This is a genomic window from Bradyrhizobium genosp. SA-3, assembly GCF_004212635.1.
GTDB lineage: Bacteria > Pseudomonadota > Alphaproteobacteria > Rhizobiales > Xanthobacteraceae > Bradyrhizobium.
The window spans coordinates 1-48,443 of the sequence record NZ_PSRT01000063.1 but is presented as its reverse complement, the minus strand read 5'-3'; the positions used below and the strand labels follow the sequence as shown (position 1 = coordinate 48,443).

Below are 48,443 nucleotides of genomic sequence, written 5' to 3'. Positions count from 1 at the left end.
AGGTACGCCTTACTGACTGGGCTTCGACGCGTTGCGCCGCGCTTGGAATCGACGGAAGCCCTCTTTTCGATCGTTAGACATCCCTTTTCACGGTCCCGTTAATTTCGGCCTCCGTGCTAATACGGATATTGAAGACAAGTTTGCCGTTCGGCTGCATGCGAGGACACGCTTCGACAAAACCGGCACCGCGCCGCGACGGAGCGAGGAGTGAGGTAGACGCTTCGATAACGGCGCATGGCACGCGCGAGAAAATCCCGTTCGTGAAGGACGATAAGCGCGACCAGCGTGGAATTGAACGGACTCGGCCCGCGGTCGCGGACGCTCTCGCGATGGTCGTTTCGTGCTGTGCCGCGATCCGCAAAATTCGCGTTTTCGGTAAACGAACCGTTACCTCGTCGCCAGTCCGGCTCGTGCCGCGCTAACCCAGCCGCGCTGCGGAGGCAATCTCGGCGTCGGGCCGATGCTCCGCCAGGCAATCGTTGATGGCGGCGAGCAGTGCGTGCGGCGTGAACGGCTTGCGCAGACAGCGTGCGGCGCGGAGCTCCAGCGCCATCCGGAGGAAATCGGGTGCGGGCGAATTCAGATTTGCGAAAGCGTAGCCCGACATCGCGATCAGCGGAATGGCGGGCGCCCGCTCGTGGAAGGTCCGGATCGATTCGAACCCGCGCATGTGCGGCATGAAGATATCGATGATCATCCGATCGAACTGTTCGTGTGCGAGGGCCCGCAGTCCGGCTTCACCTGCCTCGGCAATCGTCACCCGAAAATTGTTGCGCTGGAGATAGATCTCGATGGCCATGCACACCATCGGGTCGTCGACAACGAGAATATGGCGCAGACCTTCCCTCCCTAAACCGCCGGATCGATCCGCATGACCGCGAGCGGCCACCCGCCCCAACCAGTTGCTGCAAATGCTCGACGCGGCAGACTTCGATCTGCTGCGCCCTCATCTCGTAACGGTCGAAATGGTCAGGGAGACTGCCTTGGGTCGGACATCTTGTCCCAATTGCCAATATATCCCGACGTGAACATGATGGAACTTACTCGCGCAAGGAGCGATTTCGCCGGCGGCGACTTCGCTGGTGCAGAAGGCGGGAGGCAGCTTTGGAAACGACAGGCCGCCCATCCAACGGTTTCCTGTCCGCGCTGTCGGCGGACGATTATGAGCTGATCCGCCCACACCTGCGCGCGGTCGATCTGCCTCATGACGCGGTGCTGGTCGAGGCCGGCGAGACGCTCAAGCGCGCCTATTTTCCCCACCGCGGCGTGATCTCGCTGGTGGTGAAGCTCGCCAAGGGCGAGCATGTGCAGGTCGCGATGATCGGCCGCGACAGCCTGCTCGGGACACTCTCGACCATGGGCGATGCATGCGCGCTGAATACGGCCGTCGTGCTGGTTCCCGGGATCGCGTCGGTGATGGATCTCGACCGGCTGCGCGTCGCCGCCGACCAGAGCAGCAGCTTGCGGACCTTGCTCACGCGCCACGGTCTTGCGGTTTACGCGCAGGTCCAGCAGACCGCGGGCTGCAACGCCGCCCATCCCGTGGAGTCGCGACTGTCGCGCTGCCTGCTGCACACCCATGACCTGTCGGGCGACTACCGGCTGCTGCTGACCCAGGAGGCCATGGCACAGATGATTGGGGCGCGGCGAAACAGCGTGTCGCTGGTCGCCAACACCTTGCAGCAGGCCAATTTCATCCACTACAGCCGCGGACACATCCAGATCCTGAACCTGGACGGCCTGCGGCAGACCGCGTGCGAATGCTACGCCACCGTGAAGGCGCAATACGACCGGCTGCTCGGCCAGCGCTGACCCGCAGGCGTGGTAAACCGACGGCTAATGCCGGTCCGCAAACACGAACCGTCCTGCTTCCGGAACTGAAATCCAGATGCCGTAGACACGGCGGGCCTCGCACCGATACCGGGCCCGCGCGGCATCGAATCGTGATCGAGGCAGGCAAAGCCATGTTTGAAGTGTCCGTCGCGCCGGCGCAGAAAGTGCTCGATTGCGCGCCCGCGCGCGACCCGAATGCTTATGCGGCGCTGGTGCGCGAGATCGGCGAGGACGGGGCCCGCGAGGTGCGCGCCGTGTTCTGGAGCGAGACCGGCGCGCGCCTGCAACTGTTCCGCACGCTCTCGCGCGAGCAGCACCAGGCCAGGATCGCGCGCGAAGCACATTCGTTGAAGAGTGCGGCCGGGACGTTCGGCTATGCCAGGCTCGCGGCGCTCGCACTGCGGCTGGAGAAGTCCGCGGAGACGCTTCACGACACCGAGCTACGCGATCTCCTGGACCTGATGGATGTCGCCTACGCCGCGGCGCGCGCGCAGGAGCCGGAATACTAGAGCATGATCCGGAAAAGTGCGCAGCGGTTTTCCGAAAAGATCATGCTCAAACAACAACCTAAAGCGCGATGACGATTCATCCAAATCTCATCGCGCTTTAGAGCCATTTCGGTTGTCGAAAACGCTCTAACCATCCGCGCGTGTATTCCCGCCGTACTTCTACGGCTTGGGATTTTCACAGATGGCTAATCATAGGTCGCGATAGTCGCGGGAAACCAGGAGGGTTTCCATGTTCACCTACGAGACTGCGGACCAGAAGGAGGTCCGTCGCTTCCGCATCGCTCAGTTCAACGGCCGGATGGCGACGGTAAAGTCTGGCGAGTCGACGGTGACTGGCTTCGTGCGCTCGGTGCTCGAGCAGGAATCGAGCATGCCTCCCCGCTGGACCATCACGATCATCCCGAACGCACCGAAGGACGAGTCCAAGCCATTGCGGCCCGCATCACGCACGCGTCCCTTCGCCGAAGACTATTTCTGAGCGGGATCCGCGCCGCCGGCCGGGCGGAATGTAACTATCAATCTCAATCGATCGAATGCAGCAGTGCCGCCCGGACGAGGTCCGCAGTGTTGCGCGCACCGAGCTTGCGCATCGCCTCGGCGCGGTGGCTTTCGAACGTGCGCGGACTGATCTGCATCCGAAGCGCGCCCTGCTTGTTCGAATAGCCTTCGCTGATCAGCCTCAGCACCTCGCGCTCGCGCTTGGTCAGCCGCTTCTGGCCGGACAGGCCAATCAATTCGGCGCTGGGCACGCGCTGCGGCAGCGGCACGCGGGGGGGCCGCGCTTCGGCGTCCCCGGTCCCGGATGGGATCGGCAGGCCGCCCTTGTGAGGACCGGCAAGCTGCTTGACGAGGCCGCAAACGCGCTCGGTCTGCGCCAGCGCATTCTCTACGACGCGCTGCAAATAGGCGCGGTCGCCGGTGACGGGCGCGAGCTGATCGCTGTGGTGCTTGATCTCGCCCATGTAGAGCAGGAGCGCCGTCAGGGGGCCGTTGAGTTCGCGGGCAATGGCGGCGGCCATTTCGTCGGCGGCCTTGGCACGGGCGGCGTTCAGGCGGACGAAATCGGGCTCTTCAGCTGGAGCAGCGCTGCTTTCGTACCATTCCGACGGCCGCGAATCAGTGGCCGTATCATTCTGTGACGCCATGTCACTCATTTAGCGGAACGGGGGCCGGTCTGTGGTTAACTTTTTGCTCCGTAAGACTACGGTGATTTCGGCAGTTTTGCGCTAAATCCGCGACATCGGCACAATTTATGCTTGCGCGGAGCGGTTCCCGGGCGCGTAGAGGTTGAGATTCCGGTTCAGATCCTGGGCAAGCGGGCGAAAACCCTCAAAGGCTGCCTCCGCTCATGCCCGCCCCCGGATTTTACGGATTAATTAACGGCGGCTTGCTTCTCTAGGGAGATTGAGAGCGCGCAAATGCCTCCACGCATTGGGCCCGCAAGCCTGCGGGAAACGCTGCGAAAGATTGCGTGCCATGAACGAGATCGATCGGCTGTCGGAATTTTTGCAGAGGCTGACGCCGCTGTCGCGCAGCTGTCTGCTCAGCGAACTCGAGCGGCTCGAGCTGTGCGGGATCGACATGCCGGGCTCTGCCGACATCCAGTCGCGCTTGCGCGCCGAGTTTCGCAAGGACGGATCGACCCAGGCGCGCGCCACCAGCCCTTCGCGCTATTTCTTCGCACCGCTCGAGTTACTCCTGATCGACGGCGCGCCCGAGCACGCCAATGCGGGGCGGATCTCACGCAACACCCTCACCCCGATCTGGGAATGGATCTGCCGCGACCTGCTGCCGACCATGGCACGCGACTACATCAAGGCGATCAACGACCAGGTCGCCGCCAACAACCCGAAGGAAGTGCAAAAGATCGCGTCGACCTTCCAGACCAAGGTCCTCAAGGTCCTCGAGAGCACCCTGCCGTCGGCGGACAGCAGCGAGCTCGCACGCGGCAAGCTCGCGCAGTACACGGCATCGCGCACCGCCTTCGACGACGTCATGAAGATGCTCGACGTGCTGCGCGCCGGTGACGCGCTGCCGAAATTCAACGAGAAGCTGCCCGAGCAGATCGCGAAGTTCGATGACAACCAGGTGGCCCAGGTCACCTCGCAACTCGACGCCTTCAGAAAGTCCCATCCCCGCGCGCTGCCCTTCGCGTTGGCACTGGTGGCAAGGCGCCTCAAGACGCCCTGGCAATTGGTACGCCTCGCCACCAAGGCCGCCGCGAGCAAGAGCGCCGCCGACGTCGCCGCCGCGCCCTATGCCTGCGTCGTTCCCATGGTGCTCGACCGTCTCGACGACAAGCGCCTCGCTCTCCGGGTCGCACTCCGGCACAACCGGGTGCTGGTCGCGCGCGACCTGCTCGCCGAGATCTACGACATCGAATATGCGCTCAAGGTCCGCATCGACGACATCGAACATTGCGAGTGGGGCATCCGCCTCCAGCAATTGATGGACGCGATCGCGGCACTGGTGTCCGCCGAGGTCAGCCGCTTCCCCGCCAATGTCGGCCACATTCTCGGATCGCGCCGCCTGCGCAGCCACGATACGTTCGGCGGCAAGTTGACCTATCTCGCCTGGAAGGGACGCGACGCGATGCAGGACGGCGCTGCAGCGTTTCGCAAATTGATCGGGCAGACCTGATATCGCGCAGTCATCAAAGCGCGAGGGGCTTTCGCGTTATCGGTGAGTGATCATGCCCTAATGCGCGATGAGATTGAATTGAACCGTCATCGCGCTTTAGGTCTTTGTTTGAGCATGATCTTTTCGGAAAACCGCTTCACACTTTTCCGGATCATGCCCTAATGCGCGCGCGGCAGACACAGGAAGCGATCGAGAAATCGCCCCGACAGCACGAATCTGAACCACCAATACATCATTCGCCGCATCGTCATTGCTGCAATCCTCGACAGCCCACCACCGGCTGTGCGGAGCAATAGCGCAGGCGCGGCAGTGCGCATGTGATGTGTTTCACATTTGCGCCGACAGGCGCGGACGCATCGTCGCATAACTGTCACGAGCGCAGGTGGAACATGCCCGCATCGCGCGAAAATGAGTTCCGCGGCCGTAGCTGTCGCTCCTATCCTCCGAACCTGCGAAGGAGCAAGCCGCAGGAGGTCGCGATGAGATCGAACCGACGGACCCTGACGATGGTGATGTTGCTCGTGAGTGCGCTCGCGCTCACATCGACGACGATGGCGCAGACGACGCCGCCGCAAGGCAATGCTGCGCCGACCGCCGACAACGCGGTGCTGCTGACCGTCTTCTTCAAACACGATCAATCCCGGCCGCTGCACGAGCTGAATGCGCAACTCGAGACGCAGGGCTTCTACAAGGCGTTTCCGCCGGCCGGCGTCGAGGTCGTGAGCTGGTATGTGATGATGGGCATTGGCCAGGTGATCACGCTGCGCCTGCCGGCGTCGCGGCTGCGCGAGGTCAACCGCGTCATCGAGGACACGGCATGGGGATCTTATCGCACCGAATTCTATCCGACCTATGACTACAAGGCAGTCGGCGTGGCACAACACGAAAAAGCCGCCGGAAATTAATTCTCCAATCGTCCTGTCATTGCAGCGAAGGGCCACGCAACCGCATCGCTCGATGCCTGGCGTCGGCAAGCCGCACGTTCATCGATCGCGCGGGAGAAATTCCGCATGCGCTGGCAGCCGTTGCGCGTGCGGTGCCGGAGTATGCGAATTCTTTTCGAAGAATATGTCGACAAATTAGCTCGAATTGCAGGGCTTAACGTTACTCAAATAATTCAACAGCGATGCGACGCTCTCCTTATTTGAACCCACGCTCCGCGTTTAAGAAACCGTCACGGAACGGGAGTGGTGTTGATGAACGATGGGATTGTTGAACTCGTCGGACGAAGGCCTGTAACCTTCGGACGGCGAAAGGTGACGCCGCGCGCCTGCGTGGCCGACAGCAAGCGTCACTTGCGCGCCTTCCTCAGCGAAGTGCTCGAGGATCTTGGCTTCGTTACCTGCGAATGCGCCAGCGCGGACGAGCTGCAAACCGTGCTCGCCACCGAATTGCCGGATCTGATCCTGCTCGGTGTCGCCACCGACGGCATCGAGCCGGGGAGATTCCTCGAGGTCTTGGTGCGTGAGGGCTTCGCTGGGAAGGTTCTGGCGGTCGGCGCCCGCGAATCGATCGTCGTCAGGGCCGTGCGGCAGGTCGGCGAGGAATATGGCCTTGCGATGCTGCCGCCACTGACCACGCCCTTTGCCGCGGAGACGCTGCGCGAGCGTGTCGCGATGCTGCTGCCGGAGGAGCCGGCGCCGAGCCCGGCCGTGCATGTCGGCGAGGCCTTGCATGCCGGCTGGCTGGAGCTCTGGTACCAGCCCAAGATCGACGCACGCACGCTGATCCGCAGTGGCGCCGAGGCGCTGGTGCGAATGCGCCATCCGACCTGGGGCGTCGTGCCGCCGGCCTATTTCATTCCCGATGAGCACGATCCGCATCTGCGTGACCTCTCGGAATTCGTGATCGAGCGCGCCATGCAGGACTGGCACTATTTGCTGGAGCAGCAGAGCCCGGTCGATCTCTCGATCAACCTGCCGGCGTCCTATCTGAAGGGGCCGCAGGCGGTGCGCGATCTCTGTCGCCGCATGCCGACGCATCCGGCCTTCGGCGGGCTGACCATCGAGATCGACAGCGAAGAAGCGACCCGCGATCTCGATCTCCTGACCGAGGTCGCACGCGAGGTGGGGCTGCACAATATTGGCCTCGCGATCGACAATCTCGGCGCCAACTGGCCGGCACTGATGGGCCTGGACAAGATTCCCTTCGTCATGATGAAGGCCGACCGGCACTTCGTCACCGGCAGCGGCAGTGACCGGCTGAAGCGCACGGTGTGCCGTCACATCGTCGAGCTGGCGCAAGGCTACGGCGCGCGCGTGGTCGCCGAGGGCGTCGAGAGCCGCGCCGACCTCGTCGGCGCGAACGAGCTCGGCTTCGATCTCGTGCAGGGCTTTCTGTTCGGCAAGCCGATGCCGCTGAAGAAGTTCGCCCGCTCGACGCTGACGAAAACCGTGATGGAGTGAGCTCGTTCGCGGCTCGTACGTCGCTAGGCGCGCGCGGGAATCATTGATCTCGCGCGCGTTCGCCGGGCCTGCTTGGGCAGTCCGTGCACTCGCGCTGTTGCCGTACCGAAGGCAGGACTAGCCGGCCATCATCATGCAAACCGGCGCGCGAAGAAGACGCAGACGACCACGAGCGCGGTCGCGGCGATCATGCTCCAGGCAACCGGCTCGCGCAGCAACAGGCCGGCAAGCGCGAGGCCGAAGAATGGTTGGAGCTGCTGCAACTGGCCGACGCGGGCAATGCCGCCGAGCGCAAGCCCGCGATACCAGAAGATGAAGCCGACGAACATGCTGAAGATCGAGACGTAGGCGAGCCCGATCCAGGCGGGCGCGCTGACGCCGCTCCATGTCGGCGGCCACGTCCAAATCGCGACAGGCACCATCAGCGGCAGCGCGAGCAGCAGCGCCCAGGAGATCACCTGCCAGCCGCCGAGGCGGCGCGACAGCGCGGCGCCTTCGGCATAGCCGAGGCCGCACAGGACGATCGCGGCCACCATCAGGAGATCGCCGGTGAGCGAGGCTGAGCCGTCGTTCGACAGAGCAAAGCCCGCGACGGTGGCACTGCCGAGGACGGCGAACAGCCAGAACAGCGGCTGCGGCCGCTCACCGCCGCGCAAGACGCCGAAGATCGCGGTCGATAGCGGCAAGAGGCCGATGAAGACGATTGAATGCGCCGAAGTGATGTGCTGGAGCGCGAGCGCGGTCAGCAAGGGAAAGCCGACCACGACGCCGATGGCGACGATGGCGAGCGAGGCGAGATCGTGCATCGCCGGCCGTGCCTGACGGAGCAAGCCGAGCACGGCCAGGCCTATCAGCGCCGCAATGACCGCGCGCGTGGATGTCAGGAACAGCGCGGAGAAGCCGCCGACCGCCACGCGCGTCGCCGGCAGCGAGCCGCTGAAGATGATGACGCCGAGAAGCCCGTTGCCCCAGCCGGTGGCGGTAGATTGCATTCCTGTCTCGCTTGTACGACGGCGGCCCGATCTGGGAAGGTCAGTCGCGTTGCCGTGACGATTAAACCTTAGCCCTTCTGCCATGGGACGCAAAAAAGCGCGAAAACAACCCCATGCACAGTAGGCGAGGGCCGCAAGATCAAGGACTTACGCAACGGCAATGGGCGGGCGTGATCGTAGACCCGACCCGGCGCTGGAGCGCGCTATTGCCATCGCCGACTGGTTGCGATCGTGCCGCCGGCGGTCCGGAGAGATGGTGGTTTCTAATGATGTCGCGCCTCGACGGGCAAAACAGAGGCAAAATTTCCGCAAAGCATGGCATTGACCTGAGCCGAACGTTGCTGGCTTAACTCTACCGCGCAACGTGCGCCAGTGCGCCGCGGCCAATCTCGGTAAAGACATCTGCCGTCGCGGAGAACGGGCTCTCGTTTTCGCTCTCCGTATCCGCTTTCTCGGCCCGCCGGCATGGGCCGGCGTATTCAGCGGAAATGATCTCGTCTCGCTCTAGAGGCAGGCTGAATTGAAAGACCGCGCCTCGAGTTTCATTCGCGCCCGCCCATATCCGTCCCCCGTGAGCTTCGACGATCGAACGGCAAATTGATAATCCCATGCCCATGCCACTGGGCTTGGTCGTGTAGAATGGATCGAAGACGTGCTCAAGGCTCGCCGGATCCAGCCCCGGCCCCGAATCTCGCAAGCTGACGAGCACGCCATTCAGGGCATCTCTGTCAGTGCTGATCAGCAACTCACGCGGCTCCTCGCGGACGGCGCTCATCGCTTCGACGGCGTTGATGATCAAATTGAGGACGACTTGTTGCAGTTGGATCCGATCTACTCGAATGAGTGGCAAGCCGTCCGCGAGTTGCGTCCGCACCGAGACACCGTTCTTCACCACTTCGCCACGGGTCAGAGCTATGACCTCAAGGACTGCCGCGTTGATCTCCATTTCCTCTCGCCGCGGAGGCGCTTTCTTGATGAGGCCCTGGATGCGACCAATGATCTCGCCGGCTCGCAGGCCATCAGTTATTATGCAACCAAGCGTCTGTCGAACCCGATTCAGTTCTGGCGGTTGAGCATCAAGCCAGTTCAACCCGGCCTCTGCGTTGGCGACAACCGCCCCGATCGGCTGCTTCATTTCATGTGAAATCGAAGCCGTCAGTTGCCCCATTGTCGTGACGCGATTGACGTGCGCGAGCTCCATCAGCGCTTCGCGGTAGCGCCGCTCGCTTTCGCGGGCTTCCGCTTCCGCCCGCTTGCGCTCGGTCAGATCGAGCACGAACGCGACGCCTTGGTCTCGCTGTTCATCGAACGCCGCCGAGCCGATCAGCACGGGCACGCGGCTGCCGTCCTTGCGAAGGTACTCCTTCTCAAAGGGTTGCACCGCGCCAGTCCTCTTTAATTCTTCCTGGGCGCGTGCGGTGCGATCGCGCCATTCCAGCGGCGTGAGGTCCGTCCAGCGCACACGACCCGAGATAAGATCCTCGCGATCGTATCCCACCATACGCAGAAACGTATCATTGGCCTCAAGGAGCCGACCATCGAGCTCCCAGATGTAGATCCCGATGATGTTGGCGTCGACCAGACGCCGGATCTTCGTCTCACGTTCTTCGAGCTGTCTGTGCTGTGCCGCTAACCTTTGCAAATCAATCTGCACCGCGTCGCGCAACTGATGCAGGAGTCTGAGGTAGGGCTTGCTGTACTCGTTACTTTTGTTGTCGAGAACGCAAATCGTTCCGAATACCTCGCCATCGGGCCAACTGATCGGTACGCCAAGGTAGGAAATCATCCCCAGCTTGATGTCAGGGTTTGATTTCCACGCTTCATCGCGAAGGGCGTCCGGAACGAGCAGAGGTTGGCACGTTTTCATCACGGTTTCGCAATAGAGCCCGGTGTTAAGCGGTGCGAGTTCGTCCGCTTCGTAGGGGTTCCCCTTGGACTCGCTGGATACAAAAACTTTGATGTTGGGCGGCTCTACTCGCATGATCAAAGCTGAGGGGACGTGCATGATCTCGGCAAGCACATCCACGACCTCTTGCCATTTATGGATGATTTCAGAAGGTACTTGGATAGAGTTGTAGAGCAACGATTGACCTCACCGAGTGGCCCGCCGCGGACAACGCGGCCAGGATAGGCTTTCGCTTGCCATCGACGCGCCCGGCGCCATTTCGGGCGGAAGTCTCGCTCGACATGCCCGCTGGACCTGAGAGCCACTATCGCTATCAGCGCCGAGCCGAAAAGACGGGCCAAATTGCTGGACTCCGCCGTCAGGCAAGCCACTGAGAGGGACGCTGATCTTCGTCCGGGCGGCCAAGGCGCACTGAGAGCAGCTTATCACAGCCTCGACCAGGATGTCCCGCGAGAAAGGCGGTGCGAGGCTGGTTCAGCTTGAGGGCTTTGATCCTGAGCAGGTTCCAATGTTCAACGCCGAGGACCCGTCTTAAGAGGCTCGGCAAAACGGGACGCCTGTATTCCGAGGTCATCGCCCGCGACGTTCAGACGTCTGAAGTGATGTATTAGGTCGCTTTACGTTCGTTCCTTCCGATGAGGGGGTCGTCACCGCCGACATCTGCTATCTCTCGACAGCAACGCGCATCGCCAGCCCCGACGGTCAGGGCGTACCCGGCACGGAAGCGTTCCACGTACTTGGGACGGGCGCGGGAAAGACTTCGTCGCCGGCCTCGAGATCGCGCGGGCCGGCGTTGCCGCATCTCGCGAGCGCCTCGATCTGCCCCTTGGTGTCATGGCGGGCGACCTGCGGACGTCGCCCTGGATCTATCCGCGCTGCAAGGAATACGACATCCTGTTCTGCGTGGACGGACATGGCTACGTCATGAACAAGAAGACCGACGAGAGCGCCCACTTAGAAAGTCATGCAAAGCTCGCGGCCTTGCAGATCACGCCCAGGCCAGCTTCCAGAAAGGCATGCGGAGGGCGAGTACGGCAAAACCGAGATCAACATCTGGGTAGCTTTGGGCCTGACGGATGACTACCAAGAGCGCAGGATCGCGAAGGCACGGGCCTGCCATGGTAGCTTTGGGGCTACCCTTCGGGCCACACCAGAAGCCTCTGGCGTGCAGTTTTCCGGGGCTTTCTCGAAGCTGTTTTATTATGGCGGAGAGGGAGGGATTCGAACCCCCGATAGGCTTGCACCTATGCCGCATTTCGAGTGCGGTGCATTCAACCACTCTGCCACCTCTCCTGAAGGTGCCGATAAGAGGTAGGAACCCCTGTGGTCGGGGCGTGTAATAGGCGAGGATGGCCGGCCAGACAAGGCGCGAAAGGCGAAAATCCGCCGCCTGTTTCATCCCTTCCCTCTCACTCCGAAAGGAACCGCCGTGGAGCATCTGACGATCGCGGCCAATGGCGCCGATTTCCACCTGGTTCGCGCAGGACGGGGCAAACCGCTGCTTTTGCTGCATGGATGGCCGGAATTCTGGCTGACCTGGGAGCCGGTGATATCCAGGCTTTCGGACCGCTTCATGCTGATCGCGCCCGATCTGCGCGGCTTCGGCGACAGTGACAAGCCTGATGGCCCCTACGGGCCGGACGGCCATGCGGCGGACATGCTGGCACTGATGGACCGGCTCGGCATCGACCGATTCGGCATCGTGGGTCATGACGTCGGCGGCGCGGTGATGCAGCCCCTGGCCCGGCAGGCACTGGGCCGGCTCACCGGGCTGTTCTTCTTCGATTTCGTCTATCCCGGCATCGGGCCGCGCATGGCGGCGCCTGATAGGCTCAACCACATCTGGTATCAGTCCTTTCACCAGATGGAGATGGCCCCGGCGCTCGTCGGCGCCAGTCGCGAGACCTGCCGGCTCTATATCAGCCACTTCCTCAAAGGCTGGGCGCATCGCAAAGATGCTTTCGACGATGTGCTCGACGCCTTCGCCGACAACTTCCTCAAGGACGGCAATCTCGCCGGCGGCTTTGCGCATTATCGCGCCTCGCATGCCGGGCGCATCGCGATGATGAAGGGCGAGGCACCGCGCCTGCCGCCAATCAATGTGCCGACCTGCGTGCGCTGGGCCGAGCACGACCCGCTGTTTCCCTATGCCTGGACCGACCGGCTCGGTGAAACCTTCAGCGAGCTCGATCTGGCGATGTTTCCGGATGTCGGGCACTTCCCACATCGGGAAGATCCGGATCGCGCGGCCGTGGAGATCGCGGCATTCTTTCAGCGCATCGGCTGGAATTGAGGCCCGGGTCCAAAACGGGGTGGGACCGCCAGACGCGGTAAACACTGGCGGTCCCTTGCCGCTCATTGAAATACTGACCGGGAAGGGCGGCTTCGCCGGCCGAGTGAAGCGACGATTCGACCCTAGCGTGCAGCCCGCACCGCGCAACGCAATCCGCCCCTTAACCTAACCAGTCAAGGTTACTCCTTGTCAGCTTTACCTTTTTTCTTCCCGTTCTCCGTGGAATCCCGGTCTTTTCCGTTGCCGCCCTCCTTGCGGCGGTTGGTGAAGCGCGCATTGCCAAGCCCGGTGCCGATGGTGAGCACGCCCCAGCGGTCGACGTGCTGCATGAACGGCACTTCCGAAAGGCCCTGAACCACGCCGTCATTGTGCATCACGATCGTGGTGTGGTGCTCGCCGATCTGCGGAATAGCCTCGACGAGGCTCGCCGGCAGGTTGAACTTGCTGCTCTCCCAATTGCCGGGCAGATTCTGCGCGCCCTTCTCGATGGAGCCGTCCGCATCGATCACGCCGGGACAGGCGATGCCGATGAACGGCGCGAGCTTGAAGCCTTCGGCTTCGGCATCCTCGATGAGGCCTTCGAGCATCTTGACCAGACCCTTCACCGCGGCCTCGCGGCTCGGCGCATCATCGGCGTGGCGCCACAGATCGGATTTGAAGACCGAGGCCTTGGACAGATCAGGCGCCTTCTTCCAGCGCGTCTCCACGATCCCGCAACGGATGTTCGTCCCACCGATGTCGACCGCGAGGATGCTGTCATAGGCCTCGAAAATCCAGGACGGCGCGAGGTGCAGGGCTCCAATCAACCCGGCATCGTCGGGATCGAAGCGGATTGGCACCAGATCGACCTTGAAGCCTTCCGACTTGAGAATGATCTCGGCCCGGGCAATGGCGATTTCGCCGAGCCGGCTCGCGCGAAAGCCGCCGCCGACCACAATGCACTCGGTCTTGGCCCAGGCCTTGGTCTTGAGGAACCGCCGCGTGACGTAAGCGAGCTCCTGCGCGAAATCCTCGATCGCGCTGTGCACGACGGCCGTGGCCTCGGTATCGTCGCCGATCAGAACGGCATCGAGGGCCTTCTTGTTGATCTTGTCGGACGGCTCGTCGCCGAAGGGATCCTCGCCGCTCTTGCGAAGCGGTTTGCGCCACTCTTCGAGGATCTCGCGAAACGCGCCCTTGGTGGCGCGGTCGCCCAGAAATCCCTCGTCGTCCTTGATCTCGATGTTGAAGCTGTCGACGTCGACCGACGGCAGCCGGCTCGCCCCGTGCTGGGCGATGCCCGTCGTGTTGACCGGCTCGTCTGTTGCCATGATAACCCTTGCCCGCGTGTCCGATTTGCGAGGACACAACGGGGAGGGAACCCGTTGGTTGCAAGCCGGCCGCAGATTCGGCCGACACGCCGGAATGGACCCAAATCCTTCAAATCCTGACCGTTTTCGCTCGCTTTTCCTTGACTTGCGGCGTCCGGCGGCTATAAGTCCCACAGCCGGCGCGGGGCGTTTCTCGCGCCGCTTGCTTTTGCGTGGGTTTTCAAAGGGATAACTCCCGCCCGCACAAAGCTCGCATAAACCCGTAGCGACTGACAAAAAGCCGGCCCCGACAAACTGTCGCGAGGCCGGGATTGAACACGAAGGAAAAAAACGATGTTCGCAGTCATCAAAACCGGCGGCAAGCAATACCGCGTCGTGCCGGATGATGTTCTCGAAGTAGGCAAGATCGCCGGCGAAGTCGGCACGATCGTGCAGTTGAATGAAGTTCTGGTGGTCGGCGGCGACACGCCGGTCCTGGGCGTCCCGACGGTCGCAGGCGCGTCCGTTGCGGTCGAGGTGCTCGACCACAAGCGCGGACCGAAGGTCATCGCGTTCAAGAAGCGCCGCCGCAAGAACTCGCGCCGCAAGCGCGGCTACCGCGACGAGATCACGGTGCTGCGCGTCAGCGAGATCCTGACCGACGGCGCCAAGCCCACCAAGGGCCCGCGTCCGAAGAAGGAGAAGGTGGCCAAGGAGTCCGCACAGGAAGCCGCCGAATAACGAGATTTGATCACGCCAATTCACGAATTGATGCGTGAGAAATCGTGAAATGATTCCGTCAAGGAATTGATCTAGACATACGTAGGATTTCGGAGACGAGCCATGGCTCACAAAAAAGCAGGCGGTTCATCGCGTAACGGACGCGATTCCAAGGGCAAGCGCCTCGGCATCAAGGCGTTCGGCGGGGAGATCGTCACCCCCGGCAACATCATTGCGCGTCAGCGCGGCACCACCTGGCACCCCGGCCTTAATGTCGGCATGGGCACGGACCACACTTTGTTCGCCAAGGTCGAAGGTCGTGTTGCGTTCCAGGCCAAAGCCAACGGCCGCACCTTCGTATCGGTGCTCCCGATCGCAGAGGCGGCTGAATAGACGGCGGATCAAATTGGAGTCCGCCGGGTCCTGACCAAACCGGCGGAGTCCTAGAGATCATAGAGATCGAAGGCTCCAGGGGAGGCGGGAAACCGGCCTCCCCTTTTCTTTGACTTGCTCACTTTGACTTAGTGACTTTCCAGGAGCCGGACATGTTGCAGGATTTCTCGAGCGTGACCTTGCAGGAGGCGAGACCGAGCGTCGTCGCCACCGAGCGGCTGACCTTGCGGCGGCCGACACTCGCCGACGTCAGGACCATCGCCCGGCTCGCCAACGACCGCCGCATCGCAGAAAACACCCGCCGCCTGCCGCATCCCTATTCGCAGGACGACGCTGTCGAATTCATCCGTGCCACTGCCGCGCTCGGCAGCGAGACCGTGTTCCTGATCGAGCACGACAGCGGGCCGATCGGCATGGTCGGCATCGACTGCTCCACGCCGGACAATGCCGAGCTCGGCTATTGGCTCGGTGTCGAGCATTGGGGCCAGGGCTTTGCCACCGAGGCCGCACGCGGCGCGATCGACTTCTTCTTCGAGGAGTTCGAGGACGACCATCTCTATGCCGGCGCGCGCGTCACCAACCCGGCCTCGCGCAAGGTGCTGGAGAAGTGCGGCTTCCAGTGGAGCGGCGTCCAGCTGCACCGCTTCCTGGCGCTGGGATCGTCCTCGCCCGTCGATTGCTTCCGCCTGTCACGCGGCGTGTGGGCGTCGCTGAAGAGCTGGAGCAGTGCGAGGAGGATGAGGTAGGGCGGAAGCGCCGCCATAAACTCCGCGCGTCGTCCCGGACAAGCGTAAGCGCAGATCCGGGACCCATAATCACAGGCATTAGTGTGGGGCAGAGCTCCCACTCCGAGTCTTCGTCAAACCATCCCGGATCAGCGCTCCGCCCTGGACAACGCTGCGCGTTGCCAAGAGCTGCGCTTGTCCGGGACGACAGCGAAATTGTTCGGCTGCATTCAGGCGGGCGGATTCACCTCCGCGGCTTCGCGCCCCAGGTCGCGCTCGCGCAGATAGATGTAGAACCCGGCGCCGATGATGATGGCGGCGCCGACGATGGTGGCGACTTCGGGCACATCCCCGAACACGACGAAGCCGAAGATCACGGCCCAGACGATCATCGAATATTGGTAGGGCACCACGACGCTGGCCGGCGCCAGCTTCAGCGAGCGGTTGACGCAGAACAGCGCGGTGACCGAGACGCATCCCGCCAGCGCAAAGATCACGAGGCTGCCCGATGTCGGCGGCACCCAGTGAAATGCCGAGAGCACGGCACCCAGCGAAAACGTGCCGATGAATTGCGAGGACGCCATCACGATGTCAGGCGTCTTGCGCAGGCTGCGCGTGATCAGCATCAGCGTTGCGAAGGAGAGACTGCCGCCGAGCGCGATCAGCGCCGGCAGGCTGACGGTCTGCGCCGAAGGCCGCAGCGCGATCAAGACGCCGCAGAAGCCGATCAGGATGGCGGTCCAGCGCCGCCAGCCGACCTTCTCGCCCAGAAAGATCGCCGACATCGCGGTGACGAAGATCGGACCGGCGAGATAATAGGTGATGACGTCGGCGAGCGGCAGATAGACGGTCGCGAGAAAGAAGGCAGCCACCTCCAGCGTCGACAGCACGACGCGAAACAGCTGCAGGCGCGGCCGCTCCAGCTGCAGGAAGTGGTGACGTTGCCGCCAGATCAGCGGCGACAGCAAGAGCAGCGCCGCGCAGGCGCGCAGGAACAAGAGCTGCCCCACCGAATAGGTGCCGACCAGGAACTTGCCCATGGCGTCGCCGAACGAGAACATGAAGATCGACAGCACCATCAAGGCGATGCCGGCCAGCCGCGCCGAGCGGTCGTCATAGGCGGAGAGATTCTTGAAGAAGGGCATTGCTGTCGTTTGTGGAACACCCGTCATTGCGAGGAGCTCTTGCGACGAAGCAATCCAGACTGTTTCCAGGGAGGCAGTCTGGATTGCTTCGCTTCGCTCGCAATGACGAGCAGAGAGAGCGTCGAAAGCCGGCGACCGGAGTCGCCTGTGGTCGTTGTAATGACGTAGGCGCGCTGGACAAGCCCACTTCCGCCGAATTGAACGGATTGTCGCACTCTTCGCATCGCGGTAGCGATAGGACTTTCACCGACGAAAGGGCGCGGCATGACCGACTTCGATCCCTCCCAGCATCGCATGATCCCGACGCAACGCTGGTTTGAGGATTTCGCCCTCGGCGAACGTTTCGTGCTGCCAAGCCGCACCCAGACCTCCGCCGTGTTCGCGGCGTTCCAGACCGCGAGCGGCGACACTCATCCGGTGCATTATGACGTGGAATATTGCCGCGCCCGCGGCATGCCGCATCTGCTCGCCCACGGCTTCCAGACCTTGATCCACACCGCGCCCGGTGCCGGCCTGTTTCCGTTCATGGTCGAGGAATCCCTAGTCGGCTTCCTCGAACAATCAAGCCGGTTTCTCAAGCCCGTGTTCGCCGACGATACCATCTATCCTGCGCTCGAAGTCACCGAGCTCGTGCCGGGTCGCACGACCGGCGTCGTCACGCTCAAAAGCACCGTGTTCAACCAGCGCAAGGAGCTGGTGCTGGAGGGCACACAGAAATTCCTGATCCGGCGCCGGCCGGCAGGTTAAGCACGCCCCAAAATCGCGGAATTTCCGCCGATGAACGGGTCAATTCGGGTTGCCGCGCGGGACCGGCTGGCCTACCTATGGCCCATGAAATTCCTCGACGAAGCAAAGGTCTATATCCGCTCCGGTGACGGCGGGAACGGCTGCGTGGCGTTCCGCCGCGAGAAGTTCATCGAGTTTGGCGGCCCCTCCGGCGGCAATGGCGGCCGCGGCGGCAATGTCATCATCGAGGTCGCCGACGGCCTCAACACGCTGATCGACTACCGCTACCAGCAGCATTTCAAGGCCCAGAAGGGCGAGAACGGCATGGGCTCGGACCGCCACGGCGCCAATGGCAAGAACATCGTGCTGAAGGTCCCCGTCGGGACGCAGATCTTCGACGAGGACCGCGAGACGCTGATCCACGACTTCACCAAGGTCGGCGAAAAATTCGTGCTGGCCGAGGGCGGCAATGGCGGCTTCGGCAATGCGCATTTCAAATCGTCGACCAACCGCGCGCCGCGCAACGCCAATCCCGGCCAAGTGGGTGAAGAGCGCTGGATCTGGCTGCGGCTGAAATTGATCGCGGATGCGGGCGTCGTCGGCCTGCCCAATGCCGGCAAGTCGACCTTCCTCTCCAAGGTCAGCGCGGCAAAGCCGAAGATCGCCGACTATCCCTTCACCACGCTGCATCCGCAGCTCGGCGTCGTGAATGCCGACGGCCGCGAATTCGTGCTGGCGGACATTCCGGGTCTCATCGAAGGCGCGCATGAAGGCGCCGGCCTCGGCGACCGCTTCCTCGGCCATGTCGAACGTTGCCGCGTGCTGCTGCATCTCGTCGATGCCACGAGCGCGCACGCCGGCAAGGCCTACAAGACGGTGCGGACGGAGCTGGAGGCCTATGGCGGCCAGCTCACCGACAAGATCGAGATCGTCGCGCTGAACAAGATCGACGCGGTCGAGCCGGACGAATTGAAGAAGCAGAAGGATCGGCTGAAGCGCGCCGCCAAGAAGACGCCACTGCTGCTGTCCGGCGCGACCGGCCAGGGCGTCAAGGAAGCCCTGCGCGCGCTGGCCGACGTGATCGGCGAGAGCCCGGTCTCCGCCAAGGCCAAGAGCGCCGCCGAAGCGGAGCCGTGGTCGGCTTAGTTGTCGTCCCGGCGAAAGCCGGGACCCATACCGCGTGATCTATCGGTTGCGGACGGTGCAGTACCGGACAACAAGTCTTCGCCAAACCACTCCCTGGGGTTATGGGTCCCGGCTTTCGCCGGGACGACACGGAATATGTGGCTGCACGCACGCGCATCACTGGCAGGTTGTCATCGACGCTCCAATATCGCAGCATCAAACAATCAAGAAACAACAGGGATGACGCATGGCGCGCGCGAAGAACGTTCTCTGGATCATGTGCGACCAGCTTCGCTATGATTATCTCGGCTGCACCGGCCATCCCACGTTGAAGACACCCAACATCGACGCCATGGCCAAGCGTGGCGTGCTCTTCAGCAAGGCCTACGTGCAGTCGCCGATCTGCGGTCCGTCGCGGATGTCGTTCTACACCGGGCGCTACATGCGCTCGCACGGCTCGCACTGGAACGGCTGGCCGCTGCGTGTCGGCGAGCCCACGCTCGGCGATCACCTGGGCAAGATCGGCGTGCGCAACGTGCTGGTCGGCAAGACCCATATGGCGCCCGACCTCGAGGGCATGAAGGCGCTCGGCATCCCCCCGGAATCGATCATCGGCGTGCATGTCGCCGAATGCGGCTTCGAGCCCTATGAACGCGACGACGGCCTGCATCCGACCGGTCGGCCGCGACCGAAATACGACGAATATCTGCGCCAGCAGGGATTCGAGGCCACCAATCCCTGGGAGCATTGGGCCAATTCCGGCGCGGCGGACGACGGTAGCTTGCAGAACGGCTGGCTGCTGGTGCACGCCGACAAGGCCGCGCGCGTGCCGGACGAGCACTCCGAGACGCCCTACATGACGCGGCGTGCGATGGACTTCATCAGCGAGGCCGAGACCGATGGCCGGCCGTGGTGCCTGCATCTGTCCTACATCAAGCCGCACTGGCCCTATATCGCGCCCGAGCCCTATGCGAGCATGTATTCGACTGATGACATGATCCCGGTGATCCGCTCCGAGCGCGAGCGCCAGAATCCGCATCCGGTGTTCGGCGCCTATATGGACATGCGCTACTCCCGCAACATGGCGCGCGATGATGCCCGCGAGAAGGTGGTCCCGACCTATATGGGCCTGATCACCCAGATCGACGACCAAATGGGCGTGCTGATGAAGTTTCTGGAGGAACGCGACCTCTTGGAAACAACCATGATCGTGTTCACCTCCGATCACGGCGACTATCTCGGTGATCACTGGATGGGCGAGAAGGACCTGTTCCACGAGCAGTCGGCCAAGATTCCACTGATCATCATCGACCCGTCGCAAGAAGCTGACGCCACGCGCGGCACGCGCAGCGACGCGCTGGTGGAGGCGATCGATCTTGCACCGACCTTCGTCGATTATTTCGGCGGCAAGGTGCCGGGCCACATCCTCGAAGGACGTTCACTGCTGCCGCTGCTGCGTGGCCCGACGCCACCCGATTGGCGCACGGTGGCGTTCTCCGAATACGACTACGCCATGCAGGATGTGCGGCTGAAGCTGAACCAGCCAATCGAACGCTGCCGCCTGTTCATGGTGTTCGACGGCCGCTGGAAATACATCCATGCCTCCGGCTTCCGCCCGATGCTGTATGACCTCGAAACTGATCCGGACGAATATTTGGATCGCGGCGACGATCCTGATTGCGCCGGCATCATCGCGCGGTTGCAAGCCGAGCTATTCGACTGGGCGCTGCATCCGAACGACCACATCACCACCCCGCGCGAGAAGATCGCGGCCTATGCGGACAACCAGCTGCAGGTGAAGGGTGGCATTCTGATCGGCGTCTGGGATGAGGCCGAGCTTGCCGCGATCAAGGACGGCATCGCCCAGCGCGCGAAGATGTAGCCCCTCATGGTGAGGAGGCGCGGCAGCGCCGTCTCAAACCATGCAGGCCCCGCTGCAGCAGCCGGGCCCTTCATCCTTCGAGACGCTTGCTTCGCAAGCTCCTCAGGATGAGGGGATAGAGAGCGCGCTGCTCTCTCAACTCGTCATGCCCGGGCTTGACCCGGGCATCCACGTCTTACGACAATCGCGGATGCACGTGGATGGCCGGGTCAAGCCCGGCCATGACGGTGGTGCGCGGCGCGTGCACCATTCACTCAGTTCTCGATCTTGTATCCCGTCGCCTTCACGATCGGTTGCCACAACGCGATGTTCGCTGCGAGCTCCTTCGTCAATCCTTCCGGCGTGGACCCGACCGGAATGAGCCCGATCGCGGTGAGCTTCTCCTTCACCTCGGGCTTGGCCAGCGCGGCACTTGCGGCGGCGCCGAGCTTGCTGGCGAACTCCGGCGGGCTGCCGGCCGGAAGCCACATGCCGTACCAGGCGTCCGCGACGAGATCGATGCCGCTCTCCTTCAGCGTCGGAACGTCTGGCGCAAACGGCGATCGTTCCGTGCTCGCGACCGCGATGATCTTCACGCCCTTGGCGCGATGTTGCGGCAGAGCGTCGGCCAATGTCGTGATGCCGAACGAGATGTGGCCGCCGACGATGTCGTTGAGGATGGGCGCGCTGCCGCGATAGGGCACGCGGGTCAGGGGAATGCCGAGGTCCTTCTCGAGCTTGGAGCCCATGAAATGCGGGATGGTGCCGTTGCTCGGCACCCCGAACGAGGTCTTGTCCGGATGCGCCTTGAGCCAGGCCACGAAGCTCTTGAAATCAGTGGCCTCGACCGCCGGGTTGATCACCAGCGCAAATTCGAACCGCGCCAGCAGCGACACCGGCATGAAGTCCTTGGCCGTATCGAAGCTCGGTGTCGTCTCGACCATCGGCAGCAGATACATGGTCGGCCCCGTCGTCACCAGCACCATGCTGCCGTCGGGGCTTGCGCCCTTCACCGCCTTGATGCCGATCAGGCCGTCGCCGCCGGTGCGGTTCTCGACCACGATGGTCCGTTGCAACGCTGGCGCCATCTCCTGCGCGATCAGCCGGCACAGCGTGTCGCCGCCAGCTCCCGCTGCGAACGGAAAGATGACCTTTGTGAGCCCGGCCTGCGCTTGCGCCCCACCCGCCTGCGCCAGCAGCGGCAGCCCCAAGCATCCGGCCATGAATTTGCGGCGATCCATTCGTTTCCTCTTTCAGCCCATTTTGGTTGGCGGCAATTAGAGCCAGGCGGACGCCCGAGACAAGGCCGAGATGCGCCGTTTACCATGCCGGCTGCCTTGCGCCGGTCACCGTCCTGCTGCAAAAGCAGGGCTCATCGGCGCCGCCTCTCGCTCCGCCGTTTCCCGAGCAATTCGCATTCAGCGCCAGTACACATACACATGGCCAGCCCCGAACTCAGTCAATTCCGCCGTATCGTCGTCAAGGTCGGCTCCGCGCTGCTGGTCGATTCCGACAGGGGCGAGGTGCGGGCGTCCTGGCTGGCTGCGCTGGCGGACGACATGGCAAAACTGCACCGCGAAGGCCGCGACGTGCTGGTCGTCTCCTCGGGCTCGATCGCGCTCGGCCGCAGCCGCCTCAAATTGCCGCGCGGTCCGCTGAAGCTCGAGGAGAGCCAGGCCGCCGCCGCCGTCGGCCAGATCGCGCTGGCGCGGATTTGGTCGGAGGTGCTCGGGGCGCACGATATCGGCGCCGGCCAGATCCTGGTGACGCTCCAGGACACCGAAGAGCGCCGCCGCTACCTCAATGCGCGTTCCACCATCGGCAAGTTGCTGGAGTGGCGCGCGATTCCCGTGATCAACGAGAACGACACGGTCGCCACCAACGAAATCCGCTACGGCGACAATGACCGCCTTGCCGCGCGCGTCGCCACCATGGCGAGCGCCGATCTCTTGGTGCTGCTCTCCGACATTGACGGCCTCTACGACGCCCCGCCCAAGAACAACCCGAACGCAAAGCTGATTCCGGTGGTCGAGAGCATCTCCTCGGAGATCGAGGGGGTGGCGGGAGATGCCGAGTCCGAGCTGTCGCGCGGCGGCATGCGCACGAAGGTCGAGGCAGCCAAGATCGCCACGACAGGCGGCACGCATATGCTGATCGCCTCCGGCAAGATCGAACATCCGTTGCAGGCGATCGCCGATGGCGGCCGCTGCACCTGGTTCCTGACGCCGGCCAATCCCATCACCTCGCGAAAACGCTGGATCGCCGGCACGCTGGAGCCGAAGGGCACGCTGACCATCGATGCCGGCGCCGTGACCGCGCTGCGCGCCGGCGCCAGCCTGCTGCCGGCCGGCGTGATCAAGGTGGAAGGACAGTTCGCCCGCGGTGATGCCGTGATCGTGCGCGGTCCCGACGCCAGCGAGGTCGGGCGCGGCCTGATCGCCTATGACGCCGAGGTCGCCGAGCGGATCAAGGGCCGCTCCTCCCCGGACGTGATGGCCATCCTCGGCATCAGCGGGCGGTCGGAGATGATCCACCGCGACGACCTGGTGGTGGGCGGGTAGTACGAGCCGACGCGCGCTATTGCATGTCGTCGGCGTTGATATCCTGCCGGCCGTGCATGACACGGACGATCTCGACGCCGTCAGCAATTGGGACGTAGAAGATCACGTAGTTGCCGACGGGGAAGCTCCGCAACTCCGCGCGCAATTCGCTTCGTTCGCGACCGGCAAAGGCCGTCTCGGCCAGCATGTCGAATGTTGCTTCGATACGGACGAGCAGCGCGTCGGCGGCTCGAAGATTATCTTTGGCGATATAGTCCCAGATCGCGGTGAGGTCGATCTCAGTTTGTGGGCTCTTGAATGGCCTATTTGCCATTCTTGGCCGCCAGACGTTTTCGGCCCTCTGACTTGATCCGCTCGAACATATCGCCGACCTCCTCCATCGGCCCGCTGTCAAAGCCCTTCTGGATCTCAGCCCGCAGCGCTTCCAGCTTGACCTTGCGCCGCTCCTCGCGCTCCTCGACGAGGCGAAGACCTTCGCGCATCACCTCACTCGCGGTGGCGTAGCGGCCGCTCTCGACCAGATGGTCGATCAGGTCCTCGAAATGCTTGCCAATGCTGTAGCTGCTCGCCATGGGAGCCTCCGATATCAAGTAATGATATTTATTGATAACTCGGCAACGCGCAAGAATTCGTGCGGCCTTCTCCTCAACCAGGCCAACGGCCGACGTGGCGGCGCCACCCGAGCCCCTGCCATACCTTCCCGCCCTTCGCAGAGGCGGGATTTCCGTGCTAGGACACCGCCTTAGCAGAAGGTTGACCCCATGGCCGCCCCCCTCAAAGCCGTCGACGGCAATGCCGATCTCCAGGCGCTGATGTCCGATCTCGCCGTCAAGGCCCGCGCCGCCGCGCGGGTGCTGGCGCTGGCGCCGCCGGAGCAAAAGAACCAGGCGCTGGAAGCCATGGAGCGGGCGATCCGCGGCAACGCGGCGGCGATCCTCGCCGCCAATGCCGAGGACGTCGCGGAAGCCCGCGCTTCCGGCAATGCGACCTCCGCCTTCATCGACCGCCTGACGCTGACGCCGGCGCGCGTCGAAGGGATGGCCGAGGGCATCGGCATCGTGCGCGGCATTGCCGATCCGATCGGTGTGGTCACCGAGAGCTGGCAGCGGCCCAACGGCATGACCATCGAGCGCGTGCGCGTGCCGCTCGGCGTCGTCGGCGTGATTTTTGAGAGCCGGCCGAATGTTGCGGCCGACGCCGGCGTGCTGTGCCTGAAGTCGGGCAATGCTGTGATCCTGCGCGGCGGTTCCGACAGTTTTCGTTCCTGCCGCGCCATCCATGAGTGCCTGGTGCAGGGCCTGCGCGAAGCGGGCCTCCCCGAGGCCGCGATCACGCTGGTGCCGACGCGCGACCGCGCGGCGGTCGGCATGATGCTATCAGGGTTGAACGGCGCCATCGACGTGATCGTGCCGCGCGGCGGCAAGAGCCTCGTCGCGCGCGTCGAGCAGGAAGCGCGCGTGCCGGTGTTCGCGCATCTCGAAGGCGTCAACCACGTCTATGTCGACGGCAGCGCCGACCTCGCCATGGCGAAGTCGATCGTGCTCAACGCCAAGATGCGCCGCACCGGTGTCTGCGGCGCCGCCGAGACGCTGCTGGTGGATCGCGCGGGAGCCGCAAGGAGCCTGAAGCCGCTGGTCGAGATGCTGATCGAGGCCGGCTGCGAAGTGCGCGGCGACGATGCCGTGCAGAAGACCGATGCACGCGTAAAGCCTGCCAGCGAAGACGATTGGGACACCGAATATCTCGATGCGATCATCGCAGCGAAAGTAGTCGACGGCGTCGACGGCGCCATCGCGCACATCCAGAACCACGGCTCGCATCACACCGACGCCATCGTGAGCGCGGATGAGACCGCCGCAAACAAATTCCTGAGCGAGGTCGATTCCGCAATCGTGCTGCACAACGCTTCGACGCAGTTTGCCGATGGCGGCGAGTTCGGCTTCGGCGCCGAGATCGGCATCGCCACCGGCCGCTTCCATGCCCGCGGCCCTGTCGGCGCCGAACAGTTGACGAGCTTCAAATATCGCGTTCGCGGCACCGGGCAGACGCGGCCGTAAGCAACGTCGCGGGGCGGGTATTGAGCAACACATTCGTCGTGCCGCACTTCGTGGCGCAAGCGGTCCCGCCCCATACGGAGGGCATGCGCATCGGCCTGCTCGGCGGTTCGTTCAACCCGCCGCATCAGGCCCATCGCGCCATCAGCCAATTCGCGCTGAAGCGATTGCAGCTCGATCGCGTCTGGTGGCTGGTGACCCCGGGCAATCCGCTCAAGGAGAACGGCGCATTGCAAGAGCTCGGCGCGCGCATGCAGGCGGCGCGCGCGGTCGCCAACGATCCCAGGATCGAGGTGAGCTGTCTCGAATCCGTCATTCGTACCCGCTATACTATCGACACGATCAACATCTTGCGCCGCCGCTTCTCTGGCTTGCGCTTTGTCTGGATTATGGGCGCCGACAATCTCGCTCAATTCCACCGTTGGCAGGACTGGCGGCGCATCGCCGCCCAGGTGCCGATGGCAGTCATCGATCGCCCGCCGCAGAGTTTTCGCGCCCTCGCCTCGCCCGCAGGACAAGCGCTATCGCGCTACCGCCTGCCCGAGGACAAGGCCGCGCGCCTTGCGGACCAGCCGGCGCCGGCCTGGGTGTTTTTGACCGGATTGAAGCTGAATCTCTCCTCGACGGGCCTGCGGAACCCGGACGGGAGCTGGAAAGGTACGAAGTGAGAAAGGTACGAAGTGAGTCGGAGTGTGTGGATTTGGGGCTCTCTGGCATATTGAAAGCCTTAACCCCACATGATGTAGTGTAACCGGTGAGCGTCGGATTCGGCGTTCGCGATACAGTGAAAGGAATGGTCCCTGGCCACATCTGTATTGTCCAAGTCTGTTTTACCCAAGGTTGCTAAGCCTACGCGTAAAACATCGACCAAAGCTGCGGCCTTGAAGGCGCAACCCGACGCCGACAAGACGCTGAGCCTGATCCTCTCCCGCCTCGAGGATATGAAGGCGGAAGAGACGGTCACCATCGACCTTCGCGGCAAATCGACGTACTCCGACTACATGATCGTCACCACCGGCCGGGTGAACCGGCACGTCGGCGCGATCGCGGACAACGTCACGAAGGGCCTCAAGGAAAACGGCATCAGGAACATCCATGTCGAGGGCTTGCCCAATTGCGACTGGGTGCTGATCGATTCCGGCGATGTGATCGTGCACGTGTTCAGACCCGAGGTCCGCGAGTTCTACAATCTCGAGCGATTGTACACGCAGGGCCCAGGGGCGGCGAAGGCGATCTAGGCTCACTGAGCCGATTTCGAATCGGCTGACGCGCATGGTAGCGTCGTGCGCGCGCCTGATGCGCGCGACCCTGAAACACGACGCTGAAGCCATCATGCGTGTTGCTATCATTGCCGTGGGCCGGCTGAAGCAGGGCCCCGAACGGGAGCTTGCCGACCGCTATTTCGAGCGGTTCGACGAGGCCGGCCGCAAGCTCGGATTCCGCGAGCTCACCGTCCACGAAATCCCGGAAAGCCGCGCGCGCGACACCGCGACGCGGATGGCCGAAGAAGCCGCGGCGATAAGCGCGCATATTCCGGAAAAGTCGATCCTGGTGGCGCTGGACGAGCGCGGCCAGAACCTGGATTCCACCGTATTCGCACGGCATCTCGGGCGCTGGCGCGACGAGGGTGCCGGACATACTATCTTCGTGATCGGAGGGGCGGACGGACTTTCGCCCGAATTGCGCCGTAAGGCCAAGCTCGCGATCGCGTTCGGCTCTGCGACCTGGCCGCACCAAATGGTCCGCATCATGCTTCTGGAACAGCTTTATCGGGCCGCCACCATTCTGGCCGGCCACCCCTATCACCGCGCGTGATGCGCGCCACAACGAGCACCTTTGCCGACAAGATGCGAGCGCCGCTCCTCCACCTGTTGCTGATTGCAAGCGTCGCCGGCGCAAGCCTCGCGCAAGCTCAGACGGCGACGCCGCCGCAGACCGCGGCCGTCTCGCCCGATGCGATCAAGCAGCGCGAGCAGGAGCTCGAGGCCGCGCGCGCCAGGCAGAAGAGCGCGGAGGAAGCGCAGGCCAAGCTCAAGGCCGAGATCACCGCGCTCGGTCAGGACCGCACTCAGCTCAATCAGCAGCTGATCGACACCGCCGCCAATGTGCGCTCCGTCGAGGCCAAGATCGACGAAGCCGAAGCCCGGCTGCGAAACCTCAACGGCCGCGAGCAACAGATGCGCGCCTCGCTCGATTCGCGCCGCTCCGACATCGTCGAAGTGCTGGCCGCCCTGCAGCGCGCCGGCAGGCGCACGCCACCGGCGCTGCTGGTGCGTCCCGAAGATGCGCTGCAGTCGCTACGCACCGCGATGCTGCTCGGCGCGGTTGTGCCGGAGTTGCGCGGCCGCGCCGAGGCGATCGCCGGCGAGCTCGGCGAGCTCGTGGCCCTGCGCAAGAACATCGCCACCGAACGCGACCAGCTCGCCCTGGACCGCGACAGGGTCCGCAACGACCAGAGCCGGCTCACGGCTTTGGTCGACGAGCGGCAGCGCCAGCAGGCGGCGCGGGAAAAGGACCTCGACGCCGAGAATTCGCGCGCGATCATGCTGTCAAAGCAGGTCGGCGATCTCCAGGGCCTGATCACCAAGATGGAGCAGGACCTGCAAAGCGCCGCCAAGGCTGCCGAGAAGGCGGCCGAGGCGGCCAAGCAGGCCGAGGCGAAGGCGGCCGCCAGCGCCAATGCCGGTGCTAAGTCTGGTCCGGCCGCTTTCAAGGACCGGTCCCGGACCACGCCCGCGATTGCCTTCGCGTCGGCCAAGGGGCTGCTGCCTCTTCCGGTTAACGGTAACAAGATCAGGGACTTTGGCGGTTCCGATGGCGTCGGCGGGGTTCAGAAGGGCATCTCGCTGGTCACCAAGCCCGGCTCCCAGGTCACAACGCCGTGTGACGGCTGGGTGGTCTATGCCGGCCCCTTCCGCAGCTATGGACAACTCTTGATCCTTAACGCTGGTGGCGGGTATCATGTCCTGATCGCCGGGATGGAGCGCATTTCGGTCAACATCGGACAGTTTGTGCTCACGGGGGAGCCGGTCGCGACCATGGGGTCGACCTCTCAAGTCGCCTCCATTCTCGCCACGAACGCGAGTCAACCTGTGCTCTATGTCGAGTTCCGTAAGGACGGCACTCCAATCGATCCAGGCCCATGGTGGGCCGCAAATGAAGGCGAGAAGGTTCGCGGATGATGCGCAAGACTTCAGTAATCCTCCTCAGCGCAGCCACCGGCGCGGCGCTGACGCTGTTCGTGACCCAGCCGCGCGCAGTGTTCATGGGCTCCAGCGCGCGAGCCGCCACCGCGGACACCTATCGCCAGCTCAATCTGTTCGGCGACGTCTTCGAGCGCGTGCGCTCCGACTATGTCGAGAAGCCCGATGACACCAAGCTGATCGAATCCGCCATCAGCGGCATGCTCACCGGCCTCGATCCGCATTCGAGCTACATGGACGCCAAGAGCTTCCGCGACATGCAGGTGCAGACCCGCGGCGAGTTCGGCGGCCTCGGCATCGAGGTCACGATGGAAGACGGCCTGATCAAGGTGGTTTCGCCGATCGACGACACGCCAGCCTCGCGCGCCGGCATCATGGCCAACGACATCATCACCAATCTCGACGACGAGGCGGTGCAGGGCCTGACGCTGAACCAGGCGGTCGAGAAGATGCGCGGTCCGGTCAACACCAAGATCAAGCTCAAGATCCTCCGCAAGGGCCAGGACAATCCGCTCGACGTCACTCTGGTGCGCGACAACATCCGCGTCCGCTCGGTGCGCGCGCGCGTCGAAACCGACGACATCGCCTATATCCGCATCACCACCTTCAACGAGCAGACCACCGAAGGCCTGAAGCGCGAGGTTACCAATCTCTCGAACCAGATCGGCGACAAGCTGAAGGGCTACATCATCGACCTCCGCAACAATCCGGGCGGCCTGCTGGAGGAAGCGGTCACCGTCTCCGACTCCTTCCTGGAGAAGGGTGAGATCGTCTCGACCCGCGGCCGCAATGCCGAGGAGACCCAGCGCCGCACCGCGCATGCGGGCGACCTGACCAAGGGCAAGCCGGTCATCGTGCTGGTCAATGGCGGCTCGGCCTCGGCCTCCGAGATCGTCGCCGGTGCGCTGCAGGACCACAAGCGCGCGACCATCGTCGGCACGCGCTCGTTCGGCAAGGGCTCGGTGCAGACCATCATCCCGCTCGGAAGCGGCAACGGCGCGCTGCGCCTGACCACGGCGCGCTACTACACGCCGTCGGGCAAGTCGATCCAGGCCAAGGGCATCGTGCCCGATATCGAAGTGCTTCAGGACGTGCCGGACGAGCTGAAGTCCCGCACCGACACCAAGGGCGAGGCGTCGCTGCGCGGCCACCTCAAGAACGACGGCGACGAGAAGACCGGCTCGCAGTCCTACGTCCCGCCGGACGCCAAGGACGACAAGGCGCTCAAGCTCGCCGACGATTTGCTCCACGGCATCAAGAACAGCGCCTCGGCCGCGCCCACGCCGGGCGGCGACAAGGCCGCCGCCGACAAGCCCAAAGCGGCGAACTAGAATCGGCTTAGACGAATCTCTCGCAAAGGGCGGCTACAGGAAGCCGCCCTTTTTGCTTGGAGCCCTTGGTGTCCCCGGCCTATCCCGGCCTGCCGCCGCTTGACCTCGGCGTGCTATCGTCATTGCGAGTGATTCGGGATCGTGCATGACTGAAACGGCCGATGATCTGAGCGCCCCGCTCGGACAGGACAAGCCGCGCCGGAAACGCCGGCTGCGGCTGCCGTTCACGGCCATGCAGCTGCTTGCCGTCCTGCTTCTCCTGTTCCTGGTCACCTTTTCCGGCTTCGCCATCTTCAACAAGGACCCGCTCGGCGGCGAGCCGATGACGCGGATCGCGATCCGCGAGCCCAAGGCCACGGATGAAAAGCCGGCAGCCTCGGGCCATGCCGGCGAAAGCAGGCAAGAGGGCAAGCACGAGACCAAGGAGGCGCCGAAGCAGGCCGCTCCCGGTGAGCAGAAGACCGTCACCATGATCGACGGCTCCACCGGCGCACGCCACGATGTGGTGATCGGCGCCGGCGAGGCCACCGACAAGGGCGGGGCGGCTTCAGCACCGCCGCCTGTCATGGCCGGGATCGATCCAAAACTGCTGGAGAAGTCGCGCTACGGCATGATCCCGGTGGTCGCAGGCGACATGAAGCCGTTCAACGTCTATGCAGCCGATGCCGATCGCGCCAAAGCCGCAAAAATGCCAGTGGTCGCCATCGTGATCGGCGGACTCGGCGTCGGTGCCGCCAAGACCACCGATGCGATCATGAAGCTGCCGCCGGCGGTGACGCTTGCCTTCACACCCTATGGGTCCGACCCCGGCAAGCTTGCCGAGCGGGCCCGCGCGCAGCGTCACGAGATCTTCCTCCAGATCCCGATGGAGCCCTACGACTTCCCCGACAACGATCCCGGGCCGCAGACGCTGCTGACCTCGCTCAGCGCCGACCAGAACATGGATCGTCTGTACTGGCATCTGAGCCGGATGCAGGGTTATGCCGGCCTCACCAATTTCATGGGCGCCCGCTTCATCGCGACGGAGCCGGCCATGCAGCCGATCATCCGCGAGGCGGCCAAGCGCGGGCTCGGCTTCTTCGACGATGGTTCCTCGCCCCGCAGCATCGCGCCCCAGGCCGCGGCCAACCAGGCGATGCCGTTCGGCAAGGGCGACGTTGCGATCGACGTGGTGCCGACCTCGACCGAGATCGACCGCGCCCTGAACAAGCTCGAAGCGACGGCGCGCGAGCGCGGCATCGCCGTCGGCACCGCCTCGGCCCTGCCCGTCTCGATCGAGCGCATCGGTGCCTGGACCAAGACTCTGGGCGACCGGGGTATCCTTTTGGTGCCATTGACAACTGCGATGCTGAAATCAAAATCCAGCTAAATCAACGAATTGGTACGGCACGGGTCCCCCGCGGGGCCGCTTCAGGCCCTACCGACAACAGTATGTGAGGGGGTCTGGCGGAATGGCGCGTTACGAGGATCTGCCCTACCGGACCTGCGTTGGTGTGATGCTGATCAACACGAAGGGACTGGTGTTCATCGGCCGCCGCGCCGGCGGCATCGAGCATGTCGACGACGCCCATGTCTGGCAGATGCCGCAGGGCGGCGTCGATCCCGGCGAGGACACCTGGGAAGCCGCCAAGCGCGAGCTCTATGAAGAGACCAGCGTGCGCTCGGTCGAGCGGCTCGGCGAGGTCCCTGACTGGCTCATTTACGACATTCCGCGCACGGTCGCCGGACGCGCCTGGAAGGGCCGCTACCGCGGCCAGCGCCAGAAATGGTTCGCGGTGCGCTTCACCGGCAAGGACAGCGAGATCAATGTCGAAAAGCCCGGCGGCGGCGGCCACAAGGCCGAGTTCGTGAGCTGGCGCTGGGAGCCGATGAAGAACCTCCCCGGATTGATCATCCCGTTCAAGCGCCCGGTCTATGAGCGCGTGGTGAAGGAATTTTCCGCGCTGGCGGATCAGTAAATCAAATTGTCTCGCCGGGTTCGGTGCTAAAGGCACCACCGGAGTGACAACGAAAGATCCACGCGTGACCGATGAAAAACCCTACCGCCCCAACGTGGGAATCGCCCTGTTCAATGCCGATGGTCGTGTGCTGATCGGCCACCGCTTCAAGGGCGACGGGCCCGAGATCATCCTGCCGGGCCTCGACTGGCAAATGCCGCAGGGCGGCGTCGACGAGGGCGAGAATCTGCGCGATGCCGCGATGCGCGAGCTCTGGGAGGAGACCAACGTCGTCAGCGCCGACTATCTCGGCGAGACCGAGTGGTTCACCTATGAATTCCCGCCTTACGACGGACCGCAGACGCACCGGCTGGCGAAATTCCGCGGCCAACGGCAAAAGTGGTTCGCGCTGCGCTTCACCGGCAAGGACGACGAGATCGATCCGCTGACGCCGCGCAACGGCCAGCCAGCAGAGTTCGATGCCTGGCGCTGGGAGCGCTTGGCTCGTGTCGTCGATCTCGTGGTGCCGTTCCGACGTGAGGTCTACCGCGCGGTGGCAGAGCAGTTTGCGACGTTCGGAAACTAAAACTGCGAAAACAACCCCATGCACAGTAGGACGGGGTTGAAATCTTTAGAGAATTTTTTCCGGAAATTTATGGGGCGCTAGATGGGCCTCATTTCAGCAGGTCCTAATTGATCGGCCCCACCGTGAACGGGCCGATCGCGATGACGTGGCAATCGCTGTCGCGCTTGGCGCAATCGGCGAGCGCGGAATTGACGGCGGTCTGCTCGTCTGCGGCCTTGAGGCCGAGACCCGGGCGGCCGGCGGTGCCGACCGCGACCGCATTCCAGCCCATGGCGTCCGTGAGCTTGCGCATGACCTCGGCTCGCGCATCCGCCACGATCGAGGCATTGGAGGCGGCATTGAAGAAGCCGGTGATCCTGAATAGGGTCGGGATCGGCACGACGAAATTGTCGTCGACCGCGACGACCAGGCAGGCAACGCCGGCGATGGCGCCGCACGATTCCAGGGAACGCCGCGCCGCGTCGTCGGCCGATGCCGCGCCCAGCACCATGAAATATTGTCCGCCCGGCCCGAGCGCGACCGAGCGGGATTTCGCCGCCGGCACGAACATGTTCTCGAGCCGGACTTTTTGGGGGTCGCGCACCATCGGAAACTCCTTCGACGCGAACGGCCGCTCGGTCATGGCGTCGTGCCGCACCCAGGGCTGCGGCGGCATCGGCGGCTTGCCATGCGCATAAACGATGGTGTTGCCGACCGCATAGAGTTCGCAGCGCCGCGGCGATTGCGCAGCATCGGCGCGCTTCTGGCACTACTCGATCGCCATGTTGCGCGCGGCCTCCTCATTCGGCTGGTTCAGCGCCGTGCCGGTGAAGCCGCCGACATTGAGCGCGAAGGCCTTGTAGTCGGCGGCAGCGGAATAATCGCCCGCAAGATGATTGCGGACGCGCTCGTTGATGAAGGGCACGCTCTCGGCAGAAAATTTGCCTGATATCGGCGAAGCCGATGGTGACGGTGCCGGCATCGGCGCCATCGCGGCGCCGGCACTCGGCAGCGCCATCGGTGTCATCGGTGCCTTCGCCATTTGAGTCGGCATTGGGCTCGTCGCCGTTGCATTTGCAGTCGGAGCTGCACCGGGCGTCGCGGCCGATGGCGCTGCGGCGCTCGCCGTCTGCTTGAGCTTGGTGTTGTAGAGGAAGCCGCTGACGCCGATGGCGACGATCGAGACGACGGCGACCACCAGCGGCCACATCCACACGGGCGCGGCCGCCAGCTTGGAGGCCGGCTTCTTCAGCTGCGGCTTCGCGTAGGTCCCGTCCTCGCGCCGCATCGCCACCATGTAGGCGTGCACCGGCGTCGGGATGTTCTTGACCTCCTGGGCACCGATATCGGCGAACTGGACCGACAGCTTGTTGGCGACCTGCTCGTGCACGGCGCGGGAGACGCAGATGCCGCCGACCTCGGCGAGGCCTTCCAGCCGCGCCGCGATGTTGACGCCGTCCCCCAAGAGATCGCCGTCGCGCTCGACCACGTCGCCGATGGTGATGCCGATGCGGAACGACATCTGCCGGCTCGGCGGATAGGCCATGTTGCGGGTCCGCAAGCTCTCCTGGATGTCGATGGCGCAGCGCACCGCGTCGACCGCGCTCGGAAATTCCGCCAGCACGGCATCGCCCGCGGTGTTGAAGATGCGCCCGCCCGACTTGGCGATGAAATCGTCGACGACCTCGCGATAGGAGGCGAGCCGCCGCAGCGTCTCCTCCTCGTCTTCCGCGACCAGTCTCGAGTAACCGGCAATATCGGCTGCGAAAATCGCTGCGATCTTGCGTTTCATCTGCCCAGCCCCGGAACAAATTCGCGGGTGCAGAATGCCGTTACCGGCGGCGCAGTGCAACAAAGTTTCAGCGCCCGCCACTGGTGTGACGAGCGCTGAGCTTGTTCGGGAATTTTGAGCTTGAGCCCCGGAGCGGCGCCCCGGGGCTTAGTGCATAGCCGTGGTGCCGATCACGTTCTGGATGGTCTTGTAGTGGTCAAGCCGCTCGATCGCGTGATCAAGCTCAGAGCCTTCCTTCTCGGCGAGCTTTGCTTCCATTTCGGCAATCGTCTCGGCGAACTGCGCGCGGTCGATCTCCTGGATCGAGGTGGCAACGTCGGCGAGCACCGTGAGGCGGTTCTCCGAAACTTCGGCGAGGCCGCCGAGCACGATCATCTTCTGATGCGTGCCGCCGGTGGTGATGGTGAGGATGCCGGGACGAACCGCAGCCACCACCGGCGCGTGTCCGGCGAGCACGCCGAAATCACCCTCGGCGCCAGGAATATCGACCTGATCGACCTCGCCGGAGAAGGCGAGCTTTTCGGGAGAGACGAGATCGAAGTGGAAGGTGGCCATGAAGAACCTGCGAATGGTGGGTAGCCGAATAGCGAGCAGCGATGACGGGGAGCAGCGGACTATTCGCTACTCCCCATTCGCCATTCGCTTCTTAAGCCGCTTCAGCGGCCAGCTTCTTGCCCTTCTCGACCGCCTCTTCGATGGTGCCGACCATGTAGAAGGCAGCTTCCGGCAGGTGGTCATACTTGCCTTCGCAGAGGCCGCGGAAGCCCTTGATGGTGTCCGCGAGCTCGACGAACTTGCCGGGCGAGCCGGTGAAGACTTCGGCGACGTGGAACGGCTGCGACAGGAAGCGCTCGATCTTGCGGGCGCGGGCCACCGTCAGCTTGTCCTCTTCCGACAATTCGTCCATGCCGAGGATGGCGATGATGTCCTGTAGCGACTTGTAGCGCTGGAGTACCTGCTGGACCATGCGGGCGGTCTGGTAGTGCTCCTCACCGACGACGAGCGGCGAGAGCATGCGCGAGGTCGAATCGAGCGGGTCCACCGCGGGGTAGATGCCCTTTTCCGAGATCGCGCGCGACAGCACGGTGGTAGCGTCCAAGTGCGCGAACGAGGTCGCGGGCGCCGGGTCGGTCAAGTCGTCGGCCGGCACGTAGATGGCCTGCACCGAGGTGATCGAGCCCTTCTGCGTGGTGGTGATGCGCTCCTGCAGCGCGCCCATGTCGGTGGCGAGCGTCGGCTGATAACCCACCGCCGAAGGAATACGACCGAGCAGCGCCGACACTTCCGAGCCGGCCTGGGTGAAGCGGAAGATGTTGTCGACGAAGAACAGCACGTCCTGGCCCTGGTCGCGGAAGTGCTCGGCGACGGTCAGACCGGTGAGGCCGACGCGGGCGCGGGCTCCCGGCGGCTCGTTCATCTGGCCGAACACCAGCGCGCACTTCGACTTCACGCTCGGATCCGGATTGTGCGGATCGGCGTTGACCTTGGACTCGATGAACTCGTGATAGAGGTCGTTGCCCTCGCGGGTACGCTCGCCGACGCCGGCGAACACCGAGTAACCACCGTGCGCCTTGGCGACGTTGTTGATCAGCTCCTGAATCAGCACGGTCTTGCCGACGCCGGCGCCGCCGAACAGGCCGATCTTGCCGCCCTTGGCGTAGGGCGCGAGCAGGTCGACGACCTTGATGCCGGTGACGAGAATTTCAGCTTCGGTCGACTGGTCGGTATAGGTCGGCGCTTCCTGGTGGATGGCGCGAGTGCCCTCCGACTTGATCGGGCCAGCCTCGTCGATCGGCTCGCCGATGACGTTCATGATGCGGCCCAGCGTACCGGCACCCACGGGCACCGAGATCGGCTGACCGGTGTCGGTCACTTCCTGGCCGCGCACCAGACCTTCGGTGGCGTCCATCGCGATCGTGCGGACGGTCGATTCGCCGAGGTGCTGCGCGACTTCGAGCACCAGGCGGTTGTTGCCGTTCTTGGTCTCCAGCGAGTTGAGAATGGCCGGCAGGTGGCCTTCGAACTGCACGTCGACGACGGCGCCCATGACCTGGGTGACGCGACCGATCTGGGTGGCTGCTGTAGCCATTTGCTGTCTCCTTCGATCCGAATTTCGTGTCCGGTCAGACTGCTTCTGCGCCGGAGATGATTTCGATGAGTTCCTTGGTGATCTGGGCCTGACGCGTGCGGTTGTAGACCAGCGTCTGCTTGCGGATCATTTCGCCAGCGTTGCGGGTGGCGTTGTCCATCGCCGACATCTGCGCACCGTAGAACGAAGCGTTGTTCTCGAGCAGGGCACGGAAGATCTGCACCGCGAGATTGCGCGGCAACAGGCGGGCGAGGATCTCGTCCTCCTCGGGCTCGTATTCGTAAGCCGTCGTATTGGCGGCAGCGCCCTCCTCGACCACCAGCGGGATGATCTGCTGGGCGGTCGGGACCTGCGCGATCACCGACTTGAAACGCGAATAGAACAGCGTGCAGACGTCGAACTCGCCGGCGTCGAAACGGGCCAGCACCTTCTTGGCGATGTCCTCGGCATTGACGAAGCCGAGCTGGCGAACGCTGCGCAGGTCGACGTGTTCGACGATCTGCTTCTCGAATAGGCGGCGGAGCTGGTCGTAGCCCTTGCGGCCGACGCAGAAAAGTTTGACTTCCTTGCCCTGCGCGATCAGCGACTGCGCGTGCTCGCGCGCGAGACGCACGATCGAGGAGTTGAAGGCGCCCGACAGGCCTCGTTCGCCGGTGCAGACCAGCAGAAGATGAACCTGGTCCCTGCCGGTGCCGGCAAGCAGCTTGGGCGCGCCGGGCGAACCGGCGGCGGCGCTGGCGATGTTACCGATCACCGCGCTCATCTTGTCGGCATAGGGACGCGCCGCTTCCGCGGCGGTCTGCGCGCGGCGCAGCTTGGAGGCGGCGACCATCTGCATCGCCTTGGTGATCTTTTGCGTCGCCTTGGTGGAGGCGATGCGCACCCGCATGTCTTTAAGTGACGCCATTCTTCGTTCACCCCGGCGGTTCGATCCTTACGATCAAGCCGCTAGCCTATCCCAGTCGTCATGCCCGGGCTTGTCCCGGGCATCCACGTCTTCTCGCTCCACGCGGTGACGCGTGGATGGCCGGGACATCAGATGCGAAGACGCGCTTCGCGCTTTAGCCCGGCCACAATGGCCTTATGCGAAAGACTTCGCGAAGCCCTCGACTACCGACTTCAGCTTGGCAGCGGTGTCGTCGCTGAGGTCGCGGGTGTCGCGGATCGAGTTGAGGATCTCGACGTTCTTGCCGCGCAGCAGCGACAACAGACCGTCCTCGAACGCCTTGATCTTGTTGAGCGGGAGCGGATCGAGGTAGCCGTTGGTGCCGGCCCAGATCACGCAAACCTGCTCTTCCATCTTCAGCGGCGCGAACTGAGGCTGCTTCAGCAGCTCGGTCAGGCGCGAACCGCGGTTGAGCAGGCGCTGGGTCGAGGCGTCCAAGTCGGAGCCGAACTGCGCGAACGCCGCCATTTCGCGGTACTGCGCCAGCTCGCCCTTGATCTTGCCGGCGACCTTCTTGGTGGCCTTGGTCTGCGCCGAGGAGCCGACGCGCGACACCGACAGACCGACGTTCACCGCGGGACGGATGCCCTGGAAGAACAGGTCGGTTTCCAGGAAGATCTGGCCGTCGGTGATCGAGATGACGTTGGTCGGGATGTAGGCCGACACGTCGTTGGCCTGGGTTTCGATGACCGGCAACGCGGTCAGCGAGCCCGAGCCCTGGTCCTTGTTCAGCTTCGCCGCGCGCTCGAGCAGGCGGGAGTGCAGATAGAACACGTCGCCCGGATAGGCTTCGCGGCCCGGCGGGCGGCGCAGCAGCAGCGACATCTGGCGGTAGGCGACGGCCTGCTTGGACAGATCGTCATAGATGATGACCGCGTGCATGCCGTTGTCGCGGAAGTACTCGCCCATGGTGCAGCCGGTGAACGGCGCGATGTACTGCATCGGCGCCGGATCCGAGGCGGTGGCGGCGACGACGATCGAGTATTCGAGCGCGCCCTGCTCTTCCAGCACCTTCACGAACTGGGCGACGGTCGAACGCTTCTGGCCGACCGCGACGTAGACGCAGTACAGCTTGATGTTCTCGTCCGGCTGCGCGTTGAGGGGCTTCTGGTTCAGGATGGTGTCGAGCGCGATCGCGGTCTTGCCGGTCTGGCGGTCGCCGATGATCAGCTCGCGCTGGCCGCGGCCGATCGGGATCAGGGCGTCGATCGCCTTGAGGCCGGTCGCCATCGGCTCGTTCACCGACTTGCGCGGAATGATGCCGGGCGCCTTGACGTCGACGCGCATGCGCTTGTCGGCCTGGATCGGACCCTTGCCGTCGATGGGATTGCCGAGCGCGTCGACGACGCGGCCGAGCAGGCCCTTGCCGACCGGCGCGTCCACGATGGCGCGGGTGCGCTTGACGGTCTGACCTTCCTTGATCTCGCGGTCGGCACCGAAAATAACGATACCAACGTTGTCGGTCTCCAAGTTCAGCGCCATGCCGCGGGTGCCGTTCTCGAACTCGACCATTTCACCGGCCTGGACGTTGTCCAGACCGTAGACGCGGGCGATACCGTCGCCGACGGACAGCACCTGTCCGACTTCGGAGACTTCAGCTTCCTGGCCGAAATTCTTGATCTGGTCCTTGAGGATCGCGGAAATTTCCGCGGCGCGGATGTCCATCAGCCTGCCTCTTTCATCGCGTGCTTGATCGAATTGAGTTTGGTGCGAAGCGAACCATCCACCATGCGGCTGCCCAGCTTGACGACGAGGCCACCGATGATCGAGGGATCCACTTTCACGTTCAGCGCGACGTCCTTGCCGGTCACCGACTTCAGGGCAACCTTGAGGGCGTCGAGATTCTTGTCCGAGAGCGCTTCCGCCACGGTGACGTCGGCCGTCGTCTCGCCCTTGAACTTGGCGACGAGGGCGCGGTAGGCGCGGATGACGTCCGACACCGCGAACAGGCGGCGATTGGCGGTCAGCACTTTCAGGAAATTGGCGGAGATGCCGGCGATGCCGGCCTTGGCCAGCACGGCCGACAGGGCCCTGGACTGGGCGTCGGCCGCGAACACCGGGCTGCGGACGAGGCGCTTCAGATCGGCGCTTTCGTTGAGCAAGGCATCGAATTTGTCGAGATCGGCTTTGACCTCGTCGACCACTTTCTGGTCGCGGGCCAGTTCGAACAAGGCCGTTGCATAACGGCCGGACACACCTGAAACGGACGTATCTTCTGCAGCCACAGACGCGCTCTTTTTGCTGTCAAACTCGCAAGGGAAAAACCGTCGCCACGAAGCGGCGCCTAGCGATCCAAGCCCTTGGAATTCAAGCGGGACTTCGATTTTCGACCAGCACGGGAGGTGCCGGGCTCGTTAAAATCGCGGCTTTGCTAACATAGCAGGCGCGCAGGTGCAACATGACGCCAAATTAAAGGCAAGGGTTCTGTTGCCAGTTCGTCGCACGCCCCGAATGACGTTGATGACGACCTGCCGCACCACGGAATTGCCGCGAGCCTTGCAGCCGGCCGGCGTCCATTGGTTCCTGCTCTTAGCGCATAGCCGCCATGAACACGGATCGCAGAGACGTGAATCCCGTCACGTCGGTTCCACTCGAGGAATACTTACCCAATTCTAAACGCTGACGGCGATGACTTCACTCTACAGTATTCGCAAGTAATGGACTGGTAAATGAATTGTTAAAGCAAAAGATTACGGAACATCGCCTGAATATCAGAGGCAGGTAACAAGATATTTCATGACGAAACAGAACAGATTTACTGCCCAATTCACGCCGCATTGCGAAAGGAAACGCGATCCCGCTCACAAACTGATGGGGGCTCCACTAGCCACATATGTGGCAATACTAGCTTAGGGACCACTAAATGCTGTCTTTGAAGACGCTGGGCTTTGTGACCCGGCCGCGCACGGCGATTGCTTTCGTTGCCGCAACTCTCGTCATCGGTGGAACTGCCACCGAAGCTTCCGCTAAATCCAGGCATCACCGGCATCACCATCATCACCGCCACCACGTTCAGAACGATACCAACGCGAGCTCCGATTGGCGCAATGCCAACGCCGCGATGACGCCGTCGTCGGGCACGGGCCGCGGCTTCTCCGGCATGGCCTCCTATTACGGCAACGAGTCCGGCAGCCGGACCGCCTCGGGCCAGCGCTTCAACCAGAACGCCTTGACCGCGGCGCACCGCTCGCTGCCGTTCGGCACCAAGCTGCGCGTTACCCACCGCGGCCAGAGCGTCATCGTCACCATCAATGACCGTGGCCCGTTCATTCGCGGCCGTGTGCTCGACCTCTCCACCGGCGCTGCCCGCGCCATCGGCCTCACCGGCGCCGGCGTCGGCCGCGTCACTGCGGAAGTCGTCTCCTAAGGCGCGCTCCAAGCGCCTCGCACGCGCAGTTTTCATCAGTTTGATGCGCGCCTGAAACAAGCCCGTGGTCTTGGGGGACCGCGGGCTTTTTTTGTTTCCTTCGTCATTGCGAGCGAAGCGAAGCAATCCAGAGTCTTTCCGCGGAGAGACTCTGGATTGCTTCGTCGCAAGGGCTCCTCGCAATGACGTGGAGAGTGAGCGCCCCCCCTTACAAAAAGCTCTGCGGATCGACGTCCACTTCGAGCTTGAGATTGCCCTTCGGCTTCGGGCACACAGCGAGCCAGTTGCGCAGATAATCCGACAGATCGAAGCCGCGCGCCGATTTCACCAGGATGCGGAAGCGGTAGCGGCCCTTGATGACCGCGAGCGGCGCTTCCGCCGGTCCTAGCACCACCACGCGCTCGTCGCGCGGCGCCAGCGCCACCAGCCGGCGGCCAAAGCCTTCCGCGCTCGGGCGGTCGCCCGCGGAGATGATCAGGCTCGCAAGCCGGCCGAACGGCGGATAGAGCGTGCGTTCGCGCAGGTCGATCTCGCTGTCGTAAAAGGCCTCGCGATCGCAGGCGATCAGCGCCTTCATCACGGGATGATCGGGCTGGTGGGTCTGGAGATAGCCGACGCCGCGGCCCTGCTCGCGCCCGGCGCGGCCGATCACCTGGTTGAGCAATTGCCAGGTGCGTTCCGCCGCACGCGGGTCGCCATTGCTAAGGCCGAGATCCGCATCGACTACGCCGACCAGATTGAGCCGCGGGAAGTTGTGGCCTTTTGCCACCAGCTGCGTGCCGATGATGATGTCGACGCGCCCCTCCGCGATCTCGGCGAGCTCGCTGCGCATCGTCTCGATCGAGGTGATGAGGTCGCTCGACAGCACCATGGTGCGCGCGTCCGGGAATAGCGCGGCCGCCTCCTCCTGCAGGCGCTCGACGCCGGGGCCGACCGCCACAAGCGATTCCTCCGCCGAGCAGTTCGGACAAATGTGCGGGCGCGGCATCGAGAAGCCGCAGTGATGGCAGACCAGGCGCTGACGAAAACGGTGATCGACCAGCCAGGCATCGCAGATGGTGCAGGCGAAGCGATGGCCGCAGGCACGGCACAGTGTCAGCGGCGCATAGCCGCGGCGATTGAGGAACAACAGCGCCTGCTCGCGCCGCTCGATCGCGGTCTTGATCTCGCCGGCTAGCCGGGGTGAGATGAAGCGGCCGCGCGCGGGCGGCTCGCGGCGCATGTCGATGGCCTCGATATGCGGCATGTGCTGGCCGCCGAAGCGCGAGGGCAGCGCGATGCGCTGATAGCGGTTCTTGCGCGCATTGACCTCGGACTCGACCGACGGCGTCGCGGAGGCCAGCACGACCGGAATTTTGGCGATATGCGCGCGAACCACGGCCATGTCGCGGGCGTGGTAATGCACGCCGTCATCCTGCTTGTAGGCCTGGTCGTGCTCTTCATCGACGACGATGAGGCCGAGATTGGCGTAAGGCAGAAACAGCGCCGAGCGCGCGCCGACCACGACCGGCGCGCTGCCTGTGGAGATCGCCGCCCAATTGCGCGCGCGGGTGCGCGGCGTCAGCTCCGAATGCCATTCGATCGGCCGCACGCCAAAGCGCTGCGCGAAGCGGTCGAGAAACTGGCCGGTCAGCGCGATCTCCGGCATCAGGATCAGCGACTGCTTGCCGCGGCGGATGGCTTCCGCAATCGCCTCGAAATAGACCTCGGTCTTGCCCGAGCCGGTGACGCCGTCGAGCAACGCGACGTGGAAGGTGCCGTTGGCGGCGAGCGCGCGCATCGTGTCGACCGCGGCGCGCTGGAGCGGCGTGAAATCCGGCCGGCCAAAATCCGGATCGGGTGCGGGCGGCGGCGGAGGCGGCGGCATCGGTTCGACCGTGAGCGTGCCTTCATCGACGAGGCCGTCGATCACGCCGGCCGAGACGCCAGCCTCCTTGGCGGCCTCGGACTTGCCGTGCAGGAGCCGGTCCGACAGCACCGCGATCAGGCGCTGCCGCGCCGGCGTCAGTCGCTTCGGCGGATCGCCGACCAGGCGCACGCCGGCGCGCGCCCGTTCGGGGCCGAGATTCTCGCCCATCCGCAGGCACATGCGCAGCACCATGCCGCGCGGGCTCAGCGTGTAATTGGCGACCCAGTCGACGACCGAGCGCAGCTCCGGCTTCAACGGCGGGATGTCGAGCTTCTCGCTGACGTCCTTGAGACGGTTGTGCAGGCGCGGATCGGGATTGGCGTTTTCGGCCCAGACCACCGCCAGCACCTCGCGCGGGCCGAGCGGCACGCCGACGAGATCGCCCGCCTTCAGCTCCATGCCGCGCGGCACCTTGTAGGAATAGGTCTGGTCGAGCGCGACCGGCACCAGCACGTCGACCATGCGGGTCGCGTTGGCGGTGGCGGGGCTGCGCAGTGTGTGATCCATGGATTGAGAATCGGAACCTGGGGTATCGAGGCTAGCGCCACCGGGCGGCCTTAGCGAACGATAAACGAGTGTGATGCGATATACTGTGCGGAATCACCACGTCCAGAGCGCATGAGCAAAGCGGCTGCCCCACCCACCGAGCTCGCCAGCGCCGATCCCTCGATCGCGCAGGAGATGGCGCGCTGGCTGTCGCATCTCGGCGCCGAGCGGCGACTGTCGCCGAAGACGCTGGAGGCCTATGGCCGCGACTTGCGGCAATGCCTGGATTTTCTCTGCGCTCATTGGGGCGAGCGCGTCACGCTCGCGCGGTTCGCCGCGCTGGAAGCCACTGATGTGCGCGCCTTCATGGCGATGCGCCGGGCCGACGACATTGCCGGCCGCTCGCTGATGCGCGCGCTCGCGGGCCTGCGCTCGTTCGGCCGATTTCTCGAGCGCGAAGGCAAGGGCAAGGTCGGCGCGTTGTCCGCGATCCGCGCGCCAAAAGTCGCGAAAAGCCTGCCAAAGCCGCTGCCGATGGCGTCGGCCAAACGGCTTGCCGATGCCGACGAACGCGCCGGCGAGGAACGCGAGACCTGGATTCTGGCGCGCGATGCCGCGGTGATGGCGCTGCTGTATGGCTCGGGCCTGCGCATCTCCGAAGCGCTCGGCCTGAAGCGCCGCGAAGTGCCGCGGCCGGGCGAGGGCGACGTGCTCGTCGTGACAGGCAAAGGCAACAAGACCCGGATGGTGCCGGTGCTGCAGAACGTGCTCGAGCTCGTGCAAGAGTACGTTGCGATGTGCCCCTATCCCCTGCCCGCCGAGGGCCCGATCTTCGTCGGCGCGCGCGGCGGGCCCTTGAGCCCGCGCATTATCCAACTCGCGATGGAGCGGCTGCGCGGCGCGCTCGGCCTGCCCGACAGCGCCACCCCGCACGCGCTCCGCCATTCCTTCGCCACGCATCTGCTCTCGCGCGGCGGCGACTTGCGCGCCATCCAGGAACTGCTCGGCCATTCCTCGCTCTCGACCACGCAGGTCTATACCGGCGTCGATTCCGAGCGGCTGCTCGAAGTCTATGCCAGCGCGCATCCGCGGCGGTGACACACTGATGTCATAACTTGCTTGCCTCTTGCGCGGCGCACGCGGTTCGGTCAATCGTGGGGAACCGATCAGGAGGACATATGAGCGCACATGAAAGCATGGAGCATGCCGAGCACGCCGAACACGCGTCCGGCTCGAACAAGAAGATCGCGCTCCTGATCGCCGTTCTGGCGCTATTCCTGGCGGTCTCGGAGACGCTCGGCAAGGGCGCCCAGACCGAATCGATCAGCAAGAACGTCGAGGCCGCCAATCTCTGGGCGTTCTTTCAGGCCAAGAGCATCCGCCGCACCGTAGTGGCGACCGCGGCCGAGCAGGGCAAGCTCACGCTGGGTGGCACGAGCGACGACGCCATGAAGGCGGCGGTGCAGAAGCAGGTCGACGACTGGACCAAGACCGCGCAGCGCTACCGCTCCGAGCCCGAGACCGGCGAGGGCACCGAGCAGCTCGCCGAGAAGGCCAAGCATGCCGAGCACGATCGCGACGAGGCGACCGCGAAGTACCACCACTTCGAGCTGGCCTCGGCCGCGTTCCAGATCGGCATCGTGCTGGCGTCAGCCACCATCATCACCGGCATGTTCGCGCTGGCCTATGTCAGCGGCGTGCTGACGCTCGCAGGCCTGATCATGACCGCGCTCGGCCTGTGGTGGCCGCATCTGCTGCATTTGCATTGAGGGAACGCTGTCAAGCCTTGCTCAGCCGTCGTCCCGGCCTAGTGCGCAATTGCGCACTAGGCCGGGACGACACCTGAGGTTTGGCACAAGCGGAGACTCAACACAGAGACTGCCGCAAGAAAATCACCGCGCCTCGTGCACGCTCTTCCTGAAACGCTGGATCAGGCGGAGCGTCCGTGACGACCACCCCTCCCCGTCGCCGGTGATCAGCTCGCGAATGCGCCGCTTGATCGGGTCGACCAGCTCGGCGGCCTTGGCGCGCACTTTCAGCACCAGCTCATAGATCCGCTCGAACCAGTGCATCTCCAGGAGCTTGTCGCGCGTCACGTCGAACACGAAGGCGGTGACGCCGACGCCGAGCATCTTCGCGAACACGATCGTGAACACCGCACTGGTCCAGTATTCGTGCGCGAGCAGCCACAGGCCGACCAGCTTGAGCGGAAACAGCGGGATGATGGGGACCGCGAACACGATCAGCGTCATGGCCGGCGACAGCGCATCGACGCGCTCCGTCAGCCATTGCTTGAAGCGCGCAAGCGGGATGGCTGCGACGACTTTTGCAACGATCGGCTCGAGATGGTCCCACAGCCAGGCTTCGATCAGGAAGACGATCGCAAGCAGGACCCAGACCGGTTGAAGAAGGCGGCGCAGCATGTGTTGTCCCGCCCGATTCGGCTCGGGCCGTGGCTACATATGGATGGCCCGCTTGCCGACTGCAAGCGCGGCTTCCTTGACCGCTTCCGAGCGGGTCGGATGCGCGTGGCAGGTGCGGGCGAGATCCTCCGCACTGCCGCCAAATTCCATGAGAACGCAGGCTTCATGGATCATTTCGCCGGCTTCGCGGCCGATAATGTGCACGCCGAGCACGCGATCGGTCTTCGCATCTGCGAGAATCTTCACAAAACCATCGGTGGTCTGATTGACCTTGGAACGGCCGTTGGCGGTAAAGGGAAACTTCCCGACGGTATAGGCGACGCCGGCTTGCTTGAGTTCCTCCTCGGTCTTGCCGACGGAGGACACTTCCGGCGTGGTATACACGACGCCCGGGATGACGTCGTAGTTCACGTGGCCGGCTTGCCCTGCGATGATCTCGGCGACCGCGACGCCCTCATCCTCGGCCTTGTGCGCAAGCATGGGTCCTGCGACGACGTCGCCGATGGCGTAGACGCCCTTCAGGCTGGTGGCGAAATGCGGATCGATCTGGACGCGGCCGCGTGCGTCGAGCGCGACGCCGGCTTCCTTCAGGCCGAGGCCGTCGGTGTAGGGCGAGCGGCCAATGCAGACCAGAACGACGTCGGCTTCAATGGTCTCGGCGGCACCGCCGGCAGCCGGTTCGATTTTCGCGAGCAATGCCTTGCTGTTGGCTTCGACGCCGGTGACCTTCGAACCGAGCTTGAATGCAAATCCCTGCTTTTCAAGCATCCGCTGGAATTGCCGTGCGACCTCGCCGTCCATGCCAGGCAGAATGCGATCGAGGAATTCGACCACCATGACTTCGGATCCGAGCCGGCGCCACACAGAGCCAAGTTCGAGCCCGATCACGCCCGCGCCAATGACCAGCAATCTGCCTGGCACCTTCTCCAGCGACAGCGCGCCGGTCGAGGAGACGATGCGCTTCTCGTCGATCTCGATGCCCTTGAGACGCGCGATGTCCGAGCCGGTGGCGATGACGATGTTCTTGGTCTCGACCACCTGCGCCTTGCCGTCGGCGGAGACCTCCACCTTGCCGGTGCCCAGAATCTTGCCGGTGCCCTTGAGCACGTCGACCTTGTTCTTCTTCATCAGGAACTCGACGCCCTTGACGTTGCCGTCGATGCCCTGCTGTTTGAAGTTCATCATCGCGGGCAAATCGAGCTTCGGCGCGGAAACGCTCACGCCCATTTTCGCGAAGGAATGGCCGGCTTCCTCGAACATTTCGGAGGCGTGCAGCAGCGCCTTCGACGGCATGCAGCCGACATTGAGGCAGGTGCCGCCGAGCGTGGCGTTCTTTTCGACCACGGCGACTTTCATGCCGAGCTGGGCTGCGCGCACCGCGCAGACATAACCGCCCGGTCCGGTGCCGATGACGACGAGATCGTAGGTAGCCATGAGAGAAAGTCCCGTAGGTTTAGCGTGAGGATGTGTCAGCGTCCGCCGGACACATCGAGAATGGCTGAGGTGACGTAGGAGGCCTCGTCCGAGATCAGCCAGACGATGGCGTTGGCGATTTCGTCGGCGGTGCCGACGCGCTTCATCGGCACCAGATGGGCCAGACGTTGGGCGCGGTCGGGCTCGCCGCCGGCAGCGTGGATTTCGGTGTCGATCAGGCCCGGGCGAATGCCCGCGACGCGAATGCCTTCGTTCGCAACCTCATAGCCGAGGCCGATGGTGAAGGAATCGATCGCCCCCTTGGACGCCGCATAGTCGACATAAGTATTCGGCGAGCCGAGCTTGGCCGCGACCGACGACAGATTGACGATGACGCCGCCCTTGCCGCCGTGCTTGGTCGACATCCGCTTCACCGCCTCGCGCGCGCAGAGGATCGAGCCGGTGACGTTGACGGCCATCACGCGCTGGATGCGCTCGGCCGACATCTCGTCGACGCGCACGCCGCTCTTGCCGACAATGCCGCCATTGTTGACGAGCGCGCCAAGCGTGCCGAACTTGTCGGCCTGCTTGAACAGTTCGATGATGTCGCTTTCCTCGGCGACATCGCATTTCACCGCGATGGCCTTGCCGTTCTTGGCTTCGATCGCGGCCACGACCTCGTCCGCAGCCTGCTTGTTGCTGGCATAGCCGACAACGACGCGGAAGCCGCGCGCGGCCGCCGCGAGCGCGGTCGCCCGTCCGATGCCGCGGCTGCCGCCGGTGATGACAACGACTTTATCCGTCACGCGCGCCTCCATGGTTCGACATGCGCCGTCGCGTCAGTCGCGACGGCGCTCGCAAAGCATCAGGGATCAGAGATCGAGCACCAGACGCGCCGGATCTTCCAGGCTCTCCTTGACGCGGACCAGGAAGGTGACGGCTTCCTTGCCGTCGATCACGCGGTGATCGTAGGAGAGCGCGAGGTACATCATCGGGCGGACCTCGACCTTGCCGCCGACGACCATCGGCCGCTCCTGGATCTTGTGCATGCCCAAAATGCCGGACTGCGGCGCGTTCAGGATCGGCGTCGACATCAGCGAGCCGTAGATGCCGCCATTGGTGATGGTGAAGGTGCCGCCCTGCATCTCGTCGATCTTGAGCTGGCCGTCGCGGGCACGGCGACCGAAATCAGCGATGCTCTTCTCGATGTCGGAGATCGACTTGTGGTCGCAGTCGCGCACCACGGGAACGACGAGGCCCTTGTCGGTGCCGACGGCAACGCCGACGTGGTAGTAGTTCTTGTAGATCAGGTCGCTGCCGTCGATCTCGGCGTTGACGGCCGGGATGTCCTTCAGCGCCTGCACGACGGCCTTGGTGAAGAAGCCCATGAAGCCGAGCTTGGCGCCATGCTTCTTCTCGAACGCGTCCTTGTAGTGGGCACGCAGCGCCATGACGTTGGTCATATCGACCTCGTTGAAGGTCGTGAGCATGGCCGCGGTGTTCTGCACGTCCTTGAGCCGGCGCGCGATGGTCTGGCGCAGCCGGGTCATCTTGACGCGCTCCTCGCGGGCGGCGTCATCGGCCGGCGACGGCGCGCGCACCTGAACGGCGGCGGCGGGCTGGTTGACCGGGGTCGGCGCGGAGGCCGCACGCTCGATCGCAGCGAGCATGTCGCCCTTGGTGACGCGGCCGTCCTTGCCGGAGCCCGGAACGGTCGAAGCGTCGATGCCGGTCTCGGCCGACAGCTTGCGCACGGACGGGGCGAGCGGCGCATCAGCCGGCGGCGCCTTCGCGGCCGCGGCCGG

46 protein-coding genes, 1 tRNA gene and 1 pseudogene are annotated in these 48,443 nt (G+C 64.0%); 26 read left to right on the top strand and 22 right to left on the bottom strand.

Features of this window, described 5'->3' with window-relative positions; genetic code table 11:
* Positions 1–418 precede the first annotated feature (418 nt).
* Complete coding sequence (locus tag CWO91_RS22475; RefSeq protein WP_165405633.1) at positions 419–838, bottom strand: response regulator; 420 nt, start codon at positions 836–838, stop codon at positions 419–421.
* Between the two features lie 266 nt (positions 839–1,104).
* On the opposite strand from CWO91_RS22475, the gene CWO91_RS22465 reads away from it, so the two are divergent.
* The 3 genes from CWO91_RS22465 (at position 1,105) to CWO91_RS22455 (ending at position 2,820) form a co-directional block, all read left to right on the top strand.
* A complete protein-coding gene (locus tag CWO91_RS22465; RefSeq protein ID WP_130216352.1) occupies positions 1,105–1,812 on the top strand; it encodes a Crp/Fnr family transcriptional regulator in 708 nt (235 codons plus the stop codon).
* A gap of 152 nt (positions 1,813–1,964) precedes the next feature.
* Positions 1,965–2,342 (top strand): Hpt domain-containing protein, encoded by a 378-nt coding sequence (locus tag CWO91_RS22460; protein WP_165405632.1) that lies wholly within the window; start codon positions 1,965–1,967, stop codon positions 2,340–2,342.
* 229 nt (positions 2,343–2,571) lie between these two features.
* A complete protein-coding gene (locus tag CWO91_RS22455) occupies positions 2,572–2,820 on the top strand; it encodes a hypothetical protein (protein WP_130216348.1) in 249 nt (82 codons plus the stop codon).
* Positions 2,821–2,863: 43 nt separating this feature from the next.
* On the opposite strand, the gene CWO91_RS22450 is transcribed toward CWO91_RS22455, so the two are convergent.
* A complete protein-coding gene (locus tag CWO91_RS22450) occupies positions 2,864–3,487 on the bottom strand; it encodes a LuxR C-terminal-related transcriptional regulator (protein ID WP_130216347.1) in 624 nt (207 codons plus the stop codon).
* A 331-nt stretch (positions 3,488–3,818) separates the two neighbouring features.
* Here CWO91_RS22450 and CWO91_RS22445 point away from each other — a divergent pair, with 331 nt between their 5' ends.
* The 3 genes from CWO91_RS22445 to CWO91_RS22435 all read left to right on the top strand — a co-directional run bounded on the left by CWO91_RS22445 (position 3,819) and on the right by CWO91_RS22435 (position 7,387).
* Positions 3,819–4,982: a hypothetical protein gene (locus tag CWO91_RS22445; RefSeq protein ID WP_130216345.1), complete on the top strand. Its 1,164-nt coding sequence runs from the start codon at positions 3,819–3,821 to the stop codon at positions 4,980–4,982.
* 479 nt (positions 4,983–5,461) lie between these two features.
* Positions 5,462–5,887, top strand: coding sequence for a hypothetical protein (locus CWO91_RS22440; RefSeq protein WP_165405631.1), 426 nt, complete (start codon positions 5,462–5,464; stop codon positions 5,885–5,887).
* Between the two features lie 291 nt (positions 5,888–6,178).
* Entirely contained in the window at positions 6,179–7,387 is a 1,209-nt protein-coding gene (locus CWO91_RS22435; RefSeq protein WP_130216342.1) for an EAL domain-containing response regulator, read from the top strand.
* A 131-nt stretch (positions 7,388–7,518) separates the two neighbouring features.
* Here CWO91_RS22435 and CWO91_RS22430 read toward each other — a convergent pair whose 3' ends face one another.
* The 4 genes from CWO91_RS22430 to CWO91_RS22415 all read right to left on the bottom strand — a co-directional run bounded on the left by CWO91_RS22430 (position 7,519) and on the right by CWO91_RS22415 (position 11,578).
* On the bottom strand, positions 7,519–8,379 hold the full coding sequence (locus CWO91_RS22430) for a DMT family transporter (RefSeq protein ID WP_130216340.1): 861 nt from the start codon (positions 8,377–8,379) through the stop codon (positions 7,519–7,521).
* Positions 8,380–8,731: 352 nt separating this feature from the next.
* Positions 8,732–10,462 (bottom strand): GAF domain-containing sensor histidine kinase, encoded by a 1,731-nt coding sequence (locus CWO91_RS22425; protein WP_433995571.1) that lies wholly within the window; start codon positions 10,460–10,462, stop codon positions 8,732–8,734.
* A gap of 525 nt (positions 10,463–10,987) precedes the next feature.
* Positions 10,988–11,200: a hypothetical protein gene (locus CWO91_RS22420; protein ID WP_130216338.1), complete on the bottom strand. Its 213-nt coding sequence runs from the start codon at positions 11,198–11,200 to the stop codon at positions 10,988–10,990.
* Between the two features lie 288 nt (positions 11,201–11,488).
* Positions 11,489–11,578, bottom strand: a tRNA-Ser gene (locus tag CWO91_RS22415).
* Positions 11,579–11,714: 136 nt separating this feature from the next.
* On the opposite strand from CWO91_RS22415, the gene CWO91_RS22410 reads away from it, so the two are divergent.
* A complete protein-coding gene (locus CWO91_RS22410) occupies positions 11,715–12,578 on the top strand; it encodes an alpha/beta fold hydrolase (protein WP_130216336.1) in 864 nt (287 codons plus the stop codon).
* Between the two features lie 179 nt (positions 12,579–12,757).
* Here CWO91_RS22410 and CWO91_RS22405 read toward each other — a convergent pair whose 3' ends face one another.
* Entirely contained in the window at positions 12,758–13,888 is a 1,131-nt protein-coding gene (locus CWO91_RS22405; protein ID WP_130216334.1) for an ROK family protein, read from the bottom strand.
* A 333-nt stretch (positions 13,889–14,221) separates the two neighbouring features.
* Between CWO91_RS22405 and rplU the strand changes: the two genes are divergently transcribed.
* The 3 genes from rplU (at position 14,222) to CWO91_RS22390 (ending at position 15,726) form a co-directional block, all read left to right on the top strand.
* Positions 14,222–14,608 carry a 50S ribosomal protein L21 gene (gene rplU / locus CWO91_RS22400; protein WP_130216332.1) on the top strand — a complete coding sequence of 129 codons (387 nt, stop codon included), beginning with the start codon at positions 14,222–14,224 and terminating at the stop codon, positions 14,606–14,608.
* 102 nt (positions 14,609–14,710) lie between these two features.
* Positions 14,711–14,980 (top strand): 50S ribosomal protein L27, encoded by a 270-nt coding sequence (gene rpmA, locus CWO91_RS22395; protein ID WP_018643862.1) that lies wholly within the window; start codon positions 14,711–14,713, stop codon positions 14,978–14,980.
* Between the two features lie 152 nt (positions 14,981–15,132).
* Positions 15,133–15,726 carry a GNAT family N-acetyltransferase gene (locus CWO91_RS22390; RefSeq protein ID WP_165405630.1) on the top strand — a complete coding sequence of 198 codons (594 nt, stop codon included), beginning with the start codon at positions 15,133–15,135 and terminating at the stop codon, positions 15,724–15,726.
* A 209-nt stretch (positions 15,727–15,935) separates the two neighbouring features.
* On the opposite strand, the gene CWO91_RS22385 is transcribed toward CWO91_RS22390, so the two are convergent.
* The gene (locus CWO91_RS22385) at positions 15,936–16,850 is read right to left on the bottom strand and encodes a DMT family transporter (protein ID WP_130216328.1); all 915 of its coding nucleotides are present in this window, start codon (positions 16,848–16,850) and stop codon (positions 15,936–15,938) included.
* A gap of 264 nt (positions 16,851–17,114) precedes the next feature.
* Between CWO91_RS22385 and CWO91_RS22380 the strand changes: the two genes are divergently transcribed.
* The 3 genes from CWO91_RS22380 (at position 17,115) to CWO91_RS22365 (ending at position 20,583) form a co-directional block, all read left to right on the top strand.
* Positions 17,115–17,597 carry a MaoC family dehydratase gene (locus tag CWO91_RS22380; protein ID WP_130216326.1) on the top strand — a complete coding sequence of 161 codons (483 nt, stop codon included), beginning with the start codon at positions 17,115–17,117 and terminating at the stop codon, positions 17,595–17,597.
* An 84-nt stretch (positions 17,598–17,681) separates the two neighbouring features.
* The gene (gene obgE, locus CWO91_RS22375; RefSeq protein WP_130216360.1) at positions 17,682–18,722 is read left to right on the top strand and encodes a GTPase ObgE; all 1,041 of its coding nucleotides are present in this window, start codon (positions 17,682–17,684) and stop codon (positions 18,720–18,722) included.
* A 226-nt stretch (positions 18,723–18,948) separates the two neighbouring features.
* On the top strand, positions 18,949–20,583 hold the full coding sequence (locus tag CWO91_RS22365) for an alkaline phosphatase family protein (RefSeq protein ID WP_130216324.1): 1,635 nt from the start codon (positions 18,949–18,951) through the stop codon (positions 20,581–20,583).
* Between the two features lie 254 nt (positions 20,584–20,837).
* Here the strand turns inward: CWO91_RS22365 and CWO91_RS22355 are convergent, their stop codons facing one another.
* The gene (locus tag CWO91_RS22355; RefSeq protein WP_130216320.1) at positions 20,838–21,803 is read right to left on the bottom strand and encodes a Bug family tripartite tricarboxylate transporter substrate binding protein; all 966 of its coding nucleotides are present in this window, start codon (positions 21,801–21,803) and stop codon (positions 20,838–20,840) included.
* A gap of 198 nt (positions 21,804–22,001) precedes the next feature.
* On the opposite strand from CWO91_RS22355, the gene proB reads away from it, so the two are divergent.
* Positions 22,002–23,123 (top strand): glutamate 5-kinase, encoded by a 1,122-nt coding sequence (proB, locus tag CWO91_RS22350; protein WP_091893138.1) that lies wholly within the window; start codon positions 22,002–22,004, stop codon positions 23,121–23,123.
* A 16-nt stretch (positions 23,124–23,139) separates the two neighbouring features.
* Here the strand turns inward: proB and CWO91_RS22345 are convergent, their stop codons facing one another.
* Together CWO91_RS22345 and CWO91_RS22340 are read right to left on the bottom strand one after the other, a co-directional pair.
* On the bottom strand, positions 23,140–23,436 hold the full coding sequence (locus tag CWO91_RS22345) for a type II toxin-antitoxin system RelE/ParE family toxin (RefSeq protein WP_130216319.1): 297 nt from the start codon (positions 23,434–23,436) through the stop codon (positions 23,140–23,142).
* Entirely contained in the window at positions 23,426–23,695 is a 270-nt protein-coding gene (locus CWO91_RS22340) for a type II toxin-antitoxin system ParD family antitoxin (RefSeq protein ID WP_130216317.1), read from the bottom strand. The genes CWO91_RS22345 and CWO91_RS22340 overlap by 11 nt, the downstream gene beginning before the upstream one ends.
* A 189-nt stretch (positions 23,696–23,884) precedes the next feature.
* Here CWO91_RS22340 and CWO91_RS22335 point away from each other — a divergent pair, with 189 nt between their 5' ends.
* From CWO91_RS22335 to CWO91_RS22295, 9 genes are all read left to right on the top strand, one after another.
* A complete protein-coding gene (locus CWO91_RS22335; protein WP_130216315.1) occupies positions 23,885–25,180 on the top strand; it encodes a glutamate-5-semialdehyde dehydrogenase in 1,296 nt (431 codons plus the stop codon).
* A gap of 20 nt (positions 25,181–25,200) precedes the next feature.
* Positions 25,201–25,845, top strand: coding sequence for a nicotinate-nucleotide adenylyltransferase (locus tag CWO91_RS22330; protein WP_165405629.1), 645 nt, complete (start codon positions 25,201–25,203; stop codon positions 25,843–25,845).
* A gap of 213 nt (positions 25,846–26,058) precedes the next feature.
* The gene (gene rsfS, locus CWO91_RS22325) at positions 26,059–26,415 is read left to right on the top strand and encodes a ribosome silencing factor (protein ID WP_091893134.1); all 357 of its coding nucleotides are present in this window, start codon (positions 26,059–26,061) and stop codon (positions 26,413–26,415) included.
* 94 nt (positions 26,416–26,509) lie between these two features.
* A complete protein-coding gene (rlmH, locus tag CWO91_RS22320) occupies positions 26,510–26,992 on the top strand; it encodes a 23S rRNA (pseudouridine(1915)-N(3))-methyltransferase RlmH (protein ID WP_130216313.1) in 483 nt (160 codons plus the stop codon).
* A 32-nt stretch (positions 26,993–27,024) separates the two neighbouring features.
* On the top strand, positions 27,025–28,359 hold the full coding sequence (locus CWO91_RS22315; protein ID WP_130216356.1) for a murein hydrolase activator EnvC family protein: 1,335 nt from the start codon (positions 27,025–27,027) through the stop codon (positions 28,357–28,359).
* Entirely contained in the window at positions 28,356–29,711 is a 1,356-nt protein-coding gene (locus tag CWO91_RS22310) for a S41 family peptidase (RefSeq protein WP_130216311.1), read from the top strand. The genes CWO91_RS22315 and CWO91_RS22310 overlap by 4 nt, the downstream gene beginning before the upstream one ends.
* 145 nt (positions 29,712–29,856) lie before the next feature.
* The gene (locus tag CWO91_RS22305) at positions 29,857–31,080 is read left to right on the top strand and encodes a divergent polysaccharide deacetylase family protein (protein ID WP_130216309.1); all 1,224 of its coding nucleotides are present in this window, start codon (positions 29,857–29,859) and stop codon (positions 31,078–31,080) included.
* Between the two features lie 82 nt (positions 31,081–31,162).
* Entirely contained in the window at positions 31,163–31,669 is a 507-nt protein-coding gene (locus CWO91_RS22300) for an RNA pyrophosphohydrolase (RefSeq protein ID WP_091893128.1), read from the top strand.
* 64 nt (positions 31,670–31,733) lie between these two features.
* Positions 31,734–32,234, top strand: a complete 501-nt coding sequence (locus CWO91_RS22295) for an RNA pyrophosphohydrolase (protein ID WP_130216307.1) — start codon at positions 31,734–31,736, stop codon at positions 32,232–32,234.
* 103 nt (positions 32,235–32,337) lie between these two features.
* Here CWO91_RS22295 and CWO91_RS22290 read toward each other — a convergent pair.
* The 6 genes and pseudogenes from CWO91_RS22290 to CWO91_RS22265 form a co-directional block, all read right to left on the bottom strand.
* Positions 32,338–34,005: pseudogene (locus CWO91_RS22290) on the bottom strand (adenylate/guanylate cyclase domain-containing protein).
* A 147-nt stretch (positions 34,006–34,152) separates the two neighbouring features.
* On the bottom strand, positions 34,153–34,560 hold the full coding sequence (locus CWO91_RS22285) for a F0F1 ATP synthase subunit epsilon (RefSeq protein WP_091893122.1): 408 nt from the start codon (positions 34,558–34,560) through the stop codon (positions 34,153–34,155).
* Between the two features lie 91 nt (positions 34,561–34,651).
* Complete coding sequence (atpD, locus tag CWO91_RS22280; protein ID WP_091893120.1) at positions 34,652–36,094, bottom strand: F0F1 ATP synthase subunit beta; 1,443 nt, start codon at positions 36,092–36,094, stop codon at positions 34,652–34,654.
* 34 nt (positions 36,095–36,128) lie between these two features.
* Entirely contained in the window at positions 36,129–37,001 is an 873-nt protein-coding gene (locus CWO91_RS22275; protein WP_130216305.1) for a F0F1 ATP synthase subunit gamma, read from the bottom strand.
* A 174-nt stretch (positions 37,002–37,175) separates the two neighbouring features.
* Positions 37,176–38,705, bottom strand: coding sequence for a F0F1 ATP synthase subunit alpha (gene atpA, locus CWO91_RS22270; protein ID WP_130216303.1), 1,530 nt, complete (start codon positions 38,703–38,705; stop codon positions 37,176–37,178).
* On the bottom strand, positions 38,705–39,265 hold the full coding sequence (locus CWO91_RS22265) for a F0F1 ATP synthase subunit delta (RefSeq protein ID WP_130216301.1): 561 nt from the start codon (positions 39,263–39,265) through the stop codon (positions 38,705–38,707). The genes atpA and CWO91_RS22265 overlap by 1 nt, the downstream gene beginning before the upstream one ends.
* A gap of 638 nt (positions 39,266–39,903) precedes the next feature.
* Here CWO91_RS22265 and CWO91_RS22260 point away from each other — a divergent pair.
* Positions 39,904–40,407, top strand: coding sequence for a septal ring lytic transglycosylase RlpA family protein (locus tag CWO91_RS22260; RefSeq protein WP_130216299.1), 504 nt, complete (start codon positions 39,904–39,906; stop codon positions 40,405–40,407).
* A gap of 208 nt (positions 40,408–40,615) precedes the next feature.
* Here CWO91_RS22260 and CWO91_RS22255 read toward each other — a convergent pair whose 3' ends face one another.
* Entirely contained in the window at positions 40,616–42,823 is a 2,208-nt protein-coding gene (locus CWO91_RS22255; protein WP_130216297.1) for a primosomal protein N', read from the bottom strand.
* A gap of 111 nt (positions 42,824–42,934) precedes the next feature.
* Between CWO91_RS22255 and CWO91_RS22250 the strand changes: the two genes are divergently transcribed.
* Together CWO91_RS22250 and CWO91_RS22245 are read left to right on the top strand one after the other, a co-directional pair.
* A complete protein-coding gene (locus CWO91_RS22250; protein ID WP_130216295.1) occupies positions 42,935–43,900 on the top strand; it encodes a tyrosine recombinase XerC in 966 nt (321 codons plus the stop codon).
* An 80-nt stretch (positions 43,901–43,980) separates the two neighbouring features.
* On the top strand, positions 43,981–44,571 hold the full coding sequence (locus tag CWO91_RS22245; RefSeq protein ID WP_130216293.1) for a DUF4337 domain-containing protein: 591 nt from the start codon (positions 43,981–43,983) through the stop codon (positions 44,569–44,571).
* A gap of 123 nt (positions 44,572–44,694) precedes the next feature.
* Here the strand turns inward: CWO91_RS22245 and CWO91_RS22240 are convergent, their stop codons facing one another.
* The 4 genes from CWO91_RS22240 to odhB all read right to left on the bottom strand — a co-directional run.
* The gene (locus CWO91_RS22240) at positions 44,695–45,225 is read right to left on the bottom strand and encodes a hypothetical protein (protein WP_130216291.1); all 531 of its coding nucleotides are present in this window, start codon (positions 45,223–45,225) and stop codon (positions 44,695–44,697) included.
* A 33-nt stretch (positions 45,226–45,258) separates the two neighbouring features.
* Positions 45,259–46,659, bottom strand: a complete 1,401-nt coding sequence (gene lpdA / locus CWO91_RS22235) for a dihydrolipoyl dehydrogenase (protein WP_130216289.1) — start codon at positions 46,657–46,659, stop codon at positions 45,259–45,261.
* 35 nt (positions 46,660–46,694) lie between these two features.
* A complete protein-coding gene (locus CWO91_RS22230) occupies positions 46,695–47,456 on the bottom strand; it encodes an SDR family oxidoreductase (protein WP_130216287.1) in 762 nt (253 codons plus the stop codon).
* Positions 47,457–47,510: 54 nt separating this feature from the next.
* Positions 47,511–48,443, bottom strand: a 933-nt coding sequence (gene odhB, locus CWO91_RS22225; protein ID WP_130216285.1) for a 2-oxoglutarate dehydrogenase complex dihydrolipoyllysine-residue succinyltransferase, incomplete at its 5' end; no start/stop codon positions are given.

Excerpts from the sequence above, each read along its gene's own strand:
- CWO91_RS22335 (WP_130216315.1), top strand. The coding sequence starts at position 23,885 with ATGGCCGCCCCCCTCAAAGCCGTCGACGGCAATGCCGATCTCCAGGCG.
- CWO91_RS22365 (WP_130216324.1), top strand. The coding sequence starts at position 18,949 with ATGGCGCGCGCGAAGAACGTTCTCTGGATCATGTGCGACCAGCTTCGC.
- CWO91_RS22405 (WP_130216334.1), bottom strand. The coding sequence starts at position 13,888 with ATGGCAACAGACGAGCCGGTCAACACGACGGGCATCGCCCAGCACGGG.
- CWO91_RS22445 (WP_130216345.1), top strand. The coding sequence starts at position 3,819 with ATGAACGAGATCGATCGGCTGTCGGAATTTTTGCAGAGGCTGACGCCG.
- CWO91_RS22455 (WP_130216348.1), top strand. The coding sequence starts at position 2,572 with ATGTTCACCTACGAGACTGCGGACCAGAAGGAGGTCCGTCGCTTCCGC.
- CWO91_RS22285 (WP_091893122.1), bottom strand. The coding sequence starts at position 34,560 with ATGGCCACCTTCCACTTCGATCTCGTCTCTCCCGAAAAGCTCGCCTTC.
- CWO91_RS22450 (WP_130216347.1), bottom strand. The coding sequence starts at position 3,487 with ATGGCGTCACAGAATGATACGGCCACTGATTCGCGGCCGTCGGAATGG.
- CWO91_RS22240 (WP_130216291.1), bottom strand. The coding sequence starts at position 45,225 with ATGCTGCGCCGCCTTCTTCAACCGGTCTGGGTCCTGCTTGCGATCGTC.
- rplU (WP_130216332.1), top strand. The coding sequence starts at position 14,222 with ATGTTCGCAGTCATCAAAACCGGCGGCAAGCAATACCGCGTCGTGCCG.
- lpdA (WP_130216289.1), bottom strand. The coding sequence starts at position 46,659 with ATGGCTACCTACGATCTCGTCGTCATCGGCACCGGACCGGGCGGTTAT.
- CWO91_RS22245 (WP_130216293.1), top strand. The coding sequence starts at position 43,981 with ATGAGCGCACATGAAAGCATGGAGCATGCCGAGCACGCCGAACACGCG.
- atpA (WP_130216303.1), bottom strand. The coding sequence starts at position 38,705 with ATGGACATCCGCGCCGCGGAAATTTCCGCGATCCTCAAGGACCAGATC.
- atpD (WP_091893120.1), bottom strand. The coding sequence starts at position 36,094 with ATGGCTACAGCAGCCACCCAGATCGGTCGCGTCACCCAGGTCATGGGC.
- CWO91_RS22250 (WP_130216295.1), top strand. The coding sequence starts at position 42,935 with ATGAGCAAAGCGGCTGCCCCACCCACCGAGCTCGCCAGCGCCGATCCC.
- CWO91_RS22310 (WP_130216311.1), top strand. The coding sequence starts at position 28,356 with ATGATGCGCAAGACTTCAGTAATCCTCCTCAGCGCAGCCACCGGCGCG.
- CWO91_RS22385 (WP_130216328.1), bottom strand. The coding sequence starts at position 16,850 with ATGCCCTTCTTCAAGAATCTCTCCGCCTATGACGACCGCTCGGCGCGG.
- CWO91_RS22305 (WP_130216309.1), top strand. The coding sequence starts at position 29,857 with ATGACTGAAACGGCCGATGATCTGAGCGCCCCGCTCGGACAGGACAAG.
- CWO91_RS22275 (WP_130216305.1), bottom strand. The coding sequence starts at position 37,001 with ATGGCGTCACTTAAAGACATGCGGGTGCGCATCGCCTCCACCAAGGCG.
- CWO91_RS22440 (WP_165405631.1), top strand. The coding sequence starts at position 5,462 with ATGAGATCGAACCGACGGACCCTGACGATGGTGATGTTGCTCGTGAGT.
- CWO91_RS22300 (WP_091893128.1), top strand. The coding sequence starts at position 31,163 with ATGGCGCGTTACGAGGATCTGCCCTACCGGACCTGCGTTGGTGTGATG.
- CWO91_RS22390 (WP_165405630.1), top strand. The coding sequence starts at position 15,133 with ATGTTGCAGGATTTCTCGAGCGTGACCTTGCAGGAGGCGAGACCGAGC.
- CWO91_RS22260 (WP_130216299.1), top strand. The coding sequence starts at position 39,904 with ATGCTGTCTTTGAAGACGCTGGGCTTTGTGACCCGGCCGCGCACGGCG.
- CWO91_RS22435 (WP_130216342.1), top strand. The coding sequence starts at position 6,179 with ATGAACGATGGGATTGTTGAACTCGTCGGACGAAGGCCTGTAACCTTC.
- CWO91_RS22340 (WP_130216317.1), bottom strand. The coding sequence starts at position 23,695 with ATGGCGAGCAGCTACAGCATTGGCAAGCATTTCGAGGACCTGATCGAC.
- CWO91_RS22255 (WP_130216297.1), bottom strand. The coding sequence starts at position 42,823 with ATGGATCACACACTGCGCAGCCCCGCCACCGCCAACGCGACCCGCATG.
- proB (WP_091893138.1), top strand. The coding sequence starts at position 22,002 with ATGGCCAGCCCCGAACTCAGTCAATTCCGCCGTATCGTCGTCAAGGTC.
- CWO91_RS22460 (WP_165405632.1), top strand. The coding sequence starts at position 1,965 with ATGTTTGAAGTGTCCGTCGCGCCGGCGCAGAAAGTGCTCGATTGCGCG.
- obgE (WP_130216360.1), top strand. The coding sequence starts at position 17,682 with ATGAAATTCCTCGACGAAGCAAAGGTCTATATCCGCTCCGGTGACGGC.
- rlmH (WP_130216313.1), top strand. The coding sequence starts at position 26,510 with ATGCGTGTTGCTATCATTGCCGTGGGCCGGCTGAAGCAGGGCCCCGAA.
- CWO91_RS22355 (WP_130216320.1), bottom strand. The coding sequence starts at position 21,803 with ATGGATCGCCGCAAATTCATGGCCGGATGCTTGGGGCTGCCGCTGCTG.
- CWO91_RS22430 (WP_130216340.1), bottom strand. The coding sequence starts at position 8,379 with ATGCAATCTACCGCCACCGGCTGGGGCAACGGGCTTCTCGGCGTCATC.
- rpmA (WP_018643862.1), top strand. The coding sequence starts at position 14,711 with ATGGCTCACAAAAAAGCAGGCGGTTCATCGCGTAACGGACGCGATTCC.
- CWO91_RS22420 (WP_130216338.1), bottom strand. The coding sequence starts at position 11,200 with ATGTCCGTCCACGCAGAACAGGATGTCGTATTCCTTGCAGCGCGGATA.
- CWO91_RS22380 (WP_130216326.1), top strand. The coding sequence starts at position 17,115 with ATGACCGACTTCGATCCCTCCCAGCATCGCATGATCCCGACGCAACGC.
- CWO91_RS22315 (WP_130216356.1), top strand. The coding sequence starts at position 27,025 with ATGCGAGCGCCGCTCCTCCACCTGTTGCTGATTGCAAGCGTCGCCGGC.
- CWO91_RS22345 (WP_130216319.1), bottom strand. The coding sequence starts at position 23,436 with ATGGCAAATAGGCCATTCAAGAGCCCACAAACTGAGATCGACCTCACC.
- CWO91_RS22230 (WP_130216287.1), bottom strand. The coding sequence starts at position 47,456 with ATGGAGGCGCGCGTGACGGATAAAGTCGTTGTCATCACCGGCGGCAGC.